General features: G+C 65.3%; 44 protein-coding genes (2 of these 44 only partly in view). 13 read left to right on the forward strand and 31 right to left on the reverse strand.

The genetic code is table 11. The annotated features are described in order from the left end of the window. Both RCP80_RS09090 and RCP80_RS09095 read left to right on the forward strand, forming a co-directional pair. Positions 1-1,165: the 3' portion of a hypothetical protein gene (locus tag RCP80_RS09090; protein ID WP_308482016.1), read on the forward strand. 221 nt of this gene lie to the left of the window's left edge; the window shows 1,165 of its 1,386 coding nt (coding positions 222-1,386); its start codon lies beyond the left edge, outside the window; its stop codon occupies positions 1,163-1,165. Positions 1,166-1,221: 56 nt separating this feature from the next. Continuing rightward, positions 1,222-1,401: a YegP family protein gene (locus tag RCP80_RS09095; protein ID WP_308482766.1), complete on the forward strand. Its 180-nt coding sequence runs from the start codon at positions 1,222-1,224 to the stop codon at positions 1,399-1,401. 113 nt (positions 1,402-1,514) lie between these two features. Here RCP80_RS09095 and RCP80_RS09100 read toward each other — a convergent pair whose 3' ends face one another. From RCP80_RS09100 to RCP80_RS09130, 7 genes are all read right to left on the reverse strand, one after another. Continuing rightward, positions 1,515-2,156: a hypothetical protein gene (locus RCP80_RS09100; protein ID WP_308482017.1), complete on the reverse strand. Its 642-nt coding sequence runs from the start codon at positions 2,154-2,156 to the stop codon at positions 1,515-1,517. Between the two features lie 6 nt (positions 2,157-2,162). Continuing rightward, a complete protein-coding gene (locus tag RCP80_RS09105) occupies positions 2,163-2,375 on the reverse strand; it encodes an excalibur calcium-binding domain-containing protein (protein WP_308482018.1) in 213 nt (70 codons plus the stop codon). Between the two features lie 73 nt (positions 2,376-2,448). Next, on the reverse strand, positions 2,449-2,592 hold the full coding sequence (locus RCP80_RS09110) for a hypothetical protein (RefSeq protein WP_308482019.1): 144 nt from the start codon (positions 2,590-2,592) through the stop codon (positions 2,449-2,451). A 321-nt stretch (positions 2,593-2,913) separates the two neighbouring features. Then, a complete protein-coding gene (locus tag RCP80_RS09115; protein ID WP_308482020.1) occupies positions 2,914-3,804 on the reverse strand; it encodes an alpha/beta fold hydrolase in 891 nt (296 codons plus the stop codon). Positions 3,805-3,946: 142 nt separating this feature from the next. Continuing rightward, a complete protein-coding gene (locus RCP80_RS09120) occupies positions 3,947-5,176 on the reverse strand; it encodes a type II toxin-antitoxin system HipA family toxin (protein WP_308482021.1) in 1,230 nt (409 codons plus the stop codon). Then, positions 5,173-5,487, reverse strand: coding sequence for a type II toxin-antitoxin system RelB family anti-toxin (locus tag RCP80_RS09125; protein ID WP_308482022.1), 315 nt, complete (start codon positions 5,485-5,487; stop codon positions 5,173-5,175). Before RCP80_RS09125 ends, RCP80_RS09120 begins: the two co-directional genes overlap by 4 nt. 103 nt (positions 5,488-5,590) lie before the next feature. After that, on the reverse strand, positions 5,591-6,601 hold the full coding sequence (locus tag RCP80_RS09130; protein WP_308482023.1) for a zinc-binding dehydrogenase: 1,011 nt from the start codon (positions 6,599-6,601) through the stop codon (positions 5,591-5,593). Positions 6,602-6,729: 128 nt separating this feature from the next. Here RCP80_RS09130 and RCP80_RS09135 point away from each other — a divergent pair, with 128 nt between their 5' ends. Then, positions 6,730-7,551 (forward strand): zinc-binding dehydrogenase, encoded by an 822-nt coding sequence (locus RCP80_RS09135; protein WP_308482024.1) that lies wholly within the window; start codon positions 6,730-6,732, stop codon positions 7,549-7,551. Positions 7,552-7,669: 118 nt separating this feature from the next. After that, positions 7,670-8,341 carry a TetR/AcrR family transcriptional regulator gene (locus RCP80_RS09140; RefSeq protein WP_308482025.1) on the forward strand — a complete coding sequence of 224 codons (672 nt, stop codon included), beginning with the start codon at positions 7,670-7,672 and terminating at the stop codon, positions 8,339-8,341. Positions 8,342-8,345: 4 nt separating this feature from the next. On the opposite strand, the gene RCP80_RS09145 is transcribed toward RCP80_RS09140, so the two are convergent. Both RCP80_RS09145 and RCP80_RS09150 read right to left on the reverse strand, forming a co-directional pair. Beyond that, entirely contained in the window at positions 8,346-9,875 is a 1,530-nt protein-coding gene (locus RCP80_RS09145; RefSeq protein WP_308482026.1) for an AMP-binding protein, read from the reverse strand. A 46-nt stretch (positions 9,876-9,921) separates the two neighbouring features. Next, a complete protein-coding gene (locus RCP80_RS09150) occupies positions 9,922-11,757 on the reverse strand; it encodes a flavin-containing monooxygenase (RefSeq protein WP_308482027.1) in 1,836 nt (611 codons plus the stop codon). Between the two features lie 115 nt (positions 11,758-11,872). Between RCP80_RS09150 and RCP80_RS09155 the strand changes: the two genes are divergently transcribed. Both RCP80_RS09155 and RCP80_RS09160 read left to right on the forward strand, forming a co-directional pair. Next, positions 11,873-13,507: an AMP-binding protein gene (locus RCP80_RS09155; RefSeq protein ID WP_373693516.1), complete on the forward strand. Its 1,635-nt coding sequence runs from the start codon at positions 11,873-11,875 to the stop codon at positions 13,505-13,507. A 202-nt stretch (positions 13,508-13,709) separates the two neighbouring features. Next, positions 13,710-15,776 carry an alkaline phosphatase family protein gene (locus tag RCP80_RS09160; RefSeq protein ID WP_308482029.1) on the forward strand — a complete coding sequence of 689 codons (2,067 nt, stop codon included), beginning with the start codon at positions 13,710-13,712 and terminating at the stop codon, positions 15,774-15,776. Positions 15,777-15,781: 5 nt separating this feature from the next. On the opposite strand, the gene RCP80_RS09165 is transcribed toward RCP80_RS09160, so the two are convergent. Then, a complete protein-coding gene (locus tag RCP80_RS09165; protein ID WP_308482030.1) occupies positions 15,782-16,675 on the reverse strand; it encodes an NYN domain-containing protein in 894 nt (297 codons plus the stop codon). Positions 16,676-16,891: 216 nt separating this feature from the next. On the opposite strand from RCP80_RS09165, the gene RCP80_RS09170 reads away from it, so the two are divergent. The 3 genes from RCP80_RS09170 to RCP80_RS09180 are packed head-to-tail and all read left to right on the forward strand — an operon-like array spanning position 16,892 to position 20,650. Continuing rightward, positions 16,892-18,103: a fatty acid desaturase family protein gene (locus tag RCP80_RS09170; RefSeq protein WP_308482031.1), complete on the forward strand. Its 1,212-nt coding sequence runs from the start codon at positions 16,892-16,894 to the stop codon at positions 18,101-18,103. Positions 18,104-18,127: 24 nt separating this feature from the next. Then, the gene (locus RCP80_RS09175) at positions 18,128-19,546 is read left to right on the forward strand and encodes an SDR family oxidoreductase (protein WP_308482032.1); all 1,419 of its coding nucleotides are present in this window, start codon (positions 18,128-18,130) and stop codon (positions 19,544-19,546) included. Between the two features lie 39 nt (positions 19,547-19,585). After that, positions 19,586-20,650 (forward strand): DNA topoisomerase IB, encoded by a 1,065-nt coding sequence (locus RCP80_RS09180; RefSeq protein ID WP_308482033.1) that lies wholly within the window; start codon positions 19,586-19,588, stop codon positions 20,648-20,650. Between the two features lie 15 nt (positions 20,651-20,665). Here the strand turns inward: RCP80_RS09180 and RCP80_RS09185 are convergent, their stop codons facing one another. From RCP80_RS09185 to RCP80_RS09260, 16 genes are all read right to left on the reverse strand, one after another. Beyond that, the gene (locus tag RCP80_RS09185) at positions 20,666-21,079 is read right to left on the reverse strand and encodes a hypothetical protein (RefSeq protein WP_308482034.1); all 414 of its coding nucleotides are present in this window, start codon (positions 21,077-21,079) and stop codon (positions 20,666-20,668) included. Beyond that, positions 21,076-21,795: an enoyl-CoA hydratase/isomerase family protein gene (locus RCP80_RS09190; RefSeq protein ID WP_308482035.1), complete on the reverse strand. Its 720-nt coding sequence runs from the start codon at positions 21,793-21,795 to the stop codon at positions 21,076-21,078. The genes RCP80_RS09185 and RCP80_RS09190 overlap by 4 nt, the downstream gene beginning before the upstream one ends. Positions 21,796-21,807: 12 nt before the next feature. After that, the gene (locus tag RCP80_RS09195; RefSeq protein ID WP_308482036.1) at positions 21,808-23,304 is read right to left on the reverse strand and encodes an aldehyde dehydrogenase; all 1,497 of its coding nucleotides are present in this window, start codon (positions 23,302-23,304) and stop codon (positions 21,808-21,810) included. A gap of 54 nt (positions 23,305-23,358) precedes the next feature. Continuing rightward, positions 23,359-24,573 carry a RidA family protein gene (locus tag RCP80_RS09200; protein WP_308482037.1) on the reverse strand — a complete coding sequence of 405 codons (1,215 nt, stop codon included), beginning with the start codon at positions 24,571-24,573 and terminating at the stop codon, positions 23,359-23,361. Positions 24,574-24,662: 89 nt separating this feature from the next. Beyond that, on the reverse strand, positions 24,663-25,385 hold the full coding sequence (locus tag RCP80_RS09205) for an ABC transporter ATP-binding protein (protein WP_308482038.1): 723 nt from the start codon (positions 25,383-25,385) through the stop codon (positions 24,663-24,665). Beyond that, positions 25,382-26,149, reverse strand: a complete 768-nt coding sequence (locus RCP80_RS09210) for an ABC transporter ATP-binding protein (RefSeq protein ID WP_308482039.1) — start codon at positions 26,147-26,149, stop codon at positions 25,382-25,384. Before RCP80_RS09210 ends, RCP80_RS09205 begins: the two co-directional genes overlap by 4 nt. Then, on the reverse strand, positions 26,146-27,132 hold the full coding sequence (locus RCP80_RS09215) for a branched-chain amino acid ABC transporter permease (RefSeq protein ID WP_308482040.1): 987 nt from the start codon (positions 27,130-27,132) through the stop codon (positions 26,146-26,148). Before RCP80_RS09215 ends, RCP80_RS09210 begins: the two co-directional genes overlap by 4 nt. Beyond that, positions 27,132-27,995: a branched-chain amino acid ABC transporter permease gene (locus RCP80_RS09220; RefSeq protein ID WP_308482041.1), complete on the reverse strand. Its 864-nt coding sequence runs from the start codon at positions 27,993-27,995 to the stop codon at positions 27,132-27,134. The genes RCP80_RS09215 and RCP80_RS09220 overlap by 1 nt, the downstream gene beginning before the upstream one ends. 117 nt (positions 27,996-28,112) lie before the next feature. Next, positions 28,113-29,333, reverse strand: coding sequence for an ABC transporter substrate-binding protein (locus tag RCP80_RS09225; protein WP_308482042.1), 1,221 nt, complete (start codon positions 29,331-29,333; stop codon positions 28,113-28,115). 114 nt (positions 29,334-29,447) lie between these two features. Next, positions 29,448-30,191 (reverse strand): GntR family transcriptional regulator, encoded by a 744-nt coding sequence (locus tag RCP80_RS09230; protein WP_308482043.1) that lies wholly within the window; start codon positions 30,189-30,191, stop codon positions 29,448-29,450. A gap of 209 nt (positions 30,192-30,400) precedes the next feature. Continuing rightward, positions 30,401-33,766, reverse strand: a complete 3,366-nt coding sequence (locus RCP80_RS09235) for an ATP-binding protein (protein WP_308482044.1) — start codon at positions 33,764-33,766, stop codon at positions 30,401-30,403. Beyond that, a complete protein-coding gene (locus RCP80_RS09240) occupies positions 33,759-34,469 on the reverse strand; it encodes a DUF4194 domain-containing protein (RefSeq protein ID WP_308482045.1) in 711 nt (236 codons plus the stop codon). Before RCP80_RS09240 ends, RCP80_RS09235 begins: the two co-directional genes overlap by 8 nt. Then, positions 34,466-35,938 (reverse strand): DUF3375 domain-containing protein, encoded by a 1,473-nt coding sequence (locus tag RCP80_RS09245; protein ID WP_308482046.1) that lies wholly within the window; start codon positions 35,936-35,938, stop codon positions 34,466-34,468. The genes RCP80_RS09240 and RCP80_RS09245 overlap by 4 nt, the downstream gene beginning before the upstream one ends. A 527-nt stretch (positions 35,939-36,465) precedes the next feature. Next, entirely contained in the window at positions 36,466-38,553 is a 2,088-nt protein-coding gene (locus RCP80_RS09250) for a xanthine dehydrogenase family protein molybdopterin-binding subunit (protein ID WP_308482047.1), read from the reverse strand. Continuing rightward, positions 38,553-39,542 carry an FAD binding domain-containing protein gene (locus RCP80_RS09255; RefSeq protein WP_308482048.1) on the reverse strand — a complete coding sequence of 330 codons (990 nt, stop codon included), beginning with the start codon at positions 39,540-39,542 and terminating at the stop codon, positions 38,553-38,555. Before RCP80_RS09255 ends, RCP80_RS09250 begins: the two co-directional genes overlap by 1 nt. Next, positions 39,539-40,054 carry a 2Fe-2S iron-sulfur cluster-binding protein gene (locus RCP80_RS09260; protein ID WP_308482049.1) on the reverse strand — a complete coding sequence of 172 codons (516 nt, stop codon included), beginning with the start codon at positions 40,052-40,054 and terminating at the stop codon, positions 39,539-39,541. The genes RCP80_RS09255 and RCP80_RS09260 overlap by 4 nt, the downstream gene beginning before the upstream one ends. Positions 40,055-40,150: 96 nt before the next feature. Between RCP80_RS09260 and RCP80_RS25990 the strand changes: the two genes are divergently transcribed. Then, positions 40,151-42,037, forward strand: coding sequence for a serine/threonine-protein kinase (locus tag RCP80_RS25990; protein ID WP_373693477.1), 1,887 nt, complete (start codon positions 40,151-40,153; stop codon positions 42,035-42,037). 38 nt (positions 42,038-42,075) lie between these two features. Here the strand turns inward: RCP80_RS25990 and RCP80_RS09270 are convergent, their stop codons facing one another. Further along, on the reverse strand, positions 42,076-43,638 hold the full coding sequence (locus tag RCP80_RS09270; RefSeq protein ID WP_308482050.1) for a serine/threonine-protein kinase: 1,563 nt from the start codon (positions 43,636-43,638) through the stop codon (positions 42,076-42,078). A gap of 369 nt (positions 43,639-44,007) precedes the next feature. Between RCP80_RS09270 and RCP80_RS09275 the strand changes: the two genes are divergently transcribed. After that, positions 44,008-44,586: a peptidoglycan recognition protein family protein gene (locus RCP80_RS09275; protein WP_308482767.1), complete on the forward strand. Its 579-nt coding sequence runs from the start codon at positions 44,008-44,010 to the stop codon at positions 44,584-44,586. Between the two features lie 116 nt (positions 44,587-44,702). On the opposite strand, the gene RCP80_RS09280 is transcribed toward RCP80_RS09275, so the two are convergent. The 4 genes from RCP80_RS09280 to RCP80_RS09295 all read right to left on the reverse strand — a co-directional run bounded on the left by RCP80_RS09280 (position 44,703) and on the right by RCP80_RS09295 (position 49,427). Beyond that, positions 44,703-46,529, reverse strand: coding sequence for a serine/threonine-protein kinase PknH/PknJ (locus RCP80_RS09280; protein ID WP_308482051.1), 1,827 nt, complete (start codon positions 46,527-46,529; stop codon positions 44,703-44,705). A gap of 141 nt (positions 46,530-46,670) precedes the next feature. Further along, a complete protein-coding gene (locus RCP80_RS09285; protein ID WP_308482052.1) occupies positions 46,671-47,528 on the reverse strand; it encodes a hypothetical protein in 858 nt (285 codons plus the stop codon). A 146-nt stretch (positions 47,529-47,674) separates the two neighbouring features. Next, on the reverse strand, positions 47,675-48,994 hold the full coding sequence (locus RCP80_RS09290; protein WP_064961518.1) for an IS256 family transposase: 1,320 nt from the start codon (positions 48,992-48,994) through the stop codon (positions 47,675-47,677). A gap of 109 nt (positions 48,995-49,103) precedes the next feature. Further along, complete coding sequence (locus RCP80_RS09295) at positions 49,104-49,427, reverse strand: hypothetical protein (protein ID WP_308482053.1); 324 nt, start codon at positions 49,425-49,427, stop codon at positions 49,104-49,106. A gap of 953 nt (positions 49,428-50,380) precedes the next feature. Between RCP80_RS09295 and RCP80_RS09300 the strand changes: the two genes are divergently transcribed. Then, positions 50,381-53,740: a hypothetical protein gene (locus tag RCP80_RS09300; RefSeq protein WP_308482054.1), complete on the forward strand. Its 3,360-nt coding sequence runs from the start codon at positions 50,381-50,383 to the stop codon at positions 53,738-53,740. Then, positions 53,737-57,671, forward strand: partial view of a DEAD/DEAH box helicase family protein gene (locus tag RCP80_RS09305; protein ID WP_308482055.1) — the 5' portion only. 712 nt of this gene lie beyond the right edge of the window; 3,935 of the gene's 4,647 nt are visible here — the first part of the coding sequence; its start codon is at positions 53,737-53,739; its stop codon lies beyond the right edge, outside the window. The genes RCP80_RS09300 and RCP80_RS09305 overlap by 4 nt, the downstream gene beginning before the upstream one ends.

The raw sequence follows: 57,671 nt of genomic DNA on the forward strand, positions 1-57,671 counted from the left end.
TACTGCCTACGGTTCCATCCGGAATGTTCTGTTCAGTACGCCTGAGCTAATCTTTACCGAGGCCGGTAATACGTGGCGGTACCTCATTCAGTACGTGCACATATCGAAGCTTGAAGAACTCACTGCCGCTATTGCGCACATCACCCACGGGCCGCTGCCCGGGGGTGGTGGAATACCAAGTGCGAGTGTTATTGCTGAATTTCTTCAAGAATGGATGAGCGGTGTTATCCACGATCTTGAGAATCCTCCCTCACTGGCAGAAGATCGACCTGACGTCCTCTTTCGAGTGCATACAACGAGCGAGAAGACTGCGTTAAATCGTTGGATTGAAAGGGTCAGAGACATTGGGAGGCATCTTGATTCTGATGTAACTGATGCAGAAGCAGATTCTGACCTCGCTGATGCGGACAAAATGGTCGCCCAGGAAACGGCTGGGAAAAAGCTAGACCTGCCCATGCTGGGACTAGCGGGGACATGGGTGGCTGTCGTGGTGGCTGTTGCTACACTACTCGCGTCGATTGCCAACGGCGGGCCTGTATTAAAGCTCGTCATTTTCGCATTGGCAATCGCCTGGTGTGTCCCGGCCTTATGGGCCTGGGTAAAACTCACCGGCGCGGTCCGCATTGCCGTAGTCGTGACCACAGTTCTACCGCTCGTAGGCGCAGTGGCGCTGACCGCTCAGAGTGAAAGCAGGGGAGCGCCCAAGTCAACTCCGACTGCATCTTCGCCCAGCCACTCGGCACTTCCAACCGCGACGACAACTACAACGACGACATCAACAACGCCTCCTCCTCCTCCTCCTCCTCCTCCTCCACCGCCCGCCCTGGCGCCCCGGCCGATGGAAGAAAGCGAACTGCGTGAGGGGGCGGTCGCAGAGTTTTTTGACCGAGACCTCATCGTGGGTACTCGCAGCACCTATGCGACCTCAGCCAGCTTCAACCTCACGACAGAGAAGAAGGGGTGTCTTGGCGTTGACTTCGCGCTCGGTGAGCAGGGCGTGATCGTAGGACGGCGCGACCGGGCCATGACTTACTTCCGGATCACTCTGTTGCGGGTGGACGGGAAGGCGTCAACGATTCGCGTCGAGGAAATGCCGAGCGAGGATTGGCCTGGCTACGTGAACGTGCTGGACGAGATGGTGTACGACGAATCCTGCCCAACCTGACTGCACGGACCATTAGGGTGACCTCCGTCGAATCTGTTTCTAGAGAAGGGCATTCAGTGGCTGGCAAGTTCGAGCTCTACAAAGACGCGCGCGGAGAGTGCCGGTTCAGGCTCAAGGTCGGTAACGGCGAGGTGATCGCCACCGGTGAGGGGTACACGTCAAAGGCGGGTGCTATCAACGGCATTGAGTCGGTGCAGAAGAATGCCCCCGGCGCTCCGATTGTCGACCTGACCTGACCCCCGGCTCCGTGACGGCGACCCCCGGCCCAATTGAGAGAGCCGGGGGTCGATCCCTGTCATAGGCCGTAGCCGCACTATCCTCCAACGATTTACGTCGAATCAGTGGCTATCTACTCGAAATGTGGTGATGCGTAGACCTCATCCAGTCCCTTCGCCTTGATGGCACCGATGAGTTGCTCGCCCAACTTCTGCTCCTGCTCGCTGAGGATGAGGAGAAGTACATCGCATAGCTCCACCACCTTTTGAATGCGGTCAGCTGTCGGGCCGGTGCGCTTCACGGTGAACTTCAGGAGCCCCATCACATCGCGTGGCATCGGTGGTGGCGAAAGCAATGCAATCACTCGTACGTGCTCGGCATGTCCAGTCTGGTGGGCAACCTGCCGACTCGCAACTTCCAGAATTTCAGCGTGAGCTTCCCTCTGTTCGGGGCTCAGCAAGTTGAGCCAGTTGTCTGGAACCTTCAGTCGCTTGGCCTGAGGTTGCAGGAGGGCTTTGCCGGTTGAGAAACCGCGTCGGTACGAGATCGCCGCCGCTGACCACAGTGCCTGCTGGGGAACCTCCTGTGACGGTTCGTCAATCGACACGTTGTCGAGGTTCTGATAGAGCAGCGCACAGTTGCGTGCAAACTCGAAATCGAGTACTAGTGACCGGGCGTCTGCGATCTGGCTCGGTAACTCACCCTCGAAAGCAACTCGAAGCGGTTCGCACTCCCCTTGATCCTCGGCGGGCGCTTCGTCTCCTTGTATCGTCAAATTGATTCACTCGCAACCGATTCCGTCGCCATCGCGATCCAGATGTGGCGCGTACCCGGGGTCTCCCTCGTATACGGGTGCCGCGCCAGCGTCCCGTGCGGCGGTGCAGTTCTTGTAATAGGGGGCAGCATTGGCGGTCGCCGCTCCTCCCAGCACCAACCCCCCGAATACAGCCGCTGCGATGAGTGTGCGAACCATGTCATGTTCCGATCTTGACATTGACGCTAACGAAAGCAGATCGGAGCGTAGCTGGACCGCGCCACCAGGGAGTGGCGTTTCTCGAAAGTTGCCGCTACCGATTTTCGGTGGTCTCCAGGCGTTCGTCCAGTATCGCGTCTACCAGGGCAATCGACCGCTTGCCGCCGTACTCGGCTGCATGTCGTCCCACGGCGGCAAGTAGCCGTAGGTCCCCGTCGATGGCCTCTACATCACGCACACCCCGAGCGTAGGGGTGGAATGCCCAGGTCAAGAGCAGCCATGTGGTGCGTACAGAGGGCCTGCCGGTCATCGTTTATTCAGCGAGAATGGGCCGGAATCACCCAAAATCAACCCGAATCGACCGGGGTGGAAAGCGGCGAAAAATCGCCGTGCCCTCGGTGGGTACCGGATTCGACCGGACTCGTCCATACCCGTTTGCTGCAAATCCATTGGTCGCGGTTCGAGCCCCGCCCGCCCCACTTCAGAGGTTGTATGGCGTCGAGTGAGGCCTGACAGTGTTTCGGCTGATGCTTGGATCTACTCCGGTGATCCTTGCCGGTTACTCACGGCGTTGCTCTTCGGGAGCCGAGGCGACGGATCGCGCGGACGGGCTTGTTGACCCGATGAACTCGTCGAGCAACTCCGCCACGTCGCCGGGCCGTTCCACGTGCGGGAAGTGCCCCACGCCGGCGAGCACCTCGAGCCGGCAGCCCGGCCGTGCGTCGCGCAATGCGTAGCCGTGTTCAATCGGGATGATGCGGTCCTGATCGCCCCAAATGACCATGGTGGGCAGATCGGCCGTCAGATGCAGCCGGTTGAGGGCACTCACCGATTGGCCGCGATAGTCGACCACCGAGCGCAGCGTCCGGAGAAATGCCTGGCGGGTCTGCGAGTCGGCCAGCGACGAGTATGCGCTCCACATTTCGGCGCCGCGTGGCGACTGAATGCCGCTCGCCGAGAACCAGGAGCGCAGCTTGTTGCCCGCGGTCACCACCGGGGGCGGCGCGATGACCGGCAGCAACAACTCGGCTCCCGGCGCGGACAGCAGGCGAAGTGTCCAGCCGACGTCGGGGCCCAGGCCGCCGCTGCTGATCAACGCCAGTCGCTGGCAGTAGTCGGGGTGTTGGTAGGCAAATTGCATTGCCACGCCACCGCCGAGCGATTGGCCGATGACCGTTGCGCGCGTGACGCCCAGCTCGTCGAGCAGGTCCCGCAGCAGCACGGCGAATGCGCCCAGCGAGTAGTCGCTCCGGGGTTTGGCGGATTGACCGTGTCCCAGCAGGTCGGGTGCGATCACGCGGTGCTTCTTCGCCAGCTGCGGCAGCACCGCGCGCCACGTCTCTGAACTTCCCGCCATCCCGTGTATCAGCAACAACGCGTCGTCGCCGGTGCCGACATCCTGGTAGGCGACGCGATCGCCGTGTAGTTCCAGAAATCTCATCTCGCTCATAGCGGCTCTCTCTGGATCGGTCGGGTCTGTCGCCATAATGGTAGGCCGACCGCGTCGACTGTCCGGACCGAGAAGAACCTAAATGACCCTACGAGCTGCGGAAATGCGCACCGCAGGTATCTCTCGGCGCGAGTCAGACCCGTCACATCAGGCTCTTGATTCGACCGTGCAGCAGCTGTGCGAGCAGCTCGGTCTGCTTCGTTTCGAGACCGATCGCGCCACACTTGTCGGGCCAGTCACGTGCGGCATCCACTATCGCGTCAATCATGGTGTTGGTGGCGCGCTGCCGAAGACCGAGCCGTTCCCCGGATTCGACAAAGTGGCTGCGAGTGAGCTTGTTCGAGCGGCCGTACAGACTCAGCGCCATGGGATCTCGCCACCGGGTGTATGGCTGGGTGCAGAGTAGGTCGTAGGAGGGAGTCGGCTGCCAAATTCCATCCGGGTTGAAAATCGACAGGTTCTTGCCGTGCAAGTCACCGTTTCCGATGAGCCAGGAAAACACGACGGTCTTGAACAACTCTGCGGTCGCGGCGATCTTTGAGCCGCCACCGCGCTCGCAGGCCTCGGCAAGTGTGGTGAGCGCGGTTTCAGCTTTGATGCGGTATTTGGAGGCGGGGTAAATGTTGGCGACTTGGCACGCATCCTCTTGGGCGATACGGGTTTCACCCGCTCGATCGAAGCGTGACACAAGCAACGCGCTGCGACCGTGGGAGTCGTGGAGCAATGACGTAGTGGCGACCCGCAATCCGCATGCCGAGGCCATCGTCATAAAAAAGTGCTCGTTCTCAATCAGCTTGGGGTAGCCAGCAGGATTGAGCTTGAGTATTGCGGCTCCCGCGGGGGTCTGCGTCGGAGTCGACAACATGCCGGCGCTGACTTTGGGCTGAACGCCTGCAATGCCTACCGGGTCGGCGTCGACGGAACCGGTCAACCGTGTGAAGATGACGTGGAAGTCATTGTCGCGCAACGGATCAAACATGGGCGCAGGTTGCTCGGGTTCAGCTCCGCTGGGATAGACTCGAACATTGCCGATCGTGTCGGCGCCGATCGCGAGGAGCAACGTGAAATGGTCGTCCGCAGAGGTTTTCGTCGATGAGGTCACGACGCCGAGCCGGACACCTTCAGGGAGCAAGCCGGCGAAAAACGCTGGAACGGAACCACCGGTGGTGAGAATCGGGTAGCTGGCGGATCTGAGCAGAGACCACGAAACGGACCGTTCGCGAACTCGGCCCGCGGTCGAAGCGCTGTCATGTGCATAGTCGAAGGTCACTTCATCTCCGCGCTCGCGACGCAGCCGGGCCGCGAGGTCGTCGCCGATGTAGACGTCGGCGTCGGTGATCGCGCGTAGGTCGACTGCGGCCGGGCTCGTCATTCCGCCGCCGCACTCACGTGCACGCGCAGTCCCAGTACGTTGGCGATCTCCAAAACCGAGGCGAGCTTGGTCGAGCCGGTGCCTCGCTCAAGCGATTGGACACTGGAGCGCGAGACTCCGGCTAGGTCGGCCAGCATTTGTTGAGTGAGTTGCAGGGCGATCCGGCGCTCGGCAAAGACCTGTCCTATGCGTGCTATTTCCGGCATAAGACCATCGCGTCGCGGATGGCTCCGCCGAGGACGTGCCATTTCACCCCTATGCTTGAAAATCCAGGCATTGACCAGTGTGACGCCCTGTAGCGGGGCGGTCAAGCCTTTATGCCTGCATTTTCACGCTTAGGGAATGCCGAGAAGAAACCTGCGGACACCCCGTCCTTGGGCAACGCGTACGGCAGCTGCTTCTCGGCGCAAACCGTTAGGGCACGAGCACCAACCGGATGGGGTTGCCGTCCTTCTCCTCGAGTTGCCGAACCGCCTCAGGGGCCTGTTCCAGCGGAAGTACCGAGGACACTGAGCCTTTCAGGTCCAATCGTCCCCACTGGGTGAGCCGGACAATCTGGGCCACGTCCGGCGGCAGGTATCCGTAGTGGCCGAGGATCTGCTGCTGATGGGCGATCAGGATGACGCTGTTCTCGACGGTGAGGGGCTGGCCGCTCAGGCCGATGATGGTCAGCCGTCCGCCCGGGTTCAGCAGCGGCAGGATCTGCTCGTCGACGCCGGGGAAGCCGGCGAAGTTGAAGGCCGCATCGAGGCCGCCGCCGCCGAGAAGCTCCCGAAGTTGGTCGACGAAGCGCGCATCGGTGGGATCCAACGCGGCGTCGGCGCCGCGCTGCAGGGCGTTCTGGCGTGCCGCCGGCAAGGGGTCGACGGCGACAATGGGCCCCGCACCGATCATGCGGAGCAACTGCACGGCGTGGATGCCGAGTCCTCCTGCGCCCCACACGCCGACGGCCTCGCCGGCCTGAACTTTGGCGGTGTGGCAGATCGCGGCCCACGGTGTGGAGACCGCGTCCGGGATGATGCACGCCTGCTCGAACGGCATGGCGTCCGGGATCGGCACCAGCACCTCCTGGGGGACGACGACGTATTCGGCCCAGCCGCCGTCGTAGTCGACGCCCATGGTGTCCAGTCCCCAGGGTCTGGCGATGACGGCCTGCAGGGTGACCCGGTTGCCCTCGGTCCAGCCCTCGACGCCGGCGCCCAGGGCGTCGACGGTGCCGGCCACCTCGTGACCCAGGGTGCGTTCGGCGTCGGCGTTGCGCAGTGGGCCCACCAGGCCGCTGATCAGGTGCACATCGGAGAGGCAGACGCCGGCGGCGCCGACCTTGATGCGGACTTGCCCCGGGCCGGGATCGGGAATCGGCACCTCAATGATGCGGAAATCTTTGGTGCCGAAGTTGATACGCCCGGCTTTCATGGTCGTCATGCGTCCCTCCAGGTATCTCGTCGCTGATGGCCTGTACATGGCCAAACACATTGTCTATGATAATTGACAATGTGTCGAGATGTTGCCGGGCTCACAGTCCGGACCTTCGCGAAAGGGAGGAAGCGATAGTGCGCGCATGGCAGTTCAACACCGCTGAAGCGGGCCTCGAGTTGACCGAGGTCGCCGGCACGGTTCGCGGGCTCGGCCCCGGGGTGAGCGACATCAACGTCGGCGATCGGGTCGCGGTGGCCCTGCCCGCCCACCCCATCGAGCAGGCGGATTTCACCAATGGCATCGGGCTCGGGTTCGACGGCGGCTACGCCAAACAGGCTGTCGCGCCACGCGACATCCTTGTCGCCATCCCCGACGGCGTCCCGTTCACCCATGCCGCGGTGGCCACCGATTCCATCGCCACCGCCTACCACGCAGTGGTGGCCGAGGCCGGCGTCGGACCCGAATCCACCATCGCGGTCATCGGATTGGGTGGCCTGGGCCTCAGTGCTGTCGCGGTCGCAAACACCCTGGGCGCCACCGTATATGGGGTGGACATCAACACCGCGGTGTTCGACACCGCGCGTGCGCAGGGCGCCACCGAGTGCTTCGCCGACGTCGGTGAGGTCCCCGGCCAGATCGACGCTGTCCTCGATTTCGCCGGGATGGGCACCACCACCGCCGATGCGGTGGCCGCGGTGAAACCGGGTGGTCGAGTGGTCGTCGTGGGTCTCGGCGCCCCCGAGGCGACCATCCCCACGCACCTTCTCGTCACGAAGAACGTCCAGCTCCGCGGGTCACTCGGCGCCAGCATCGCGGACCTCGAAGCCGTCCTCGATTTGCTTGCCAAGGGGCAGGTCGTTCCGCTCATCGAAGAGGTCCCGTTCGCCGAGGTGTCCGCCGCGTTGGCCCGCATCGAAGCCGGCCAGGTGCAAGGACGCCTGGTGACGTGCCCGTGACCGCGCCCTGCCGCACTAGTGTCGAGACTGCGATCACCGTGCGCGGCACTCGCACTTTGACGTGCGACGGCGCGCGACTGCCGGGGGCCAAAGCCCCCGCAGGATAGAGTGGCCTGCTATGTCGACCTCAGCGTCCGGTGCGACTGGTGACGACGCTGTGCTGCTCGGAGACCGACGAGCGCCCAGCAAGGGCGAGCGCCAGCGCCGCGCCATCCTCGACTGTCTGCCGGAGTTACTTGCCACTCGTCCGATCAGCGAGCTGACCATCGGCGAGATCGCGCAGGCCGCCGGGGTTCGGCGCTCGGGATTCTATTTCTACTTCGAGTCGAAGTATGCGCCGCTGGCCGTGATCACCTCCGAAATTTGGACCGAGTTGATGAGCCGGGCCCAGTTCTTCGCCCGGGGCCCTGACGAGCCGGTCCGGGACTTCATCGGCAGGACCGCCGATATCGCCCTTGGTCTCTGGCGCGATCACGAGGGTGTCCTGACGGCGTCGGTACAGGCCATTCCGCTGGATGAGCAAATGGCCCAGCTGTGGGACGAGTGGAACCAGCGACTGGCCGACGTCATCGCCGAGCAGGTGCTGCTGGACCGGGAACAGGGTGTGGCGCAGCCGGTTTCGGGGGATGTGCGGGGCCTCATCACCATGCTGCTGGAGATGACCATGCACGTCTTCTATATGGACCGGCTGCGGCACAACAATGCTGAGCAGACCCGCGCCTCGCGCGAGATGGTGCAGGCCATCTGGCTGGCGGCGGGCTGGGGGATCCCCACCATGCCGCCGGCCTGACGACTTATCCGGTGTAGCGCTCGCGCAGCTTGCCCTTGACGAGTTTGCCTGTCGGCGTGCGGGGTAGCTCGTCGATGAAGTCGACCGAGCGCGGGGCCTTGTAATGGGCGATCCGCTCGCGTACGTACTCGATCAGTTCCGCGGCCAGGGCGTCGTCACCGGACACCCCGGCGGTCGGTTGCACGATCGCCTTGACCTGTTCGCCCATCTCCGGATCCGGCACGCCGATCACCGCGACGTCGTGCACGGCCGGATGCAAGGCCAACTCGTTCTCGATCTCCTGTGGGTAGATGTTGACCCCGCCGGAGATGATCATGAACGACTTGCGGTCCGCGAGAAAGAGATACCCTTCCTCGTCGACGTAGCCGAGGTCGCCCACCGTCGTCCACAGTGGATTCTCGGGATGCTGTGCCTGCGCGGTCTTTTCGGGATCGCCGTGATACTCGAACGGCATGATGTCGCGTTCGAAGTACACCGTCCCGACGGTCCCGGTCGGCACCTCGCGACCGTCGTCGTCGCAGATGTGCAGGCCGCCGAGGACACTGCGGCCGACCGAGCCTGGGTGCTGCAACCAGTCCGCGGAATCGATGAACGTCATGCCGTGCGCCTCGGTGGAGGCGTAGTACTCGTAGATCACCGGTCCGAACCAGTCGATCATCGCCTTCTTCACATCGACCGGGCACGGGGCGGCCGCGTGGATGACCACCCGCAGGCTCGACAGGTCGTACCGGGTGCGAATCTCGTCATCGAGCTTGAGTAGCCGCACGAACATCGTCGGCACCATCTGCGTGGCGGTGACGCGGTACTGCTCGACGTAGCGCAAGGTGTCTTCGGCGACGAATTTCTTTGCCAGCAACACGGTTCCACCGAGGGCCTGCACCGAACCGCACCACCGCAGCGGCGCGGCGTGGTAGATCGGGGCCTGCGACAGATAGACGTCTTCGGGGCCGAGGCCGAACAGGGCCTGGCCAATCGTGACAATGGGCTCGCCGGGATCCTCGACGTTGCGGTCGGACAGCGGTGGGCGTACGCCCTTCGGAAATCCGGTGGTTCCCGAGGAGTACAGCATCACCGCGCCCGCGGGCTGCTCGGTCAGCGGCGGCCCGGCCTGTTCCAGGGCCTGCTCGTAGGACTCGTACCCGGCCAGCGCGCCCCCGAAGGCCAGCCGGACGGTGGGGCCCTCGACCTGCTTGGCCACCTCGACCGCCAGGTTCTGCAGCGAGGCTGCGGAGATCAGTGCCCGGGCGCCGGAATTGTTGACGATATAGGCGGCTTCGGGTGCGGTGAGGTGGTGATTGATCGCGGTGACGTACAACCCGGACCGCTGGGTGGCCCAATACACCTCGAGCGCCTCGGGCGCGTTGTCGGTGAGCACCGCCACCACGTCCCCGCGGCGCAGGCCCGCGTCGTGGAGAACCCGCGCCAGGGCCGCGGAACGGTCCTCGAGCTGCTGATAGGTCACCACCGCGCCGGTCTCGGCAATGATGATCGCCGGCCGATAGGGGCTGGTACGGGCATGCGCACCGGGATACATAGGGGTCCTCTCGCGGTTTCAGAACCGGGTCAGTTCAATTAGGTTACTAGCGCGGGTCCAGCTCGCGGGACCGGAGCTCCAATCCTTCGAAGGAGCCTGATTCCCACCACTTTTCGAGCATGTCCCAGAACTCGACTTCGCTGCCCTGGTAGACGTCGCCCCAGAAGCCGTGGCCGAGATCGCCCTGGCCGTTGTAGTACCCCGGGGTGCAGGTGGAGAGGTAGAAGAGTCGGGCCAGGCCGGACTCGCGAGTGCGTTGCACCCACTCCGCCTGGGCCGCCTCGTCGGGCTCGATGGTGGCGATGTCGCGCTGCAGGGCGTGGCCGACGATGCGGGCGGCATGACGGGCTTTGCGGTCGAGCATGTAGCTGAAGTTGACGACGTAGGCGTTCTGACTCACGCCGAGCTCGACGAAGTTGGGGAATCCGGCCGAAAAGAATCCGTGCAGGGTCTGGTGTCCCTCGGCGAAATGCTCCCGCATGGACACCCCGTCGCGGCCCAGGATGTCGTACCCGTACCGGTCCGCGGTCGACGAGCCCGTCTCGAAGCCGGTCGCAAAGACGATGCAGTCGACCTCGTAGTGCGTGCCGTCGACGACAAGGCCTGTCTCGGTGAACCTTTCGACCCCCTTGGGGGAGTGGACCAGCGTCACCGACGGCTTGTTGAACGACTGCAGATAGTCGTCGTTGAAGGTGGGGCGCTTGCAGATCGCCCCGAACCAGGGCTTGAGTGCCTCGGCGGTCGCCGGATTTTCGACGATGTCCTCGATGCGCGCATGCACGGTGCGCATCAGCTGCATGTCGGCGACCTCGGCGACCGCAATCTGATCCTCGAGGGCTAGTTTCTCCAACGGTGTCTCGACGAGGTGCTGGCCGGTGACCGCCGTCAGCAGCGTGGTCCAGATGTCGCCGACGAGGTTTTCGTCCTGCGGATGGCCGTTGACCAGTGAGTTGAAGTTGTGGTGACGGCGCTGCTGCCAGCCCGGCGTCAGGCCGGCGGCCCAGTCCGGGTCGGTGGGCCGATTGTCGCGCGGGCCCACGACGCTGGGGGTGCGCTGGATGACGAAGAGCTCGTTGGCGTCCGTGGCCAGGAACGGCACGGCCTGGACTCCGGTGGCGCCGGTGCCGATGATCGCGACGCGTTTGTCGGCCAGCTTGGTCAGGCCGCCGTGCTGGTTGCCGCCGGTGTAGTCGTAATCCCAACGGCTGGTGTGGAACATCGCCCCGGAGAAGTCCCCGATGCCCGGAACCCGCGGGAACTGGGGCTTGTTCAGTGGGCCGTTGGCACGGACGACGAACCTCGCAGTCAGCACGTCGGCGCGGTCGGTCCGGATCTCCCAGCGCTGTGCGTCTTCCCGCCAGGTCACGGAGGTCGCCGCCGTCTGGAACAGTGCGGCGCGGTAGAGGTCGAAGTGGCGGCCGATGCGTTTGCTGTGCTCGAAGATCTCGTCGCCGTCGGCGTAGCGCTGGGTCGGGATATAACCGGTCTCCTCGAGCAGCGGCAGGTAGATGTAGGACTCGACGTCGCACTGCACCCCGGGGTAACGGTTCCAGTACCAGGTGCCGCCGAAGTCGCCCGCCTGTTCGATGATGCGGAAGTCCTTCACGCCCTGCTGGGTCAGGTAGGCACCTGCCAGCAGGCCGCCGAACCCGCCGCCGAGGATGACCACGTCGTGCTCGGCCTGCACGGCATCGCGCACGAGAGGCTCGCTGTAGGGGTCGACGTCATCGGCTTCGCGCAGGTCGGCCAGCCCCTGGAACTGGTCGAGGTGGTCTTCGCGCAACCGGCGTGCCCGCTCATCGGCGTAGCGCTGCCGGATGGGCGCGGGGTCGAAGTCGACGTCGATCCGGGTGTCCGAGACAGGCAGGGAAACGGCCATCATGGTGCCTCTCAATAATTGACATAGCGTCGAGTATTGAAGACACGATGTCATATAGTAAGTTGGATCACAAGTGAGCGGGATCACCCGCCCGTGGATCTGAGGAGCTCGAGTGGTCCTGAAAGCGGAAGAGGCCGCAGCGTCGTACGTCAAGGGCAGTACCGAGACGCCTCTGCTCACCGAGACGATCGGCGCCAACCTCGACCGCACCGTGGCCGCGTTCGGAGACCGCGAGGCGCTGGTCGAGGTCGCCAGCGGACGGCGATGGACCTACCGGGAGTTCGAAACCGACACCCGGCGCGTCGCCAGCGGGCTGTTGGCGCTGGGCATCGGCGTGGGTGACCGCGTCGGGATCTGGTCACCGAACACCGCCGAGTGGACCCTGGTGCAGTACGCGACGGCCCGCATCGGCGCCATCCTTGTCACCATCAACCCGGCCTATCGGCTCGAGGAACTCGAGTACGTGCTGAAGCAATCCGGTGCGCGCACCGTCATCGCGGCGTCGTCGTTCAAGACCTCCGACTACCAAGCCATGCTCGCCGCCGTGGCCGACCAATGCCCGGAATTGCAGGAGGTGATCATCGTCGGATCGGCGGCCTGGAAATCTCTCGCAGAAACGCCGATCGACGACACGGCCCTGGGCGGCATCGCCGCAAAGCTCACACCACAAGACCCGATCAACATCCAATACACCTCGGGCACCACGGGATTCCCCAAGGGCGCGACGCTGACCCACAGCAACATCCTTAACAACGGTTTTTTTGTGGGGGAGGGGATCGGCTACACCGAGCGCGACCGGGTCTGCATTCCGGTGCCGTTCTACCACTGCTTCGGGATGGTGATGGGCAACCTGGCGTGTACCAGCCACGGCTCGACGATGGTGATTCCCGCACCGGGTTTCGACCCGGCGGCGACGCTGGCCGCGGTCTCGGCCGAACGGTGCACCTCGCTCTACGGGGTGCCGACCATGTTCATCGCCGAGTTGGCGCTGGCTGACCTCGACTCGTATGACCTGACCAGTTTGCGGACCGGGATCATGGCCGGCTCGCCGTGCCCGGAAGTGGTGATGACCCAGGTCATCGAACAGATGAACATGGGCGAGGTGGCCATCTGCTACGGCATGACCGAGACCTCGCCGGTCTCGACGCAGACCCGCCCCACCGACACGTTGACGCAGCGCACCAGCACGGCCGGAACGGCGGGCCCGCATCTGGAGATCAAGGTCGTCGACCCCGAGTCCGGGCAGATCGTGCCCCGCGGCGAACCCGGCGAACTGTGCACCCGCGGGTACAGCGTGATGGCCGGCTATTGGAACGACCCGAAGAAGACCGCGGAGGTGATCGACGCCGACGGGTGGATGCACACCGGGGACATCGCGGTCATGGACGACAGTGGTTATGTCGCGATCACGGGTCGGATCAAGGACATGGTGATCCGGGGCGGCGAGAATATCTATCCCCGCGAGATCGAGGAATTCCTCTACCAGCACCCCGACATCGTCGACGCCCAGGTGGTCGGGGTGCCCGACGAACGCTACGGCGAAGAGTTGATGGCGTGGCTGCGGATCAAGGAAGGCGCCGAGGCGCCGACCGCCGAATCGATCCGAGAGTTCTGTGCCGGCCGCATTGCGCACTACAAGATTCCGCGCCACGTCGCGGTGGTCGACGACTACCCGATGACCGTCACCGGCAAGGTCCGCAAGGTCGAGTTGCGGGAGCGGGCCGTGGAGCAGCTGCGCCGACAAGAAGAGTGACGACCGCCCCGTCCTGCGGAAACGTGTCCGACAGCTACGTTGTGGGCGCCAAGCTGGGTGCGCGGTGGCTCAACCCTCGAACGGTACCGGGGTAAACCGGTCTGCCGACCATATTGACGGAGTCGATAAAACCGTCCCGCCGCCTCGGCCGGGACTTGTAGCCTCTGCTGGATCTGGCCCGGAACCCCGCGGAGGTTGAGTCGTGACGACGGTTAAGCAGATTTGCCTCGGGATGGCGGTGGCCGGAGCGGTGGCCGGCGGATCGGTGGCCGGGGCCGCGGTGGCCTACGCGGAGCCCGCCGGCTCCGACTCGGATTCGTCATCTTCCACCGCGGATCGGCCCAGCGCCGCGGAGAAGCCGGCGCGGGACAAGTCGGCACGCGAGCCGCTCGGCGCGCTGAAGAAGGCTGCCGCCAAAGCGGGCATCACCAAACCGGGAATCAAGGTACGCCCGGACGTGCCCAAGCTCAGTGAGCGCTTCGCCGCCGCCGTCGAGGCCGCGCGCACCGCCAAGGACGGCGACCGGGACACGGCGCTGACCGCCAGATGGGGCCGCGACAGCGACGCCGCACCGCTGCGCGAGGTGTCCAAGATCTTCTCCCGGAAAATCGATTCCATCGTCGAGGCATCGGCCAAACCCCGCCGGACGGTCGATATTCGGGTCACCGACCGCGCGGCGGAGCTTCCGCGGCTCGCCGTGCACCGCGACGACGACATCTCCGAGGCGCTGACGGCGGTGACGGAACCGGCCACCACCTCACCGGCGCCGGCGCCGGTGACAATGCCGACGACGTTGGTGGCGCGCGCGGCGCAGTCGTTGCCCGCGCGGATCGCGGTGATGACCGCACCCAGGGCTCCGCTATCGCCGGCGCGGGTGCTGCGGTCGGTTCCCACGCCGTCGTCGCCGACGCCGCTGCTGCCGCTGACCGTGGCCGGCGCCAGTCCCGTCGTCGCGACCACCACCCGGCGCGCCACCGCGCAGGAGGCCGTCGTCCAAACCACCTCCGCCCCGACCCAACGCGTGCTGGTGATCGGCGTCGACGGCGTCAACCTGAGCAAGATCCTCGAGGATCCGGTGACCAACGATCAGTTCATCAGGATGATGAACAACGGGACCACCAGCGCCTCGACCATCGCCGGGCACACCACCATCTCGAACCCGTCGTGGACGACAATCCTGACCGGGGTGTGGGACAACAAGAGTGGCGTGATCAACAACATGTTCACCCCGCGGACCTACAACAAGTGGCCCACGGTGTTCGACCAGCTGGAGGGGGCCAACCCGGCGATTCGGACCAAGGTCATCGCCGACTGGGCGGTCATCACCGATATCGGCAACGCGGGCAGCCACGGCGCCGACGACGTCGTTCTGGTCCAGCAGGTCGCGGGCGACGACGACTGGTCGAAGACCGACGCCGAGGTCACCGCGGAGGCGGTCAAGTCCATCCTCGGCGCCGCTCCCGGTTACGAGGAAGTCCCCAATTTCATGTTCACCTACCTGGTGCAGGTCGACGAGGCGGGGCACGCCTACGGCGGCGACTCGGCCGAGTACGCCGCGGCGCTGGCCCGCACCGACGAGAACCTTGGCGCCATTCTGGACGCGGTGGCCGCCCGCGAGGCCGCGAGTTGCGCTGCCGGGGCCTGCGAGGAATGGACGGTGATCGTGGTCACCGACCATGGGCATCAGCCGCAGCAGGGTTTCGGTCACGGCTTCCAATCACCCAGGGAGACCTCGACTTTCGTCATCGTTGACGGTCCGGGATTCGGTGCGGGGGAGATGAACAACGCGTACACGATCGCCGACATCACGCCTACCGTGGTGAAACTGTTCGGCATCGAGCCCACCCGGGACGCCGACGGCGTGCCGTTGATGGACCGGGGCGCCACCCAGGTGGATCCCGTCGATCTGCAGGCGGCGCTGCAGGCGCAGATCGACTCCTACGGCTGGCCCGATCCGGTCACCACCCTGGCGTTGAGCGTGCGCACGGTCTTCGCGAGCATCCCCTACTTCGTGGACGACTTCACCAACCAGATCACCGACCTGCTGCAGGGCATCGTCGAGCAGGACATCGTCCTGGTCAGCGCACTGGCGGCGATCGCCGTGATCCCCGTGCAGTTCGTCGGCGCCGTGCTGTATGCGGTCACCGACTTCATCGCGCAGATCGTGGCCCGGCTGACCGGGGCCGGGGTCATCCCGCCGTCCAAGGCCCCGAACAACTCGGGGGATGCGTCGGTGCTCTTCGTGCCGGAGTACTCGATCGCGGTCTGACGTCGCTAGCCGGCGTCCTTGAGCCGCACCAGCCGCGTCGTAGAACTCTCGTCGAGTTCCACCTCGGGGCGCGAGCGCAGGAAGTCGCTGAACGACTTGTAGCCGAGGGCCTTCTCGCTGAACGACGGGTCCATCCGCTTCATCTGGGCCTTGACCGCCGAGTTGTGCAGCCAGTCGGCGTCGTCTTTTTCCAGCCCGATGCGCAGCGCGCGGGTCAGCAGGCCCGTGGCCGCGACCTGCGGGTCCGGTGGCGGCGGCTCCTCGGGCGCCTTCGCCGATCGGGTCGCGCGGCGGCGCTTCGGGGGTGCGGTGTCGTCGCTGTCGTCCGGGACCGGTGCGGGCTCGAACACCGGAACCCCCGGCAGCGCGTCGTAGGTGACGAACTCGTCGCAGGCCGCGGCCAGCGAACGGCTCGAGGAGCCGGCCACCCCGATGCCCACCACGTAGCGGCCCAGCCGTTTGCAGCGTTGCGCCAGCGCGATGTAGTCGGAATCGCCGCCGACGATCACCACGTGCGTCAGGTCGGGCAACCGGAACATGTCCTCGACGGCGTCGACCGCCAGCCGGATATCGGCGCCGTTCTTGCCGTAGGCCGCGGCCGGGAACAGCTGCACCAGGTCGACGGCGCGGCTCACCAGCTGATCGCGGTAATTGGCGTTGACCTCGGCGGACCAGTCGGCATAGGCGCGGGTCAGCACCAAGGTGCCGAACGACGAGGCGAAGTCGATGATCGCCCCAACGTCGACTTTGGCGCGTTCCAGCCGGTCGGGAAAGTCGGCCGAATCCTTGGCCTTGTCGCGCTGGAACGAGTTGCGACCGTTCACCTGGTCGTATCGGGAGATCACGATGTTGTCGAAGTCGAGGTACACCGCGACGCGCGTCACACCGTTGTCGGTCATGGGATCCAGTCTGATCGATGAAGTGCGGGTAGTGTTGGGGTGTTGATAAACCAGCCAGTCCGGAGCGTCGTATCGCACCTGCAGCGTCGCGAGCATCCGCTCGGAGCCGGGCACGACCAACATAGCCCAGTTTTCGCTGCGGTCCGACAGCCCAGAGGTGTCTCTGCGTACCAGTCAGAGCGCCGACCCACCTCCCGCTGAACATTCAGGACAGACATGGCCATCACCGACGTTTCCCTCTACGCACACCTGAGCCGCACAGACATCGAGTCGCTCGGTGCCGAATTGGATTCGATCCGCCAGGACGTCGAGGACTCCCTCGGCGCGCGCGACGCTGCCTACATCAACCGCGCGATCCGATTCCAACGGGTGCTCGACACCGCGTCGCGACTGCTGCTGGTCTTCGGCCGCTCCAAGACCACCTGGGCGCTGGGCACCGCGGGGTTGGCGGCGGCGAAAACCGTCGAGAACATGGAACTCGGGCACAACATCTCGCACGGCCAGTGGGATTGGATGAACGACCCCGAGATCCACTCCAATACCTGGGAGTGGGACATGTTCGGGTTGTCGTCGCAGTGGCGGTACTCGCACAACTACCGCCACCACGTGTACACCAACGTCCACGGCGTCGACGACGACCTGGGCTTCGGGATCATGCGGGTTTCCCGCGACGAGCCGTGGAAACGCAAGTGGCTGTTGCAACCGGTGCGCAACGTGTTGCTGGCGCTCGTCTTCGAGTGGGGCATCGCGATGCACGGCCTGCACGCGGTGCACGACCGCGCCGCGACCGATACCGAAAGATCCGCCCAGACGAAAGCGATGCTGCGCAAGGCGCGCCGTCAGCTGGTCAAGGATTACCTGCTGATGCCGGCGCTGAGCGGCAAACGCTGGCGTCGCACGCTGACGGGGAACGCGGCGGCCAATGTGCTGCGCAACCTGTGGACCTACGCGGTGATCTTCTGCGGGCATTTCCCCGACGGCGCCGAGAAGTTCACCGAAGCGGCGCTGGCCGACGAGACCAAGGCCGACTGGTATCTGCGGCAGATGCTGGGGACGGCGAACTTCAACGCCGGACCGGTGCTGGCCTTCGCCAGCGGCAACCTGTGCTACCAGATCGAGCACCACCTGTTCCCGGATCTGCCGAGCAATCGGTACGCCCAGATCGCCGAGCGCGTGCGCGCCCTCTGCGACAAATACGATCTGCCTTACACCACGGGATCCTTTGCGCGCCAGTTCATTTTGACTCAGCGCACCATCCTCAAGTTGGCACTGCCCGACCGCTATCTGCGCGCCACCGCCGACGATGCACCGGAGACGGCCTCGGAGCGCAGGTTTTTCCCGACGGTTTCCGGCGGCGACCGCACCGCGGTCGCGAAGGGCGCGCCCATGCTCCCCGCCGGGATCCACCGGCCCACCGCACGGCGCTGACGGCGCCGACCGTAGCCTTCTGGCGTGACCGTGATCGACCCTGACCAGCTCAAAGTGTGCCTGCGGGTGCTCGCCGAGATCGAATCGCTGCCGCCCGAGCATCCCGATGCCGTCGCGGTGCGCCGTGCCACCGCGAGCCTGTGGAAGTCGGTGAAGATCGCGCGCCGCCACGCCAAACGTGACGCGGTGGCCGCCGCCGACAAGGCCGTCACCGCGGCCACCGCCACCGGGGCGCCCGGCCGCATCGACGACGAGACCCAGGGGCTGCCGCTGGTGTCGACCGCGGTCGGCGCCACCGCCGGCACGTTGCTGCGCTCGCGTGCCTGCTACACCTGCAAGGCCCGCTACACCGTGGTGGACGCGTTCTACCACCAGCTGTGTCCGCGATGCGCGACGTTCAACCGCGGCAAACGCGACGCCCGCACCGACCTGACCGGCCGCAGCGCTCTGCTCACCGGCGGGCGGGCGAAGATCGGCATGTACATCGCGCTGCGGCTGCTGCGCGACGGCGCCCACACCACCATCACCACCCGGTTCCCCAACGACGCGGTGCGCCGGTTTGCGGGCATGGCGGACAGCGCCGACTGGCTGCACCGGCTGCGGGTGGTGGGGATCGATCTGCGGGACCCGGCGCAGGTCGTGGCGCTGGCCGACAATGTCGCCGAGCGCGGCCCGCTGGACATCCTGATCAACAACGCCGCGCAGACCGTGCGCCGCCCGCCCGGCTCGTACGTCGCCCTCGTCGAGGCCGAACGCACCCCGGCCCCGGAACTGGTGGATGTCGTCACCTTCGACCACGTCAGCGACGCGCACCCGGCCGCGCTGGCCGGCAGCCTGGCCGAGCACCAGCGGCCGCACGCGCTGACCGAGTTGGCGCTGGTGGCGCGCAGTGCCTCGCCGGAGCGGATCGCCGCCGGCACCGCCATCGATGCCGGCGGGTTGCTGCCCGACACGGCCGCGGTCAACAGTTGGACCCAGCGGGTGGACGAGGTCGATCCGTTGGAGCTGCTGGAGGTGCAGCTGTGCAACCAGACCGCGCCGTTCATTTTGATCAGCCGGCTGCGCCCGGCCCTGGCGGCCTCGGCGGCGCGACGCAAGTACGTGGTGAACGTCTCGGCGATGGAGGGCCAGTTCAGCCGCGAGTACAAGGGCCCCGGGCATCCGCACACCAACATGGCCAAGGCCGCGTTGAACATGCTGACCCGCACCAGCGCGAAGGAGATGCTGGAGAGCGACGGCATTCTGATGACCGCCGTCGACACCGGCTGGATCACCGACGAGCGGCCGCACCCGACGAAGCTGCGGCTGGCCGAGGAGGGCTTCCACGCGCCGCTGGATCTGGTCGACGGCGCGGCCCGGGTGTACGACCCGATTGTGCAAGGGGAGGCCGGCGAGGATCTGTACGGCTGCTTCCTGAAGGACTATTCGGTGGGCAACTGGTAGGGCGTGTAAAGCGCGCGGACGCAGGGTATCCCCGCGGGCATGCGGCTCAAGCGCAGTGTGTTGACCTCGCCGGGGATCACCCGACGGCGATGCGGAAAAGGTTTCGCCTACTCCGGTCCCGACGGCTCCGCGCTCACCGATGAGGCGACGCTGCAGCGGATCAAGGATTTGGTGATCCCGCCGGCGTGGAAGAAGGTGTGGATCAGTCCGTTCCCCAACGGGCACATTCAGGCCGTCGGCACCGACGTCGCGGGCCGCCGGCAGTACCTGTATCACGAACGCTGGCAACAGGAGCGCGCCGAGGAGAAATTCGACCGGGTCCTGGAGATGTCCAAGCAGCTGCCGGCCTGGCGCGAGCGGATCGCCGAGGACCTGGGCGGCAAGGGGCTGAGCCGCGAGCGGGTGCTGGCGTTGGCGTTGCACCTGCTGGACCGCGGCTACTTCCGCGCCGGCGGCGAGCAGTACGCCGAGGAGAACGAGTCCTACGGGATCGCCACGCTGTTGTGCGAGCATGTCAACGTGCGCGGGGCCGCGGTGGTCTTCGATTATCCCGCCAAGAGTGGGGTGCAGCGCACGTTGGAGTTGGAGGACCCCGAGGTGGCGCGGGCGGTCAAGGCGTTGCTGCGGCGGGGGAGTCGCTCCGAGCGGTTGCTGGTGTGCCGGGCGGCCAAGGGCTGGACCGATATTCGCGCCGACGACCTCAACGCCCGCTTCAAGGAAATGGTCGGCGCGGAGTACAGCGTCAAGGATCTGCGTACCTGGCACGGCACGGTGCTGGCGGCCGCGGCGTTCGTCGACGCCGACCCGGCCGCCTCGAAGCGGCAGGTGAAGAAGATCGAGGCCGCGGTCATGAAGGAGGTGGCCGAGGAGTTGGGCAACACCCCGGCGGTGGCCCGCGGCTCGTATGTCGATCCGCGGGTGGTGGCCGGCTACGAGCAGGGCCTGACGATCGGGCACGCCGGTCGGCGCGCCGCGCGAGAGTCCGATCCGGATGCCGCGCAGGCGATCCTGGAGAAGGCGACGCGCGCGTTGATCACCAAGGTCGGCAAGGGCAGTGCGGCCTCGCGGCGCCCGCAGGGGACGGCGGTGGGGAAAGCGGCCTGATTGTCGCGTCCGCTCCTATCGCCAGTGCCAGACGCCGCGCCGCACCACCCAGTTTCCCGGCGATGGCATCGCCGCCGGGTCGGGCGACTTGCCCCGGTCCGACTCCGATGGTCGCTGCCCGCGGCCGCCGGACGATGAGTCGAGAAGCTGGCGCGCCCTGCGTAGCAGCGCACGTCGAGGCCGATCGAGGCGAGCCTCGAAGGGCCCGGCCTCGGCAACGATCTGAGCAAAGCGTTGCGAGAGCTGCTCGCAGGTCATGCCGAACCGCGGCAACGCCTCCTCCGGGTCGGGGCCACCGAACGGTGCCCAACTGACTACGAACTCGAGTATCTCCCAGTCGATTTGATCGACACGGGGGATCGCACCACCCGGCGGTGCCAAGGACCTGACACCGGCGCGGGTGGTGGACTGATCGGTGGGCTTCTTCACGCCCTCGGCGGGGCTTGACGGCGCAGGGATCCGATGACCAGCCGGGACTTGGCGAGCTCGGTGGCTTCCTCCTCTGTCGCTTGCTCGCTGATCCGCAGAAAGTCCCGGATCTCCTGGTGCACGCGGGGGTCGTGCGGTAGCAGTGTCTCGACTACGGCGGCCACCCGTTCGTCGAGGCCCGCAGCGTCGACCGACTCCGAAATGATGTCCAGTTCGGCGGCCCGGGCCGCCGAGATCGCAGCACCGGTCGCGGTGAGCCGAAACGCCTCCCGACGTCCGACCAGCTGTGGCAGCCAGGCTAATACCAGTACGGGCGCCAGGCCGATGTTCACTTCGGGAAACGAGAACTTCGCGGTGGAGGCGGCGAGGGCGATGTCGGACAGCGCGGCCAGGCCCACACCGAAACCGGCCGCGTCGCCCTGCACCTTGGCTATCGACACGAGGCGGGTGTTGCGGAGGGCTTGGTTCACCGCGACCAGCCGCTCCACCTCGCCGGGCAGCTCGTGCACTGTCGCCGCGCTGCGTTCCCGGCCCAGGCAGAACGACTCTGCGTTGGACTCGATCACCACGACGTGCGCCGAATCCGGTGGCGAGTTCAACAGTTCGGCAAAGCGGTCGCAGTCGTCGAGGGAGATCAGGCCGTCGGCCGACAACGGCAGCGTCACCCGCAGGACACCGTCAGTCAGCGTCGCGATCGATTCGATATTCAGCGTCATGGTCATCTGTCCTTAGTTCAACCGGTCCTGGCCCACACCCGCGTACCAGTCGACATAGTCGGGGGCGGTTCTGATGGTCACGCTGCGCACCTGGGTGAAGTCGTGGAACGACTCCCAGCCGCCTTCGCGGCCCTGCCCGCTGTCACGCACGCCGCCCCAGGGTGAGCTGGGATCGAGCCGGTGATGGTCGTTGACCCACACGATGCCCTGCTCGAGCCGGCCGGCGACCCGGTGAGCCCGCGCGACGTCGCCGGTCCAAATCGAGGAGCCCAGACCGAAGTCCGAATCGTTGGCCATGGCGATGGCCTCGTCCTCGGTGTCGAAGGGGATGACCACGAGCACCGGACCGAAGATCTCCTCCCGGGCAATCCGCATGTCGTTGCGGATGCCGGTGAGCACGGTCGGCTTGACGAAGTAGCCATCGAGGCCGGGGATCTGGGCCGCCTCGCCGCCGGTCGCCACGACACCACCCTCCTCGACGCCCAACGCGACGTAGTCGAGAATGCGACGCCGCGCCTTTTCCGAAATGACCGGTCCCAGCTGGGTATCCGCGCGGGCGGGGTCGCCGATGCGGATCGACTCGGCCTGCGCGACCAGGCGTTCGACAAACTCGTCATGGATGCTCGACTGCACAATGAGGCGGGTGCCCGCGATGCAGGTCTGACCCGCCCCGACGAAACCGCCGAACGCGGTGCCCCGCGCCGACACCTCGGTGGGGAGGTCGTCGAACACCAGCACCGGAGACTTGCCGCCGAGTTCCAGGGTGGAGCGGGCGAACCGGCTCGCGGTGGCCACTGCGATCGAGCGTCCCGGCTCGGTTCCCCCGGTGAACACCACCTTCTTGACCAGCGGATGCTCCACCAGCGCAACGCCGGCGGTGGGTCCCGGACCGGGGACGACGTTGAGCACCCCGTCCGGAATCCCGGCTTCGGTGGCCAGCCGCCCGATCACCAACGCGGTCAGCGGCGTCTGTTCGGAAGGCTTGAGCACCACACTGTTTCCGGTGGCCAGCGCCGGCGCGAGGCTCTTGGAGGCGATCATCAGCGGATGGTTGAAGGACGACAGAATTCCGACCACGCCGAGCGGGAAACGGCTGGTGTAGGAGTGGTAGGGCCCGGCCATCGGTACCACGGACGTCCGGTCGGCCAGCAACAACGCGGCGTTGTAGCGGTACCACCCGGAGAGACGGTTGATCTGGGCCTTGGTCTCGGTGATCGGCCGGCCGTTGTTGAGGGTCTCGAGCTGGTACAGCTCTTCCATGTTCTCCTCGATGAGATCGGAGAACCGGTTCAGGACGCGGGCTCGTTCGTGAATCGAGGCGTCGCGCCATACGCCCGAGTCGAAGGCGGCCTGCGCCGCGCGGACGGCGTCGTCAATGTCCTGTTCGTTGGCGCTGTGGCAGCGGGCGAACACGTGTCCGGTCGCCGGGTTGATCACGTCCAGGATGTCGCTTCGGCCCTCGGCCTCGCGGCCACCGATGAGAAGACGATGGAGATTGGCTTGCTTCACTTGTCACTTGCTTTCTGTGTCTTGCAGTGCTGGCGTTCGGTGGCGGTCGCCGGGTCAGCTGTCGGTCTGCAGCACGATCTCGAGGGCCAGGTGCGCGGATGCGCCGATGTTGGGCGATGTCGTCACGGCAACCGGCTGGGTCTGGCTGTCCAGCAATGCTCTGCCGAACGGGAAGACGTCTTCGTTGTTCGGCAGGAATGCGTGCACCTTGATAGCTCGCGCCGACGGCCCGGCTTGCGCGGCAGCGTGCGCCAGCGCCTCTCGGACCGCCGTCTCGACGGCGTGCCGGCGGTCGCCAGGGTGCTCCACGACGTCGATGTCGAGATCGGCCAGGACGAACGTCGTTTTGGCCGCACCGCTGAGCGAAAGGCGTTCCCCGACAACAGGTGCCGATCCATTGCCGATGGTCCGTCGGTACTGCGGTGTACCCGATCGGACGGCGATGACGTCGATCTCGATCAGGGCTCCACCGGTGAGCAGCTCGTCGACCCCGATGATCGTGCAGGGCGGGGGTGTGCCGTCGAACCGCTCCTGCCAGAGCCGTTCGAAGACTGGGGCGTCGTCGAGATCCTTGAGGAAGACCTGGACGCGCACGACATGGTCCCAGTCGCCGCCGGCGTCTTCGAGCAGCGTGTTGCAGATCCCGATGGTGTAGTTCGCTTGCGCGATGATCGGTGAGACATGGTGCGGGAAGTGCGAACTCACCTGGGCGTTGGGCGCCAGGCCGGTGGCACCAAAGTCGGTGGGCAGTTGGCCGGCCAGGAACAGCCAGTCACCGGCTCCGACGCAGGCCGTGTAGTTGGCCAGCGGTTTCGGTAGCCGGGGGCTGTCCAGCGGTCGGACCTCGACCACATCGGGAAGCGCGGCGATGATGTCGACAGAGACCAGCGCGCCCGGCACCGGAAGCCGGTCTGCGCCCACACCGACGGTGCTCCGGGGTGGCGGCACCGGGAAGAACCTCTTCCACACTTGGTCGAAGGCGTCGAACAGTCGGCAGTCGGCGATGAACACCTGCGTCTTAACGACGTCCTGCAACCCGATTCCGCGCGTGCCGAGCAGGCGGGCGGCCTTTTCCAGCAGATGGGTGGTCTGCTTCTGGATTTCCGAGCCGTAGTACGGGAATTCGGTGGACATGGTGGCTTCTGCGGGGATCCCGGTACCGGGGTCGGCGGCGGTCAGTCCGGACAGGAAGACCAGCCCGTCGGACACGGCGACCTGCTCATCGAGAATGTTCTCCACCGAGCTCGGGTCAGTGGCTTGAAGCGACATTAATCCCACCTCCTGTCGGGGCATCGCCCCGGGGTTGATACTTGTTGTGCCTGTGGTTCGTTGTGCGTCTGTCCGGCTGCTCGCCTGGGCTATTCGGCATCGTCCATTCCGAAGAACAGCCGGCGCAGCCCCTCGTCATCAAGGACATCGGCGACGTCCTGCTCGTCGCCGATGCGCCCGCCTTGCATGATGTAGACGCGGTCGCAGTGCGGCAGGATGACGGCCGGGTTCTCCTCGACCACCCAGAGCACCCCGACTCCGCCGCTGGTCGCCTCGTCCACCCGGGCGATCAGTTCCTGGACGATCGCGGGCGCCAGCCCGGTGGTGGGCTCGTCGAGCGCCAGGAACTGCGGCTCGGTAGCCAGGGCGCCGGCGACGGCGAGCATCTGGCGTTCGCCGCCCGACAGGGTGGATGCGCTCATGCGGCGCCGTTTGGCTAGTGCCGGAAAGCGTTCGAATGCCAGGTCCAGACCCGGATCCAGCTGGTTGCGGCGCGCGGGAAGCAGCGCGACCCGCAGGTTCTCCTCGACGGTGAGGTTGGGAAATGTGTTGCTCCCCTGTGGAACATAGGCCATGCCCCGGCGGACCAACTGTGCGGTGGGGATGGTCCCGATGTCGGAATCGCGGTACCGGATGATGCCTTCCAGCGGTTTGACGAGCTGGAAGAGCGACTTGAGTAAGGTGGACTTTCCCGCCCCGTTCGGCCCCACCAGCGCGACGGTCTCATTGGGTTGCACGGTGAGCGAAACGCCATGAATGACTGGAAGTTTTGCGTAACCGGCGGTGAGGTCCTGCACGCTGAGCAGCGTCATTGTTTGCTCCCGAGGTAGATCTCCGCGACCGTCGGATGCTCGGCGATCTCCTGCGGAGTTCCGGCTGCCACCACCTGGCCTTCGGCCATCACGTAGACGTAGTCGGAGACGGCGAACACGAACTGGATGTTGTGGTCGATGATCAGCAAGGTGATGTCGCGCTCCCGCAGATCGGCGACTTGTTCGGCGAGCCGGCCGATACCGCTGGGGGCGACGCCGGCGGCGGGCTCGTCGAGCAGCAGCATCCGCGGCTGCACCATGAGCAGTCGGGCGAAGTCCACCAGCTTGGTCTCACCGGCGGTGAGGTCTTCCAGCCGTTGGTCTTTCACCGCTGTCAGACCCAACTCATCGAGCAGGGTCTCGGCGCGGTGGCTGGTCTCTCGTTCCAGCTCCCGCCAGGCCCTGCGCCGGAACAGCGCGTACGCCAGGGATTCGGCCCTGCCCGCGCCGGCGGTCATGAGGTTCTCCCAGACGCTGAGCAGCGGGAAACCGACCGGCGTCTGGAAGGACCGGACCATTCCACGTTGCGCGATGCGCCACGCGGGCAGCTTCTCGATGTGCTCACCGAACAGGTGGATTCCCCCTGTGTCGGTCTGGTCGAAGCCGGTGAGAACGTTGAACAAGGTGGTTTTGCCGGCGCCGTTGGGGCCGATGATCGCGGTAATCGTGCCCTTTCGGGCTTCGATCGACACGTCGTCGACGGCCACCACGCCGCCGAAGGCCTTGCGGACGCGGTCCACCTTGAGCGCTGTCGTCGTGCTCATCGCGATGCCGCCTCTCGTCGTCGGCGCAGCAATCGGCCCGGCCCGAGGTCGGCGGAGGTGAGTTGGAACGACGAGCGCTCCCTGACCAGGCCGGTCGGGCGGAACCGCAGGACCAGGATGAGAAGAAGACCGAGGATAACCGGCCGGGTTGCGGCGAGCATCTGGGCGTACTCGGCCGAACCCTGCAGGAAGGTAAGCAGTTCGGTGCTCACGATGAGCAGGCTCGCGCCGAGTACCGGCCCGCTGCGGCTACCGATGCCGCCGATGACCAGCGCGGTCCAGACCACGAACGTCATCTCCGAGACGAACAGCGACGGAACGACACTGCGGACGTGCCAGAGATACAGTGGCGCAATCAATCCGATGAGCGCCCCGGCGAAGACGTAGGTGATGATGCGGTAGCGCACCACCCGTTTGCCCAAGGATTTGGCCACCGGTTCGTTGTCGCGGGCGGCCCGCAGCAACCGCACATAAGGGGTCTTGGACAGCCGGTTCATCAGCAGGAAGATCACCAGCACCACCGCGGCGGTCATCGCCAGCAGTACCCATCGATAGGAACCGGGCGGGACCAGGTCGCTGAAGGGGCGGTCGATCGAGGAGAAGCCGGTGGTGCCCCGCGTCAGCTTGGTTTCGCTGACTGCGATCTGGTGGATGACTTCGGCGAACGCCAGCGTGGTGATGAGGAAGAATTCGCCCCGCAGCCGGATCGAGGGCACCGCGATGATCAACGCCACCAACGCCGTCACCGCCATCGCAGCGATCACACCCACCGGGATCGGCAGACCCGGCGAGATCAACAGGCCGGTGGTGGTCCGCGTCTGGGTGAGCAGGATGTAGGTGTAGCCGGCCACGGCGACCAGGCCGGCGACCCCGAGGTCCCACATCCCGGCCCAGCCGGCCACGAGGTTGAGCACCATGGCGAGGGCGGCGTAGATCCCGGCAAGGGTGAGTACCCCGACGAGGAAGATGATCAGTGAGCTCATCAGGCAGCCTGCTTTCTTTGCCGGACGCTGAATAACCCGCTTGGTCGCACGAGCAGGACGATGATCAAGGCCGCGAACGCGACCACGGTGCGGTACGACGTCGGGATCAGCAGCGAGGACAGATCCATGGCCAGGCCCAGCATCAAGCTGGCGACGATCACCCCGTAGGTGCTGCCGAGGCCACCGAGGACGGCCGCGGCAAGAATCAGAATGATGTTCTGCCAGCCCAGTTCAGGCCCGACGGACCCGATGATGCCGATCATCACCCCGGCCAGGCCCGCCAGGAAACCGGCGATGAACCACACCTGATACGAGACGGCTCGGGTGGAGATGCCGCGGATCTGGGCCAGGTCGGCGTTGCCGGCCACCGCCCGGATCGAGACCCCCGCGGAGGTCTTGGTGAGGAAGAGGTGCAGGGCGAGGATCGACACTGCGGCGGTGGCGATGATCGCGAGTTCGCCGAAGGACACCTCGACCCCGAGCACCCGGTAGGTCTGCCCGAAAGTAACCGGGAAGTGCTGCAGGTTCGCGCCGAATACCATCACCAACAAGCCGTAGACGACATAGGCGACACCCACGGACGAAAACAGTTGGACGAGTGCACCTTTCTGGCGAATCGGCTCGAAGATGACGATCGACAGGGCTACCGCGACGACTCCGGTGGTGAGCGCGGCGAACAAGGCGGCCGCCCAGACGGGCAGGCCCCAGTCGCGGCAGGCCAGCAGTCCGAGGAACGCGGCCAGTGCCAGGAACTGGCCGTGCGCGATGTTCAGGAATCCCTCGGTCTGGCGCACCATCGAGAATCCGACGGTGGCCATTGCGAGGATGCTGCCGGTCACCAAGCCGAATATCAGGTATTGCACAGCGTTGCCTCTCGGAGGTCGAATGAGGACTGTTGCGGCGCGTTGGGACCGCCGGCGGAACGGATGTGGTCCGTGCCGCCAGCAGCCAACGCCGGGTGGATGCGCGCGTTCAGCGCGTCAGCGGTCCAGCACGTCCCGCAGTTCCGGGTCAAGATTCAACGTGTTCACCTGCCGCCAGGCGCCGTCGACGATGAACTGCTCACCGAACAGCGGAGAGGCGAGGTTGCCGAACTCGTTGAGTTCCAGGGTGCCCGAGGCGCCGTCGTAGTTGATCTCGTTGCCCGCCTCGAGTTCCCGCACCCCGTCGGCGTACGAATACACCGTGGTGCCACCGGAATTGAGAACCTGCGGGATGGCTTCGGCGATGGCCGCACCATCGGTGCTCTGCGCCTTGGTGATGGCCAGCGCCAACGCGATGTACTGGTCGTACTGGTTGGCGTCGTAGACACCCGGGGACGGGTCGTAGCCGGTTGAGGCGTTGAAGCGTTCGGCGAAGCTCAGGTACGCCGGTGAGTCGACGTCGTAGGCGGCGATCGCTCCGACCGCAACCCCGTCTTCCAGATCGGGCATCAGGCCGCCGATCGGCGGGGTGACCAGATCCGGTGACACGTAGAACTTTCCGCCGTAGCCGCGGCGTTGCCACTCGCGGAAGATCACCGAGGCGGCCTCGTGCCCTGCGGCCAGGTAGATGGCGTCGGGCTTGGATTCGAAGGCTTTGAGCAGTTCGGCCTGGTAGGACGAGCGTCCGGGGTTGAAGCGGATGTCGGCAACGATCTCGCCGTCGGTGCCCTCGTCGAAGACCTTCTTGAAGACGTCGGCCGGCTCCGACATGCCCTCGGTGTTCTGGGCCATGATCGCGACCCGCTTGACACCTTCATCGCGGGCGAACTGTGCGGCAATGGTGCCGCCGTCGCTGTCGGATCCCGTGATGCGCCACAGGTATTCACCGGCCAGGGTGTCCAGTTCAGCGGAACCGCAGCCGGGGCAGAACACCGGGATCTGCTGCTCGATCGCGCTGTCGAGGATGGCGAGACCGCCCGTCGACTCGACGCCGCCGATCGCGACGACCTTCTCGACATCGGCCAGGCGGGAGAAGCCCTGCACCGCGCCTTCCACCGTCGAGAGGTTGTCGGCGGTGACCAAGACGGCATCCTTGCCTAATACGCCTCCGTTGGCGTTGATCTCATCGATCGCGATGGTCACCGCGGCCTGGGAGGGTTCGTAGTAGGACGAGTAGTCCCCGGTGATGCCGTTGAGCCAACCGAACTTGACGACATCGGCGTTGTCGTTGGTGCTGGCTCCGCCGCAGGCGGTCAGCGCCAGCGCCGCACTGCTCAATAAGGCCAACGCGCCTTTTCGTGTGATCACAGCCGTTCCCTTCCACTCTTCATAACCGCGCGCACGCGTATGCCGACCGCTGGATGCGATGGATTGTTTGTTCCGGCACCGGGATTAGTGGTCGCTAGTCCCGCATGCCAGTAGGTAATGGACAATGAACTCGTGTGAGGTATCGAGGTGCGTGCGCGTCAGCTCCTTGAGCCGAGCGCCGTCGCCGGCCTTGGCGGCCTCCAGGATTGCCGCGTGCTCCTCTTGGAGGTGCTCGACGTTCCCGATGACCGCCAGGTGCAGGTACAGGTAGCGGTCGGTGAGCTTGCGCAATTGATCGACCAGCTCGATGGTTCTGGGTCGGTTGGCGCGGTGGTAGATCAAGGCGTGGAACGCCGCGTTGGCCTCGAGCCATTCGACGACGTTGGTTGTGTTGGACATGGTTTCGAAGTGCTGGGCCATCTGGATCGTGTCGGCGCGCCCCACGCTGGACGCCGCGATCTGGGTCAGATTCGGCTCGACGGCCGTGCGAATCTCGTAGAGCTCCTGCAGTTCGAGTATCGAGAGCCCCCGCGCATGCGGCGTTCCGTCGATCATCTCGATCAATCCCTCGGCGACGAGCGCCTGAACGGCGTCCCGCACCGGGATGCGGCTCACACCGAATCGTTCGGCCAGCCGGGACTGGGAAAGCTTGGTGCCGGGGTCGATCTCGCCCGTCAACAGTGCGTGACGAAGGCCGCTGACGACCGTGTCGCCTACTGAGCTTGTCGACATTCTCTCGCTTTCCGATACAGAAGAGATGTTCTGTATACAGACAATAGCGAGTTTGTGACCTACGTCAAGCGGTGGGTGCGAGGTGTCGGCGGTCATGGCCGCGGTGTGGCGGCCGAGTGGCATCATTTTGGGCTGCGTTCAGCGGTCCGGTAGGCGTGCCTTTCTGGTTGGGTGTTCGGGCTGCCCACCTCGTAGCGACAACGACAGCCGGCGCCGACCCTCGGCCCCAGCTGTCGCTACGAGGTGGGCATCTCGAGCCGCCTACCTCAAATCGTTGCGGTCCAGCACGGTCCGGACGCCCGGGATCAGACCGCGGTCGGCACCCGATCGGCGGCGGCCGTCGCGGTCATCTCATGCCGCAGCGCGGTGAAGTCCGAAATGCTCTTGGTGGCCACCGTCGCCACCGGGCGGGCGTCGCGTCCGGTGGCCTCGCGCTTGGACACCATCACCACCGAGTCGATGTAGGGCTGAATGGTGGTCGCGTTCTGCACGGTGGCCACGATGATCAGCTGGAAGCCGAACTTGCGGAAGGCCTGCAGCGCCTGCTGGGCGAACTGCGGGTCCGACTTGGAGAACGCTTCGTCGAGCATCAGCTGCGCGAACACCGGGCGGTTGTCCCCGCCGTCGGGGCTGGCCAGGTTGAAGCTCAGCGCCCCGGCCAGACAGAACGCCATCAGCTTTTCCTGCTCGCCCCCGGAGTTGTCGCCGGCGTTGCTGTGCGTGCGGATCAGTTCGTCGGTGGCGGAATCCCATTCGGCGCAGTCGAACGTGAACCGGTTGCGCACATCCAGCGCGTCACGCGTCCAGGCCCGGTCCTCCGGCGCGGTTGAGGCGAACCGGTTGCGCAGCCGCAGGATGTCGGCGTACTGGTCCAGGATGGCCTGCTTGTCGCCCAGGCCCACCTCGGCGATCCGGCGGGAGATGCCGCGGACGATCTCGGTCAGCTCGGCGACCGCGGTCAGCTGCCGCGGCGTGGCGCGCAGCGTCAGCGTGGTGCCGCGGTTGAACTCGACGGCACCCAGTCCGGTGTTGACCCGGTCGATCTGCTCGCTGATGCGGCGGGTCTCCTGCTCGGCGACCCGGTGCAGCGTCAGGATCGCGTCGGGGGCCTGCTCGGTGACCAGGCGCATCATCCGCTCGTAGGCCTCGGGCAGCTCGCGTTCGTCGATGTGGCGGCACAGCGCGACGTAGTCGTGCACCCGCTCGTCGAACACCTCGCTGTCGTTGGGGATCGCGTCGGGGAACGCGGTGTCAAAAGTGTTGAGGATGCGGGCCAATTCGTCGTAGGAGCGTCGGCGGCTCTCGCGCAGCTGTTCGCGTTCGCGGCGGATCGCGGTGAACAGCGCCTCGCGGTGCGGTTCGGGGCCGAGTAGCTCCAGCGGCACCGGCACGTCGGCGGCGTAGCGGTGCAGCAGCTCGGTCAGCGGCTCCGACACGAACGCCGGGGCCAGCCGCTCGGACAGTTCCAGCAGCTGGGTGCGGCGGTAGTCGAGGTCGTCGCGGCGGGTCTGGATGGCGCCGCGACGGGTCATCAGGGTCTGGATCTCCGACCAGCATTCCTCGGCGCGGGCCGAGAGCGCCTCGATGTCGGGGTGGTCGGCCAGCAGGATCTCGAACTGCTCGCGCAGCCGGTCGGCGTGCTTGTCGGCGGTCTCGGTATCGAGGTGGTTCCACTGCGGAAACTGTTCGCAGATCGCCTTGTTGGCCGCCGCGCGGTCCCGCCACTGCTGGCGCTGGGCGGCGATGTCGTCGGCGGCGCGGCGCGCGGTTTGGTAGGCCTGCTCGGCGGCGGCCAGATCGACGGTCAGCGCGTCGATCTTGTTGGCGACGTCACCCTGATAGATGTAGTCGGCCTGCTTGAGCGGGCGGCGGTCGTCCTTGACGGCCAGCCGGTCCGAGTCCTTGTACAGGCCGGTGTCGGTGACCGCGCGGCGGAACCGGCTGAACACCTCGGGGGTGTCGACGCACACGTGGTCACCGGCGGCGGCGACGACGTCGGCGGCCTCGGCCGCGCACGGATGGCCCGGGTCGACGACGAACAGCTTGCCGGCCAACGTCTTCGGATCGGCCTCGGCCGGGGCGGCGCCGACCAGGCTCGCACGCACGTGGTGCAGCTGCAGCCGGCCGCGCATGTCGGTCTCGTTGACGAAGCGCAGCACCGCGGCGTAATGCCGGTCGGGGACCAGCAGCCGCAGGCCCACCCCGCGCAGCACCTTCTCCACCGCGACGCGCCAGCGGCTGTGCTCGGGCCGCAGGTCCAGCAGCTCGGCGATGTAGGGCAGCTCGGCGGCGTCGATTCCCACTGCGCTGCAGATGAACTCGCGCATCGTGATGGCCGATTCGGGCAGCGCCGAACCGACCAGCTCCACGCGTTTGAGTTCCTTGGCGGCGTCGTCGCGGGCCATCCGGGCCACCTTCTGCGCGTACTCGGCGTCGGTGGAGGCCTCGCGGCCGCGGTCGAGTTTGGCCAGCAGCTCGGTGGCCTGGTTGGTGAGCTCCTCGCGCAGGTTCCAGAACTCGTCGGCGGTCTCGGGCACGTCGAGGTCCTGGGCGACCAGCAGCGACTCGTAGGCCGCGTGGCGGCGCGAGGTCTCCTCGGCCTGGGCTTCGGCGGCGGCGACCTGGGACTGCAGCGGGCCGATGCTGGAGCTGGAGCCGCTGATCTGCGCGTTGAGCGAATCCGCTTCGGCCTTGGCCAGATTCAGGGCGCGGGTGACGTCCTCGTACTCGTTGCCCAGCTGGTCGATGGTGCGGTCCAGGGACTCGATTTGGGCCGGGCACTGGGCGAGGCGGACGTGGTCCGTGTAGGCGCGCACCATCGGGGCGTCCACCAGGTCGATGATGCCCAGGTCGGAGGATTCGGCGGCGTAGCGCTGCTGGATCTTCTCGATGTCGCCGAGGATCTTGCGTTTGCGCTGCGCGACGGCCAGCAGTTCGCGGGCCTCGACCAGCGGGTCGATCTGCTTGAGCGCCTCGGGCAGCCGGGCCAGGCTGTCGGGTTCGTCCAGCATGAAGTCGCGGACGAACTGCTCCAGCCCGCCGACGCTTTTCAGCGATTTGGCCTTGCCGAGCAGCTGCTGGGCGGCATCGGAGCTGCGGATGCCGATGGTGGCGTACAACTGGGCCAGGTACTGCGATTCCACCTTGGTGGAAAACCGCCAGTCCTTGAACGCGGTGGTGTCGAAACGGCCTGCCGCCCAGCGGTTGCAGACCTCCTCGATGTTCTGGTCGCCGTCGGCCAACACGAACCGGCTCGAGGAGTCGGTGCGCGATTCGCCGGTCAACCACTTGAGCACCAGGCCGGTGACGGTGCGGCCGGAGTCGCTGGCGTAGGTGATCGCGACGGCTGACCAGGCGGTGCCGTCGCCGCGCAGGTACATGACCCTGGAGGTGCCGCCGTCGCTGCGCTGCCCCCAAGCGCCGCGCACGTACTTGTCGACGGTGCGCCGCCCGGCGCTGGAACCGGCGGCGGTGTTATCGCCGGAGGCGTTGAAGTTGCGCCGGTTGAACGGCAGGAAGCCCAGCGAGATCGCGTCCAGCAAAGAGGATTTGCCGCTACCGGAGGCCCCGGCGATCAGGGCGCCGCCGGGGCTGAAGCGGATGTCGTGGTACCCGTCGAACACGCCCCAGTTGATGACCTGCAGGCGGGACAGGTGGAACTGCTCAGACATTCCGGTCGGCTTCCTGGTCGTCGTGTTCGGGTGCGGCGGGGGCGCCGCCGCTGAGCAGCAGTTCGAACTGCTGCTGCAACTCGGCGATCACCGAGGCCGTCATCACCGCGGTGATCACCGGGCTCACGGTGTAGCTGTCCTCGTCGTCGCGGCTCTTGCGCAGGATCTCCAGCGCGCTCAGGCGGGCGATCGCGGCGTCGATGCGGGCGGTGAAGGTCACCACGTCGCGGTCGACCTCGTTGAGCACGCCGGTGAACAGCGCGTGGATCTCGTCGCGGCTGATCACCACGTTCTGGTCGCCGGAGGCGCGCATGAACTGCGCCAGGTGCAACGCCAGGATGGAGTCGTAGGTGCCCAGGGGTTCGCGGCGCAAAAGCTTGACGCCCCGGGCGGATTCGTAGCGGGCCTGCTCGATGAATGCGACGTCGACGTTCTCGGCGATCCGCAGCATCAGGTCGAGTTCCGACAGGCGCACGCTGAGTTGGTCGCGGTATTCCAGCACCCAGCTGTAGAGGTCGCTGTCGGATTCGGCGCTGATGTAGCGGCGGGTCAGCAGGTGCTGCAGCGCCCAGCAGGCGCGGTCCGGCAGTTCGCTGACGTCGCCGTCGAAGCGGGGGCGGCGCTGCTGCGGGGCGCGGGCGGTCTGGTCGACCTGGGGCAGCGCGGCCAGCGCCGCGTAGTCGATGTCTGGTTCGGCGGTCACGGCGCGGCTCCCAATAGGGTGGAGATCGGTTCGGTGAACATCAGGCGCGGGACCTCCATCTGCCGGTCGCGCCCGTCGACGGACTGGAAACGCACGAGGGTCGATTCTTGTTGCTGGTGGCTTCCGGGTTGTTTGAGGGCCCAGGACCACAGCACGATGACATGGCCCAGGTAGGCCGCATCGAGCAGGTCGACGGCGTCCGGCAGCGACAGCGGCCCGTCGACGATCGCGGAGTTGATCAGCTCCGACATGGCCGGGGCGTCGACCTGGGTGGTGAGGGCGGCGAAACTGTCGATGTCGACCTCGCCGTGCGCGGCCAGGGCGGGTTTCGGGTTGGACAGCTCGCCGATCCGGAAGCTCAGGGCGCCAACGGAACTGATGGTGTGGCGGGCCAGCGGAAGTTCGAGGTCCAGGCGCGAGTCGGTCAGTGAGGCCTTCAGCAGGTTGCGGGCCGCGCCGATCGCGTCGTTGAGCTGGCGGGCCACGCCGCGGCTCTGCTCGAGCATGCCGAACGCGGTGAACCGCTTGACCCGCTGCGCGCAGCGCTGCTGAATGCGCTCCACCTCGTCGATCTGGTGGCCGACCAGTTCGAAGAATCCGGCCATCACCTTGCGCAGCGCCGGGTCCAGGCCGGGCAGGCCCTCGGCGACCGCGGCGACGTCGGCCTCGAACTCGGCGCGCTGGTCGGGGTCGTTGATCATCCGGAGGAAGGCGCGGTGGCTGTCGCGGCCCTGGGAGTCCCAGGCGGCCTGGTAGTCGGCGTACATCTGGCGTTGCCGGTCGGCGTACTCGAGGTTGCTGTCGATCGGGTCGTCCAGAGCGGCGGTGGCCTGCTCGAGCAGGGTGCCGTACTGGCCGATGTCGGTGATCAGCCGCTCCATCTGCAGCGCGATGGCATACGCCTCGTCGTAGGAGTCGGTGAGATCCGGCTCTGGGTGATCCGGTTCATGGCCTTGCTCCAGCGCGTCCAATTCTTGCTGCAGCGCAGCAATTTCGGCCTCGATGCCGGCGCGGATGCGGTCGGAGTCGTTGCCGACGCGCAGCGCGACCTGCTTGAGCCGGGAGGCGATGCCGGTGATGGAGCCGCCGGTGGCGATGGTGTCCTTGCGGCGCACGCCTCGCAGGAAGTCCAGCGCGCGGCGGGCCTCCTGGGTGAGGTGGCACAGGTTGCGTTCCTGGCCGGGGCGGGTGTCCGCGACCCGGTGCAGCCAGCCCTGGCTGGCCCACGACTTGATCAGCGCCAGCCCCGACTGGCCGTCGGGGTGGCCGAGGTCGTCGAGGTCGCGCTCCAGCAGGACCACCAGCTCGGTTTCGGGGATCACCCCGCCGGACAGGTGGCGCTCCATCAGGGTCGCGTACAGGCCGAGGTTCTGGGTGGCCAGCAGCCGGACGGTGGGGGAGCCCTGGATGTCGCGGTGCAGTTCGAGCAGCTCGGGAGCGGACGTGGGGTTTTCAGCCTGGTTGTCCACTCGTCTCCTCTCCTGCCTGGTTTCCTCGGAGGGTCCAACTTAGGCGACGGCGGTGACGACACCCCGTGGCGGTCGGTGGGTGCGGGGTGCGTGTCGGGCGTGTCGGGTCACAGGGGTCTCAGGGGTTGCTGGGGTCACTCTGGTTATGGGGCGCGCCGCTGCTGCGCCGAGAGTCGGGTTGTTGACGCAAACCCGCAGGACGGGGTGTGAACAAGTCAACTTTCGGGCTGTCCGCTCCACCGGAAATCGTCGTGCCCATGACCTCGACCGCTTTCAGTGCCTCCTCGTCGACCGCATCATTCCGAGCAATTGCAGGCGCCTCGGCGCCCCTGGGGGTCGGAATGCCCACCTCCGAGCGACACTTGGGCGGCTTTACGCCCGGGGAGGCGGTATGTCGCGCAGTGTCGCTCGGAGGTGGGAATTTCGAGGTGCCCGACCTCCGGTGGTGAGGGCCTCATCTTCTGCCAGTGGCCTCCAGTCGAGTGACGTAGCTTTCTCGACCTCGCGGTGCGGGGAGTGGAGTCGGCTCAGGTCAGCAGCGCGTCGCACTGAATCGGCAGGTCGCGCACCCGCACGCCGGTGGCGTGGTAGATCGCGTTGGCGACTGCGGCGGCCGAGCCGACGATGCCGATCTCACCGGCACCGCGCGAGCCCATCGGGTTGGAGTGGTCATCGACGCTGTCGAGCCAGACGGCGTCGATGTCGGGGATGTCGGCGTGTGTGCTGATGTGGTAGCTGGCCAGGTCGCGGGTGACGATGTGGCCCAGACGGTGGTCGCGCACGCTTTCCTCGTGCAACGCCATGGACAGGCCCATGGTCATCCCGCCGATGAGCTGCGAGCGCAACGTGGTCGGGTTGATCACCTGTCCGACCGAGAAGACGCCGAGCATCCGGGCGATGTGGATCTCGCCGGTGTAGCGGTTGACGTGGGCCTCGGCGAACTGGGCGCCAAAGGAGTACATGCCGTAGTTCTGTGCGTCCTTGTTCTCGGGGGCCTCGGCGGTGGCGAGCGCACCCGGTGTCGGGTTATCGCCGTGCTCGCGGCGGAATTGTTGTGCCGCAGCATGAATCGCGGTGCCCCAGGAGCTGATGCCCGAGGAGCCGCCCTCCACCGAGGCGGCCGGCAGCGCGGTGTCGCCGATCTGCAGGTCGATGGCATCGACGTCGCAGCCCAGGACATCGGCGGCGATCTGGGTCAGCGCGGTCCAGGTGCCGGTGCCGATGTCGACAGCACCGATGCCCACCGTGTAGCGCCCGGGTGCGGTGCATTCGATGCGGGCGGCGTTGCCGGGCATGATCATCGCCGGATACACCGAGGACGCCACCCCGGTACCGATCAGCCATTCACCGTTGCTGCGAATGCCGGGGTCGGGGTGGCGCGGTTCCCAGCCGAACCGTTCGGCCCCGGTGCGCAGGCATTCCACCAGGCGCCGGTCCGACCACGGGTTGCCGGTCTCGGGGTCGACCTCGGGTTCGTTGCGGATGCGCAATTCGATGGGGTCGAGTCCGCAGGCCACGGCGAGTTCGTCCATGGCCACCTCCAGTGCGTAGGCGCCGGGACACTCGCCGGGGGCACGCATCCAAAACGGCACGGCGACATCGAGTGTGGCCAGGCGGTGGCTGGTGGCGCGAGTGGTGCTGGCATACATCATGCGGGTCGGGACCGCGGTCTGCTCGGCGAATTCCTTGACGGTGGCGGTCTGTTCGACGACGTCGTGACGGATCGCGGTCAGTCTTCCGTCCTTGGTGGCGCCGAGTTGCAGGCGTTGGATGGTCGGGGTGCGGTAGCCGACGACGTCGAACATCTGCTGGCGGGTGAGCGCCAGCTTGACTGGGCGTCCCGGGACGCGCTGGGCGGCCATGACGGCAAGGGTGTTGTGCGAGTGCGGGGCGCCTTTGGACCCGAAGCCGCCGCCGATGTTCTTGGCGATCACCCGGATCTCGTCGGTGTCGAGGCCGAACAGGGTTGCGAGCTTCGTGCGGGCGGCGTGCACACCTTGGGTGGAGTCGTACAGGGTGAGCTCGTGGGTGTTGTTGTCCCAGAGCGCGATACAGGAGTGCGGCTCCATCGGGTTGTTGTGTTCGTGCGGGGTGGTGTAGGTCTGGTCGACGAGCACCTCGGCGTCGCGTAGGGCGGCCTCGACGTCGCCGTCGGTGGTGTCGGTGGCAAATCCGGCGTTGACCTCTTCGGGGGCGTAGAGGTTCGGGTCGTCGGGCACGAGTTCGGTGTGGTGGGCCTCGGTCTGGTAGTCGACGGTGACCAGACTGGCTGCGTAGCGGGCGGTTTCGGCGGTATCGGCGAGGACGGCGCCGATGAACTGGCCGCGGTAGTGCACCTGGTTGTCCTGCAGGATGGTCAGGTCGCCGTCGGAGGTGTCGGCGAGTGTCGGTGCGTCGAAGACGGTGAGGACGGCGGCGACGCCGTCGGTGGACCGCGCTGCGGTGATGTCCATGGCGGCGACGCTGCCCTTGGCGATGGTGGCCTGGACGGGGTGCAGGTACAGCGGCGCGGCAAGTTGGTATTCGTAGGCGTAGGGGGCGGTGCCGCTGACCTTGGCGGGTCCGTCGATGCGGGTGAGCGCGGTGCCGATGGCACGGGGTTGCACGGTCGTCATCACTGGTGTCCTTCCATGAGGCCCAGCAGGGTGGCGACCATAGTGCGGCGGGTGAGCTCGACCTTGAACTCATTGCCGTCCAACGGTTCTGCCTGCTCCAGTTCCTGCTCGGCGGCGGCTGCGAAGGTGTCCTCACGGGCGGGCTGGCCCATCAGGGCGTGTTCGGCGCGGTGGGCCCGCCACGGCTTGTGGGCGACGCCGCCGAGAGCGATGCGCGCAGAATTGATGGTGCCATCCTCGGTGACGAGTTCGGCGGCCACCGAGGTGAGGGCGAAGGCGTACGAGTTACGGTCGCGGACCTTGCGATACGTGGAGCGCGCGCCCTCGGGCGGTGCCGGGATCTCCACGGCAGTGATCAGCGCGCCGGCGGGCAGGTTGGTGTCGCGGTCCGGCTCGTCGCCGGGCAGGCGGTGAAAGTCGGTGAGCGGCAGGCGGTGTTCGCCGTCGACGTCGACGTAGACGACTTGCGCGTCCAGGGCCGTCATCGCGACAGCCATGTCGGAGGGGTGGGCGGCCACGCAGTGCGGCGAGGCGCCGAGGATGGCGTGGTAGCGGACGTAGCCGCCGAGGGCCGAGCAGCCCTGGCCGGGGGAGCGCTTGTTGCAGGGGGTGGTGACGTCCTGGAAGTAGACGCAGCGGGTGCGTTGCAGCAGGTTGCCGGCCGTGGTGGCGAGATTGCGCAACTGCCCGGAGGCGCCGGCCAGCAGCGCGCGGGCCAGGACCGGGTAACGGCTGCGGACGATCGGGTGCGCGGCCAGGTCGGCGTTTCGGACGTCGGCGCCGACGCGCAGGGAGCCGTCGTTGAGGTGCTCGATGTTGTGGAGGGGGAGGTGTCCGACGTCGACGACCAGGGCAGGCTCAGCCACGCCGAGTTTCATGTGGTCGACCAGGTTGGTGCCGCCGGCCAGAAACACCGCGTCGGGCCGGCCGGCGACGGTGGTGACGGCGTCCTCGACGCTGGTGGCGCGATGGTAGGCGAAGGGCTTCATCGGGCGGCCTCACGGATGGCAGCGACGATGTTGGGGTAGGCTGCGCAGCGACACAGGTTGCCGCTCATGCGTTCCCGGATCTCGTCGTCGTCGAGGTCCGGGGACTGCTCCAGGTGCTCGGTGGCGTGGCTGGGGGCGCCGGACTTGATCTCGTCGAGCATGCCGACCGCCGAGCAGATCTGGCCGGGGGTGCAGTAGCCGCACTGGAGGCCGTCGTGATCGAGGAAGGCCTGTGCGACCGGGTGCAGCGCGGTCTGGTCACCCAGGCCGGCGGCGGTGACGATCGCGGCCTGGTCGTGGGCGACCGCGAGGGACAGGCAGGTAGTGGCGCGTCGGCCGTCGAGCAGGACCGTGCACGATCCGCATTGGCCGTGATCGCAGCCCTTCTTGGGGGCGGTGACGCCGAGGTGTTCCCGCAGCAGGTCGAGCAGGGTGGTGCGATTGTCGATCTGGGCGCGTCTGGTCTGTCCGTCGACGTGCACAGTGACTTCGGTGAAGTGGGCTGACTCCATTGGTGGGGGTTACCCGGGATGGGGGGAGTGAAACGGGGAGTCCGGATAGTTCGTCGAGACGGCTTACCTGTCGGTGTTCCTGGGTACCATCCCGGCATGCCGTTATCTGACGGTACTAAGTTCGCCGGCTACACGATTGAGCGGCAACTTGGCTCCGGGGGAATGGGCGAGGTCTACCTCGTTCAGCACCCCCGCTTGCCGCGGCACGACGCACTCAAGGTGCTCCGTCCCGACATTTCCTCAGACCCCGATTACATCGAGCGGTTCAACCGAGAGGCCGATCTGGCTTCGCAACTTTGGCATCCGAACATCGTGCGCATCCACGACCGCGGAAAATACCGCGGCAAACTGTGGATCTCCATGGACTTCGTCGACGGCATGGATGCGGCCCGCCTCCTGCAGCAATACCCAGACGGTCTGCCGACAGGGGACGCGCTGGACATCGTCAAGGCCGTGGCTGCAGCGCTGGATTATGCCCACAGCATGGGTCTGCTACATCGCGATGTGAAACCCGCCAATATTCTGCTTGCGCAAACCGGGGAGCGCCGCGCGTTGCTGGCGGACTTTGGTGTAGCCAGAGACGTCGCCGATGACAACGCGGGTGGTCTTACCGCCACGAATATGACCGTCGGTACGGCCGCGTATGCGGCCCCGGAACAGTTGATGGGTCTCGATGTCGACGGGCGGGCTGATCAGTACTCGCTCGCGGCAACGGCATATCACCTCCTGACGGGCGGTCAACTTTTTCCACACACGAATCCGGCGGTGGTGATTGGCAAGCACTTGAATGCGCCACTACCGGTCATCGGTAAGGGGCGCGCGGACCTCGCTCACCTTGAACCGGCACTCGGTCGTGCGCTCGCGAAAGACCCTGAGCAGCGGTTTGCGACGTGTGGGGAGTTCGTGCGGGCACTCGAAGAGTCGACGAAAGCTGAAATAGCAACAGCACCGCCAGGTTTCAATGCTGCTGACACAATGGTTGCTCCGGTGGCTGTGGCCGCGCCACCTTCGGTCTTTCACGAGTCTGACCAGCCGACGGAGGCGGACGGGTCGCAGACGCGTCGATCCGGGGGCGCACCGAGGTTGATCGGACTCGGGCTCGCGGCGGCGGTGCTACTGGTCATCGTCGCCTTGGTGACGTACTTTGCGGTCCAACCCGATAGTGCGACGGAGGACGCCGGGCAGTTCAGCCTCGCTGGGACGGTCCGGCTGACCTCTGACGTAGTCGAGGACAGCGGTCTGCCCGCCGGATACAGATGTGTCGGCGGGAAAGACTTCGGCGACGTCGGCCCTAATGCGCCAATCCTGGTGGAGGACGAATCGGGAAAGTTGCTGGCGAAAGGCACGATTGAGGGCAGCAGCGGTAGTGCCGACGAATGTCTCCTGAGGTTTCACGTCAGCGATGTACCTAGTGGCGCCCGGTTCTATCGGGTGCAGGTTGGCAAGCACCAGGAGATGAGCTACACCGAGTCAGAAGCGAAGGCCGGCGTCGAGTTGTTGTTGGGAACGCCGCACGGTCCGGATCCGACGGCATCACCACCCCCACCCAAACCCCCGCCGACGCGCACCGTCACCGTGACGCCGACCCCGGACGTTGAACAGCAGAGCCTGGCTCGGTTGCGTGCGATCGCAAGCGATGATCATCCATCAGTGGCCGTGGTTCTCGCGGACCGTTGGATTCCCCAGATCAGCTCCAAGCGTGTGGGTTTGGTCGCGAAGGGGATCACCTGGGATAACGAGACAATCCTCGATGAGCATCTCCGTCTGCGCAACATCTATCCCGACGTGAAGCTGTTGTGGTCGGGCGATTGGTCCACCTTTGACAGTCCCGGCTTTTGGGTGACCGTCGTTGGGTTGCATTCGTATAACCCGTACGACGTACTCGGTTGGTGCACACAGCAAGGATTCGATCGAGACAATTGCATCGCCAAGCTCGTCAGTACCACGCACCCCGTTGCGGGGAGTACCAAGCTGAATCCTTGACGGGTGATAGGCGCCTAGTGGTGTCTGTTCCGTTCCGCTCAGCAGGGGATCTGGTATCCGGGATCGGTGGTGTAGTCCAGCCACTTCCCGTAGGCGTCGCCACCCGCGGCACGAACTGCGGCGCAGACCTCCCGCTGTGTGTTTCCGGCCGGCGTGAAGACCGCATAGATCGGGTTGCCTTCTGCCGTGGCTGCTCTCAGCGAGGGGCAGGTCTGGTCCGTGCGGAGATAGTACGAGCCGGGATGGGCATCCAGGAGCCGTTGCACGCCGGCTGGGTACATGCCCGGCGTGGTCACGGATCCCAGGACGACGATGCCTTGTCCGTTGCAGCTGGGAGAACTCATTGGTTGCGCTAGGCCGAGATCGCCTGCCGGCGCGGCTGGTGGACGCTGAGTGCGGGGTGCTGGGCTGGGCGGTCGTGGGGCGCTGGCGGTTGATGGTGCGGGGCGTGTGATGGTGACCGGCGGGGCGGTTTGGGTCACCGTTTTGGGTTTGTCGATGGTCTCTGACCAAGGCGTCGCGGGGCTCAGCGTGGGACTTGCGACCGGCGGCGCCGAGGCCGGTTGCCCGAGGCGGGCGCCAAGGAAGGCCACCAGACCCACCGTCAGCAGGGCGGCGGCGACGCCCCCGGCGATGAGCGCGTTGCGCCGCGCTGTGCTCGCCGGTGCGGGCGGCGGAGGCGCAGTTGGTTGTGTGAGGGCGGGCGTGCTGGCTGCCGGGGGGAGTGGAGCGAGCTGGGTGGCGGCCATCGGGCCGACGATGCCGGCACCGCCGTGAGCGAGGGCGTTCGCGAAGTCGCGGCAGGTGTCGAACCGCTGGTAGGGCTCCTTGGCCATGGCCTTGGCCAACACCTCATCGAACTGTCCGAGGTTGGGACGGAGCTGCGCGAGTCGGGGCGGTGGCGAGGACAGATGATTGCCGATCACCACGGCCGGATTGGAATCCGTGAACGGCAGCCTGCCGGTGAGGAGATGAAACGCAGTGCATGCCAGCGCGTACTGGTCGGCGCGTCCGTCGAGGACCTTGCCGGTGAGCTGCTCGGGTGCGGCGTAGGCGAGGGACCCTACTGTCACATTGGTGGCGGTTAGGCCGTTGGTCTCGTTGGCTGCGCGTGCGATACCGAAGTCGGCCAACATAATTCGGCGCTCACCCTTGCCAGGGTTGGCGAGCAGGATATTGGCCGGCTTGACATCGCGGTGCAGTAGGTAGCGTTCGTGTGCGTAGTCGAGTGCATCGGCGATCGCCGCAATGACCTCCAGAACCTCGACTGTGGGCATCCCGTGGGGGTACCGGTCCCTCATCAGACGCGCGGCGTCGGTGCCGTCGACGTAGTCCATGGTGATCCACAGTTGGCCGTCGTCCTCGCCGCGGTCGTGCACGGCGACGATGTGGGGATGCCACAGGGTCGCGGCGATATCGGCTTCGCGGGCGAACCGTTGGCGATACTCCGGATCGGCGCTTACGCCGGGCGGGAGGATCTTCAACGCCTCCTGACGGGGCAGCCGCGGGTGTTGGACGAGGTAGACCTCGCCCATCCCCCCGGTGCCCAGGAGACGTTGGATGGTGTACCCGGCAAACACCGCACCATCAGGTATGGGCATGGGCGGATCTTACCCAGTTGCACTGACAGCCGGTGTCGAAAGTCGCAGGTGAGCGCGAGGGCCGTGTTCGTCGAAACCGGTCCCGGGATCTGGGTGCGCGACCGTATGGTGACCGTCATGCAGGAACACCCGCCCAGGTCGATCGCCCGTCCTATCACCGTCAGCCGACGACGGTTGCTGGCGGTCGCGGGAGGTCTTGGTGTCGGTGCATTCATCGGAGCCTGTGCCGAGAAAACCGGCGTGGAAGTGGTGTCAGCACCACAACCCGTTAGCGGGGCAAGCCCGCCCGCCACGGTCAATCCCAGTGCCTCTGCACTCACGGCCTCGCCAGAGCCTGTAGTCGAACCTGCAGCGCCGGCCACGGTTGTCATGCTGTGCCGTGCTGCGTGGGGCGCTCAATCCGCACGGGAGGGGGGACAACGGCACACCATCACCGAGATGACCCTGCATCACACCGCGGCTGTGTTGGGCGACAACAGCAACGCCCCGGCCCGGCTGCGCCAGCATCAGCAGTATCACCAAGATGGTCAGGGCTGGATCGACATCGCCTACCACGTCGGTGTCGACCGCAACGGCAACATCTATGAACTGCGCGACTGGAACCTGGCCGGCGACACCGCGACGGAGTATGACCCGGCGGGTCACTTCCTTGTCCTCTGCGAGGGCGACTTCGATCAAGAGTCCGTATCAGAGGCTCAACTCGACAGTGCGGCAAGGGTGTTCGCCTGGGCTGCCGGCAAATTCCAGATTGGATCCGAGACGCTGACGGGCCACGGCGACCACGCCGCGACTGCGTGCCCTGGTGCGAACCTCGAAGCTCATCTCACTTCCGGTGAGTTGAGGCGTCGGGTGGATGGTTACCTCGCGGACGGTCCAGTGGAACTCATCAACGTGTGTGGTCCGGAGGCGGACGCCGTCATTGCCGATATTACGGCGGGGCGCCGCTGAGGGTGCCGCCTGACGTCGTGGTTACCGCGGTGGCCAACCCACTGGTGCGGGTAAGCCGTTGACTGCAAGGTGTCCCAGCGCTGCGTGTGCGTGCCCTATTGAAATTGGCTGCGGAACTAGGTGACGATCCTATCTAGCATCACAATAGCGAGCCGCTCGGCGTAGTCGCCAGAGAGCGATGGGTCGGGTAGCTGCGGGTTAGTGCCGGTGTCAAGACATGTCTTCACTTTAACGACGGCATTCTCCCGGACCCCCAGTGCTAGTTGGCATGCCGGTGCATTTCCGTTCAAATTGTCTACCGATGTCATATACATCGTCATGAGCTCGTCGCCGACTACGAGACCGCTAAGGTACCAACCCCACCCCTTCTCGTAACCGGCGTCGTGACTCACCGAGGCATCCGACGAATACTCCAACGGATGGCCATTGGCACACGTCCGCCACTGCGCGGTCGACGAGACTAGGACTGCCTGCGCCTCCTCGGCTGTGGGGAACACGGCGACTGTCTGCTCAACCAAGCCGTCGATGGCCGAAACCGATTTCCCGAGTATCTGATTGCGAATCGCTTCGTATCCCGTGTCGGCGTACACCTGCTGTTCGGCGCCGAAGATGACCCCGGCGCAGCTGGGCGGGTCAATCGCGTGGGTGTTATCCGCTGTTCCCAGCGTCGAGTTGATCACTTCCACGGGCCCGCTCGGGTACCCCTCAAACGCGCCGCCGGTGGTAGAGGTGATCTCCGCCGGCGTCAACAGAACCGAATCAATCCGCGATGCAGGGAACACCGCGGGCGGTGGCGGCGGTAGTGGTGTCGTGGTGACAGGTACGAGCGGAATCTTTGTGGCAGATACGGAGGACTTCGTCGGCGGCGCCGCCACCGACGCATCCCGGTCGGTCCAGGGTTGCCAGGCAAGCGCGGCTACGGCAGCGGCCACTAGAAACGCCGTGGCGGCGCCAACCGACACGATCCAGTTGCGTCGCGACCCCCGGACAGGAGGCACAGAAGACGGCTTGCTCGCGCGCGGCGGGGCCGGAGTGGCTGGCGTCGTACGCGCCAGCACGGGGGCGGGTTGAGTTGCGAGCGTTGCAATAGGAGCCAGCTGCGTTGAGTCCTGCCCCGCAAGTGCCTGGGCGAAGTCTCCACATCGTGGGTACCGGTCCTCGGGCTTTTTGGCGAGGGCTTTGGCTAAAACCCTGTCCAGCGGCGCCAGTTCGGAGCGGGTCTCAGCCAAGGTAGGCGGCGGTGCGTTGAGGTGGCGACTGATGACTACTGCAGGATTGGAGTGCTGGAACAGCGGAACACCGGTTAGCAGGTGATACGCAGAGGCGGCGAGCGCATATTGGTCGGCTCGGCCGTCGATGTCGTCACCCATTAGCTGTTCGGGCGCTGCGTACGCGACTGTTCCGACTGCCATGTTGGTCGAGGTGAGCCCGCTGATGTCGTCAGCGTCGCGTGCGATTCCGAAGTCTGCAAGCAGGATTCGCTGTTCGTCATCATCGTCGACGTGGGTAAGCATGATGTTGGCTGGCTTGACGTCGCGGTGCAGCAGCCCCTGCTTGTGTGCGTAGTCCAAGGCGCTGGCGACCGCGGTGATGATGGCGACGACAGTATCGACGGGCATGCCGCTGGGGTATCGGTCAGACAGGAGCTCGGCGGCATTGGGGCCGTCAACGAAGTCCATTGATATCCACAGTCGCCCGTCAACTTCGCCGCGATCGTGTACTCCGACAACATGCGGGTGCCACAACGTGGATGCAAGGTCGGCCTCGCGCGCAGAACGAGCGCGGTAATCTCTGTCGGCGGAGACGTCGGCGCGAAGTAGTTTTAGGGCATCCCGACGGGGGAGCCTCGGGTGCTCGGCCAGGTACACCTCACCCATCCCCCCAGAGCCAAGGTTCCGCAGAATCCTGTACCCGGCGAAGACTTGACCGTCGGCCAACGACATCCGCGCATCCTACCGATACTCGCAGAGAGCTGACGCCACTGCGCTCGCAAGCGGCAACCATGACTGCTGCGTCCGGCAGGGATCACGCGGCGGAGACCGCAATTTCGCGGTTGACCAATTCCGGCAGCTCGGACTGACTACTCAGGAGTCGTCCGACTTACTCCCGTGCACCTCGGTCTTCTCGGGGCGGGACTTGTCTGCGAGGTACTCGCCCACTCGAATCAAGCCCTGTCCGGCGACCCCGACGGCTTTCCGGGCTGATTTAGACACTCCTTCTAGGGCCGCGGCTGCGGCATCCAACACGCCGGGAGTATCGACGTTCTCCCATTCCTCGATCTGATGGCGCCGTGCCGTGGCGAAACGGTCTAACTCATCGCGAAGGGTCGAACGCTGCTTCGCCAAGTCGCGAACTGCGAAGATTCGGAAACCTTCGATCGCTTCGGGCTTAGCGAAGTTGTCGAGGTAGTCCTTCGCACTTCGATATAGCTCGCCATCTTGTGCGAGCTGGTGCGCGAGGAGTTCCCGCGTATCATCGATCACTTGCTGGAGGTGCTCAGGCTGCTTGGCTTCGACTCGGGCCAACCGGAGGCGCTGCCACTGGTACAGCGCCTCCTCTGCGAACACGAGCAAGCTCAGAGTCTCTCCAAGTCGATTGTCTTGTACTGCATGCCGAAGCTTTTCTGCTCGATCCTGCACGGGCAGCTCAGAATCGAACGATTCCAATAACCGACTCACATGATTTCGTAGTTGCTCCACGGTGACGTTAAGGGCTGGACCTAGGCCCGCAAGCGCTTCCCAGTCTGCGTCGGGTAGCGCTCCATGTTTGTCGAGGAAATCGGTGGCGCGACGGATCGACAGGTGGTTGCCAAGCACATCACCCGCGCGCGATGCATCGGCGAGCTGAAGAACGAACTCAACTTTTCCTTCCACCCGACGTACGGCTTCCTCGACGTTGGCTATTGCAGCCTTGAGCGCCACCTGGACGGCGATCAACTGCACAGCGACCAACTGGGGAGGTGATATCTGTGCAGGTGCCCATTGGAGCTGGTTGAGGAACACTCCGTCCGCATTTCGAGTTGTCATCCGGAAGAACCCGTCCGTTCCGGGAATCCGAGGAATTGTCAATACCTGTGGATCGGCGTGTTTCAGGCGACCTCCGTTCCGGCTTGCTGATCGCCGTCTGAGGGCGGTGTCGGTGGGGTGATTTCGGTGGGGCGTTCGAGCAGTTTGCCCTTGTGGAAGACCGCGCCGGCGCGGACCAGGGCGACCAGGTGTGGTGCGTTGACGGCACGCCAGCGGGCCGCGGCGGCGTCGATGAGCTTGTAGGCCATGGCCAGACCAGCCGCACGTGATCCCGGCCCCTTGGTGACCTTGGTTCTCAAACGTACTGTGGCAAAGGTGCTTTCGATCGGATTTGTCGTGCGTAGGTGGATCCAGTGCTCGGCGGGATAGTGGTAGAACTCCAGTAGGGTGTCCAGATCGTCGGTGATCTTGGCGACCGCCTTGGGGTACTTGGCCCCGAAGTCGACCGTGAAGGCCTTGACCGCGACCTGGGCCTTGTCGATATCCTCGGCGTTGTAGATCTCCTTGAGCGCCGACAACGCCGACGCGTGCGCTGATTTCGGCAGGGCGGCAAGCACATTGGCTTGCTTATGAAACCAGCACCGCTGTTCTTTGGTGGCCGGGAACACCTCGCGTACCGCTTTCCAGAAGCCGAGTGCGCCATCGCCGACGGCGAGCACGGGTGCGGTCATGCCGCGTCGTTTACAGTCGCGCAGCAGATCAGCCCACGACTCGGTCGATTCCCGGTAGCCGTCGGTGATCGCCACGAGCTCTTTGCGGCCGTCCGCGCGCACGCCGAGCATCACCAGCAGACACAGCTTTTCCTGGTCCAGGCGGACCTTGAGGTGGATGCCGTCGACCCACAGGTAGACGTAATCGGTGCCCGACAGGTCCCGGGCGGCAAACGCGCGGGCCTCGTCCTGCCACTGGCTGGTCAGCCGGGTGATCGTGGTGGCCGAGAGCCCGGCACCCGAGCCCAGGAACTGCTCCAGAGCGGGGGTGAAGTCGCTGGTGGACAGCCCGTGCAGGTACAGCAGCGGCAGCACTTCGCTCATCTGCGGTGACTTGCGTGCCCAGGCCGGCAGGATCGCCGAGGAGAACCGTTTCCGTTCACCGGTGTCGGGGTCGACGCGTTTGTCGTTGACTCGCGGTGCTTTCACCTCAACTGCCCCGGCTGCCGTCAGCACCTCGCGGGCCTGGTGATAGCCGTTGCGGACCACCAGCCGATGCCCCTTCTCATCGAGCTGATCGGCGAACTGGGCCACGTAGGCGGCGACCTCAGCCTTCAACGCGGCGGCCAGCATCTGACGGGCGCCGTCGCGGACGATCTCGTCCAACAACGACCGACCAGCACCGCCAGTGCTTTCGTTGGCCTCGATGGCATCGTGAACTACGGTGAGCATGGGCGTACCTTCCCGAACCAGCGCGCCAACGCCGGCTCATGATCGGACCTTCGGATATTCAGATCATCCTCGGGAAGGTGCGCCCACTTTCACGCCCCCTCACCGAGGCTCATCCACAGGTTCTGATCATTGCTCCGGGAATCCACTTGCCGACTTGTAGAGCTTTCACGCTGTCGGGATGAAGCTGCACGAACTTACCGGAGTCAGCCAGGAACGCGGCGGCACCAGCTGCGAGGCCGGCGGCGTTGCCCACCGAGGATTTGTCGATCCCCACGACCCGCATTGTCTTGCCGGCAGCGGTGCGCAATCGCAATAGGTAAGCCTCTACCGCCTCCGGATCGCCACCGACCAGGAGCCCTTCTGGCTGCACCGATACCTCTAACTCGGCGTCTACTGCACGCGCCGGAAGGTTGCGGTTTTCCTCGTCAGTCATCCCTACCCCCTGATATCGCGGCTGAGTCTATGCGGACGCACAGACGTGCGCGCGACTAACGAGCGCGCCACTCTCGGGTGCGTCGAGGTCGATCGAATCGGGCTAAGCAGCATTGGTTGGTCGTACCCGGACAGGTTGCGACGAAACTCATATGGCTGGGTTGGGGCCATCAGAAATTCAATGTCCCGAACTGGCTGCAGAACGGAGAACGCCCCGCACGAGGGACCTAACCTCCGCATGATGAACGGAACTCCTTACCCGGTAGCAAATTAGCCGCGAGGGAGCGTCAGGGACGTTCACGGGCGAATCTGGGTGGGTGCTCTGTTCTTTCGGCCGGGGTCCGCGCTGACGCGTCAGACCCAGGGTCCATAATCATCGCTAATTGACACAGGTGACAGACGGCACATCGTCGGTTGCCTGTAACGGGGGTTATTACGAGGGGGCGCATGGTCGAGTTGGACGAAGACAGCGAGCGCCGGCGGACAACATGTTCACGTTTTTGAGCCGGTCCCAGCAGATGAGGGTCGGGCCAGTCCACCGTGGACAGGTTTGAGCGGGCCTTGTGGTTCGGCGGGCTGCCCGATCACGCGGCGTTCTCTCAGCGCATCGGATTGCGCAGCTCGATCCCGAGGCGCCGCTGCTCACCGTCGATAGGGGGCGCGAAACTAGACCCGCCCCCAGGGGGAGTTGGAAGCGTAGGGGCAGATTTGTGGCGCGGAGGCGACGAGGTGCCCGCGGTATTACGGTGACATGGCGCTCGGTGGAGTGCGAAGCATCCCGAACGTTTGGTCTGCTGTGTTGAATTGGCACCAAGCGCGCGTCCATCGCCCCGTTACAGCAGACGTTTCTAACGTAAACCCCCGTCTCTGTCGTCGCCCTGTCTTACTGTGCGTCGAGAGTCACCACGGGTTTGTTGAAGGGTTGGGGAGAACGTTATGTCGCTAACGGACTGGATGAGTGACGCCGACTACGAATGGCGAACCCGTCTGCAGTCATACAACCTGGTCATAGAGGCTAATTTTACGGTTGACGAAGTTCGGGAGGCGCAGTCCAAGTACGGCACCGCGGCGCGACATCTGCTGAACCAAGGGGTATCCCACCGCAAGATCATCAACCGGTATCCGGCACTGACCTTGATGATCTTGGTAGGGCACGCTTCGCTCGCGTACGACCAGGGTGCGTATTGGGAGAGCTTCTGGGAGGAACTCGGCATCGGGCGTGACGCCGAGTTCGAGGTTGAAATCAGGCGCAGCGTTGTAGATCTGCTCGACAAGTTCTCCTTGGCGCGTTTTCCAGACATCGAGCGCGAGAGCTCACGCAAGTACGTGATGATGTTCGCGCTGCATGCAGGCATCCCAGTGCACTGTCTGAGGGATCTCTTGGTCCTGATCAACGAGCACATCACACAGGGGCGGCCCGCGACTGGTGCCGCGCTCATGGAGTGGCTTCAAGAGCCGGGCAAGGAACATCGGGCATCAACCCTCGACGTGCCGGTGCGTAACTTTCTGCTGAACGGCGCCGAGTTCGCAGCTGACATCCTCGACCGCATCATCGAGTTCATCGAGGTTGCCACCGCTGACCCACAGTTCTTCGAGCGGCACCTGGACTCCTCGACGACGGGCCTGCCCAGCGTCCTGCTTGAAGAGTTGATCGAGCAGCTGAAGACGAAGCCGCTGCATTTCGAGCGCAAGCGCCTTGCCACCGTCAGCGGCTTACGACCGGGGTTCACCTACCTCATCGACGACGACGAAGTCGTACTGACACTTCCCACCCCACAGGCCGATGCCGACGTGCCGTGGCGTGTCTCGTTGGACGGGCATGTGCGCGAGGTTCTCGTTGCGCGTCGATGGGGAGGCGAGGCCAGTACTGCTGCTGCACGCGCGCCGGTATCAGAACCGATCCGCGAAGCGATCATCTCCCACCCTGCGCTCGCGGCTGCAACAGCGCTTCCGCTGGTTGTGCAGTCAGATCCGTTACTGACCTTCGACCAAAATGGCCGCTGGATTGCCCGGGGCGATGGGCTCAAGGACTGCGTGTGGGCGATCTACCCTGAAGACCACCAGCTGGTCGACAGCCGCACGCTGCGACAGGTTGAGTCTCAGGACTCCGGCCGTCCAGCCGGATGGCACGGGTGGCGAAGCGCCTTTGTCGATCTTGACGGCGTAGACGCGCTACAGCTCCTCAAGGACGAGACACCGATCGGTACGTCACGGTGGGTCCGCAAGGACGCGCGACCCCGATTCGAACTTGGTCCCGTAATACCGGCGACAGTCACCCTGGATGGTCGGACCGTCTACGGCCGACGACCCTGGGTGCTTCTCCCGGCGACACGCACTGATTCGCCGCCGACCTGGACGGTGCGGGTGAGGCCGTTAGGCGAATCCGAATGGATCGTCGACGAGGCGTGGCTGGGCGAAGAGGTCGAGACCTGCGTGGATCCGTTTGATGATGTCGAGGAACCTCAGCTCGGCCTCTTCGAAATTCTCGTGACCGGTCCGATGGGCTCAGACGCCCGTTGCGTGGCATTCCTTGCCGAGGGGGTGGAAGCTACTTTCGAGCCCGCGATCCGTGTCCCAGTATCCGGGGGGCTATCGACCTGTACAGCCGTAATCGCGAGCGAAGGGCTTGCCGTTACCCCGGGCGGGCCAGTCGAATTCGGCGCACGCGATATCGAAGTCGAGCTTGAGCTGGGCTCAGGACACGCTGCCGGGCAGATCTTGCTGAAGCCGCTCCACGTGGAAATCCGCAGCGGCGAAGTCGGTGTCCCCATCGCTTGGCGAATGACGGCCGACGTATGCGATCCCGATGACTTCACTCAAGATCGATTCGTCGCGATCCGTGCACCCGGCGTGGAGCGGGTTCAGTTCGCCTACTTTTCGGAGCTCGGTGATCTTCTGCAGCTCGATTCGACGCCGAGACGGCGCCAAGGTGATGTGTTCGAGTCACGTACCCAGCAGTTCGCAGACACCGTGCGCAGCCACCCGTCCGGTCGGATCGTGGCCACATTGCACACCGAGGTCGGGCCGATTGAGGTCACAGTTCTGCGTGCCCAACCGCGCCGACTTGCCACCGCTGTGAGTCTGAATGACACGGCGCTCGAGTTCGTCGACGCTGCTGCCTTGGATGACATGGCAGTGTTTGTATGGAGCACGACGGCGCCCTGGCGTGCCGCCGAGGTGTTACCCATCGTCGATGGGAAAGCCACCCTCCCCGAACATCTCGTCGATGCTGGCGAACTGCGTTGTCAGCTGTTCATCGACGATCCGTGGGTGTTGATCGACCCGCCGACGATTCCTCCTGAGACTGCATTTCGAGTGGAGCAGCCGGGATGGCGGAAGGACGGGACGCGGGACCAGGTGGAACTTTCGCACTACCTGGGTGGACCGTGTAGCGCACACGTGGAAGTCGGAGTGATGCCCGAGGTGTGGGCCGCGCTGGCGCGACTTCACGCCGACGGCACATCGGAGCGCTTCGCCGGCCTCATCAAGCTGTTGGTCGGAGCGCCCAGGAAGGCACTCGAGTGTCTAGGTGACAGCACAATCCCGGCGGGGGAAAAGATGGCGATGCTGATCCGCAGTGAACTTGTCAATCACAACTTCTCCGCCAAACAGACTCTCAACGAGCTGCATTCCCATCCTTGGTTCGGCTGCATGGTCGAACTTGCCGACTTGCCGTCGCTCTACAACCGCAGAGATGAGGTACGGGTCGAACGTGCCGAAACCCTTGCATACCTTCAGGACCGAGGCGGGGCTGTGCTGACCGAACTTCTGCAAACGGGCAAGGCTACCCGCTTTCATGATGCGAGTTTCGACACGCGGGTGATGGAGATGAGCTTTGTGCCGCGCAATCGGGTGGAAGCGAAGCTGCGCGAGATTCAGCAGGTGCCACGCGCACAACTGCACCCCGAAAACCTGCGCGTGGGTGTGTACGAGGCGCTATGCAGACGAACCGAATGGATGTCCTCGGCGTGGTCACCCAATTTCGCGCAGCAGGCGGTATTCGTGGTGAACCCGATCAAACGGGCCTCACCGCTCGCACACGAGGCGATCACACTGCGCATCGACCGGCTCCGCGGCATCGACGTCTCCGAAAATCCCTGGATGCTGATGTCCGTGGAGTCGCTGACGCTGGCCTTCCTTGCCAGGCTCGAAGCCTACAGACGAATCGAGGGGCGGTACCTGAACTCTGGCCTCCTGAGGGACTGGGCACGGTTGGCGCACCTGTGCCCGACGATGGTGGCCAATGACTTGCTCATCGCTGAAGCAGTGGTGCTGTATGACCGTCGTGGTGATCTGACTGGAGAAGACAAATGATCGATCGGCTTGATCCGCTTGAGACTTCGAAGGAAATCGAGGGAAGTTACAAGAGGTATCTGAAGACGCTTCTCGCTCCTCGCGACGAGCGCCTAGCCGCCGCGTTCGACGCCGAGATCGACCAAAGCACCCTTTTAACCAAGGGGCCGATCTTGGAGATGACGCCGCCGTATGAAACCGGCGCGACATGCCGCCAACTTATCGACGAGGGCGTGCTTCATCCTGACTTTGCACGGACCGACAGCGCGTCATTTTCCCTCGACCGACCGCTATACGTTCACCAGGAGACGGCGGTCCGCAAGTTCGTCGGTGGTCGTAATCTTGTGGTCAGCACGGGCACCGGATCCGGCAAGACTGAGAGCTTCCTCATCCCGATCATCAACTCGTTGATCGAAGAGTCCGCCCAGGGGACGTTGGGGCCGGGCGTTCGAGCACTACTCCTGTACCCGATGAACGCCTTGGCCAACGACCAGTTGAAACGGCTGCGGGCGGTGCTTGCCGGTGTCCCGGAGATCACTTTCGGCCGCTACACCGGTGAAACAGCGGAGGATGTGCGTGCCGCCGAAACGGAGTTCGTTCAGAACAACCCAGGTGTTCGCCGGCTGCCCAATGAGCTGTTGAGCCGCGACGAAATGCGCAGGACGCCACCACATCTGCTACTGACGAACTACGCGATGCTTGAGTATTTGCTGTTGCGTCCGGCGGACATCGACCTGTTCGACGGGCCGCACTCGGGAACGTGGCGTTTCATTGTGATGGATGAGGCCCACGTGTACGACGGTGCACAGGGTACCGAGGTTGCGCTGCTGATGCGCCGGCTCAAGCAACGTGTTGCACCAAAGGCAACTCTTCAGTGCATCGCGACGTCGGCTTCGCTGACAGGGTCAGTGCGCGACGATCCCCGCGGTGAGGCAATGCAATTCGCCACCAACCTCTTCGATGCCCATTTTGAGTACGTCGACGGCGATACTGGCCGGCAGGACCTGGTCGAGCCGGTCCGCAAACAGCATCAGCTGGAATCGAATTGGCGCTTGACCGGTGACCAGTTGTGGGCCCTTCGAAAAGGTTCGATGCAGGCGAGTGAGGTGGCCCCGCCTGGAGTTGACCTGGCGACGGCATTGTTGCGTGAGCAGTCGCTGGTGGAGCTCAAGGAGGCGCTGAGTTCCGGTCCCGTGGATGTTCGGCAACTCCGCGACCGCATCTGGCCTGGTGACGAGCAGTCGGCCGAGAAGCTGGATGCGCTCGTCGATGTGGGTAGTCGTGTGCGGGACGACCGCGGACACCCCGTCCTGTCCGCCCGATATCACCTGTTTGTCCGGGCCACCGAGGGGGCTTTCGTCAGCTTCAACGACGGCGGTCCACGGATCTTCCTCGGACGCCACGAGGTGGACCCGGATACGGGTCGGGCAGTGTTCGAGTTCGGGACTTGCACCCGCTGCGGTGCCGTTCACCTGGCTGGCGATCTGGAACATCGTGACAGTAAGGACTACTTCCGGCCGGCGAAGAACGCGGATGTTTCGGTTAGTTGGTTGGTGCTTGCCGACGATGATGGCGACATCGTCGTTGACGAGGACGAACTCACCCTGGCAGAAGACGACGCGAAGTCGGCGAAAAGTGACCCCACCACGAGGCGGCTCTGCACAGGTTGCGGATTGCTCGCCGATGCCGGAACCACCGCGTGTCCGTCCGCGAGCTGCCGCGGCGGACAGTTCCTTGCGGTGCGCGAGCATCCGCGTGCTACCCGAATCATGAGTCGCTGCACCGAATGTGGCACACAGTCCAGGCAGGGTGTCCGGCGTCTACGAACGGATGTGAATGCGGCGCCGGCCGTCGTCACTACAGCGCTCTATCAGCAGCTTCCCGAGGCCGCCGATGAGACCGCCGACCAAGTCGGCGGAGGCCGCAAACTGCTGATGTTCTCCGATTCGCGCCAGGCGGCCGCATTCGCGGCCCCGTACCTGGATCGCACTTACACTCGGATGCTTGAACGTCGCTATATCACTCAGGCGCTGGCCGATCCCGCGGCAACGGGAGCCGATCTGACGGTCGGAGAGCTGGGTCTGCTCACCCGGGAAAAAGCCCAAGCAGCGGGACATTTTGCCGCCAAACTGGGCAGCATTGAGATCACCCAAGCGGTGAACCAGTGGATCTCCGGTGAGTTGATGACACTGGAGACCCGGCAATCGCTTGAGGGTCTCGGTCTGATGCGCATAGCCCTACGGCCGGGAACTCCGGTGCCATTGCGCGGCTTCACCGCACTAGGACTCACTGAGGAGGAATCATGGGGGTTATTGAACGAGCTCATCAAGACTATTCGGCTGCAGGGAGCGGTTACGGTCCTGGACCGCGTCGACGTCAAAGATGAGCGGTTCGCGCCCCGGAACACTCGGGTGCGGATGCGTTCCACCGGGTCTGACCGAGCTAGGCAGATCATCAGCTGGAGTCCGAGCGGCGCCGCGGCTACCAATAGCCGGATAACCTTCTTGAGAAAGGTACTAGCCGCGCTGTCTAACGACACACCCGCAGAGCGGATTCTTGAGGGCTGCTGGAAGCTGCTGGAGTCGGGTGGGTTTCTGGCCGCTGAGGCCGACCGCGGGGTTGGCGGTCAGGTTTACCAACTCGACCACAGCATGCTGTCGACCACCAATGGTGCGGACTGCCAGTGGTATCAGTGCGATACGTGCCGTGTCCTGACGGCATTTTCGGTGCGCGAAATCTGTCCTAACAGCAGGTGCACCGGCAACCTCAAGCCGTTCGATCTGCCGGCGCCCCGGGACGACGCGAACCACTACCGCGTGGTCTATCAATCGATGAATACTGCACCGCTGACGGCACGCGAACACACTGCGCAATGGAACGCCAAGGAAGCAGCCACAATTCAACGTGAGTTCATCGGCGGCAAGGTCAATGTGCTGTCTTGCTCGACGACGTTCGAGCTCGGAGTGGACGTCGGCGACCTCCAGTCAGTGGTCATGCGCAACATGCCACCAAAGACCGCCAACTATGTGCAACGCGCCGGTCGAGCCGGCAGACGAGCAGCCTCCGCTGCGTTGGTGGTCACCTACGCCAAGCGGGCGGCCCACGATCTTGCGCAATACCAAAACCCGATAGGGATGATCGCCGGCCGCATGCGCATCCCGTGGGTTCCGATCGACAATGAGCGCATCGCCCGCAGGCATGCGCATTCCATTGCGCTGGCAGCCTACTTCAGGCACTGCTATGAGCAGCGTAACGAGAAGTGGAAGACTGCAGGTCAGTTTTTCTCACCTACCGCAGATGGTGGAGCATCGCCGGCAAGCCTTGTACGTGAATACCTTTCGCCTGTCCCGGCGGTGTTGGCGGAGGCGCTGCGTACCGCTTTGCCGCAGAGCGTTCAGACCGAGATAGGGGTCTCCGACGGTAGCTGGGTTGGGCCGCTGGTCGAGTTGCTCGACTCCGTCGAGAAGGAGCTGACCAAGGATGTCGCCGATATTGAAGAACGCATCAACGCGTCCGTTAAGGAACGAAAGTTCTGGCTGAGCAAGCGACTTGAGGACACAAAGAACACGATCACCGGTCGGGACCTGCTGGGTTTCCTGGCGAACCGAAATATTCTTCCGAAGTATGGGTTCCCGGTAGACACTGTCGAGCTCAGCACGCTTAATGCCGCCGACCCAGTGGGCCGACGCTTGGAGCTGGACCGGGATCTCAGCCTCGCGATTTACGATTATGCGCCCGGAAACGAGGTGGTGGCCGGAGGCAAGATCTGGACGTCAACTGGGTTGAAGACGCGTCCCGGTAAGGAACTCGTTCGCCACCAGTACCGGGTCTGCATGACTTGTAACCGGTTTGAGCGGGGCAGCGTCCTGGAGGCGGCGGACGAGTGTCCCAGCTGCGGGGAGCCCTTTAAACCTCCGAGGACGCTCATTGTGCCGGAGTTCGGTTTCATCGC

This window comes from Mycolicibacterium sp. MU0053 (assembly GCF_963378095.1).
In the GTDB taxonomy this organism is placed as follows: Bacteria; Actinomycetota; Actinomycetes; order Mycobacteriales; family Mycobacteriaceae; genus Mycobacterium; species Mycobacterium burgundiense.

What these genes read in the sequence shown, in the direction of transcription:
- RCP80_RS09115 (WP_308482020.1), bottom strand. Translation starts at nt 3,804, where the DNA reads ATGAGCGAGATGAGATTTCTGGAACTACACGGCGATCGCGTCGCCTAC.
- RCP80_RS09120 (WP_308482021.1), bottom strand. Translation starts at nt 5,176, where the DNA reads ATGACGAGCCCGGCCGCAGTCGACCTACGCGCGATCACCGACGCCGAC.
- RCP80_RS09295 (WP_308482053.1), bottom strand. Translation starts at nt 49,427, where the DNA reads ATGACTGACGAGGAAAACCGCAACCTTCCGGCGCGTGCAGTAGACGCC.
- RCP80_RS09260 (WP_308482049.1), bottom strand. Translation starts at nt 40,054, where the DNA reads ATGGAGTCAGCCCACTTCACCGAAGTCACTGTGCACGTCGACGGACAG.
- RCP80_RS09210 (WP_308482039.1), bottom strand. Translation starts at nt 26,149, where the DNA reads ATGAGCACGACGACAGCGCTCAAGGTGGACCGCGTCCGCAAGGCCTTC.
- RCP80_RS09105 (WP_308482018.1), bottom strand. Translation starts at nt 2,375, where the DNA reads ATGTCAAGATCGGAACATGACATGGTTCGCACACTCATCGCAGCGGCT.
- RCP80_RS09205 (WP_308482038.1), bottom strand. Translation starts at nt 25,385, where the DNA reads ATGACGCTGCTCAGCGTGCAGGACCTCACCGCCGGTTACGCAAAACTT.
- RCP80_RS09180 (WP_308482033.1), top strand. Translation starts at nt 19,586, where the DNA reads ATGCGGCTCAAGCGCAGTGTGTTGACCTCGCCGGGGATCACCCGACGG.
- RCP80_RS09145 (WP_308482026.1), bottom strand. Translation starts at nt 9,875, where the DNA reads ATGTATCCCGGTGCGCATGCCCGTACCAGCCCCTATCGGCCGGCGATC.
- RCP80_RS09215 (WP_308482040.1), bottom strand. Translation starts at nt 27,132, where the DNA reads ATGAGCTCACTGATCATCTTCCTCGTCGGGGTACTCACCCTTGCCGGG.
- RCP80_RS09230 (WP_308482043.1), bottom strand. Translation starts at nt 30,191, where the DNA reads ATGACCGCCGACACCTCGCACCCACCGCTTGACGTAGGTCACAAACTC.
- RCP80_RS09150 (WP_308482027.1), bottom strand. Translation starts at nt 11,757, where the DNA reads ATGATGGCCGTTTCCCTGCCTGTCTCGGACACCCGGATCGACGTCGAC.
- RCP80_RS09255 (WP_308482048.1), bottom strand. Translation starts at nt 39,542, where the DNA reads ATGAAGCCCTTCGCCTACCATCGCGCCACCAGCGTCGAGGACGCCGTC.
- RCP80_RS09140 (WP_308482025.1), top strand. Translation starts at nt 7,670, where the DNA reads ATGTCGACCTCAGCGTCCGGTGCGACTGGTGACGACGCTGTGCTGCTC.
- RCP80_RS09130 (WP_308482023.1), bottom strand. Translation starts at nt 6,601, where the DNA reads ATGACGACCATGAAAGCCGGGCGTATCAACTTCGGCACCAAAGATTTC.
- RCP80_RS09280 (WP_308482051.1), bottom strand. Translation starts at nt 46,529, where the DNA reads ATGTCGTTGGCCGACGGTCAAGTCTTCGCCGGGTACAGGATTCTGCGG.
- RCP80_RS09275 (WP_308482767.1), top strand. Translation starts at nt 44,008, where the DNA reads ATGCTGTGCCGTGCTGCGTGGGGCGCTCAATCCGCACGGGAGGGGGGA.
- RCP80_RS09290 (WP_064961518.1), bottom strand. Translation starts at nt 48,994, where the DNA reads ATGCTCACCGTAGTTCACGATGCCATCGAGGCCAACGAAAGCACTGGC.
- RCP80_RS09165 (WP_308482030.1), bottom strand. Translation starts at nt 16,675, where the DNA reads ATGACCGACAACGGTGTGACGCGCGTCGCGGTGTACCTCGACTTCGAC.
- RCP80_RS25990 (WP_373693477.1), top strand. Translation starts at nt 40,151, where the DNA reads ATGCCGTTATCTGACGGTACTAAGTTCGCCGGCTACACGATTGAGCGG.
- RCP80_RS09190 (WP_308482035.1), bottom strand. Translation starts at nt 21,795, where the DNA reads ATGACGCTGAATATCGAATCGATCGCGACGCTGACTGACGGTGTCCTG.
- RCP80_RS09270 (WP_308482050.1), bottom strand. Translation starts at nt 43,638, where the DNA reads ATGCCCATACCTGATGGTGCGGTGTTTGCCGGGTACACCATCCAACGT.
- RCP80_RS09300 (WP_308482054.1), top strand. Translation starts at nt 50,381, where the DNA reads ATGAGTGACGCCGACTACGAATGGCGAACCCGTCTGCAGTCATACAAC.
- RCP80_RS09200 (WP_308482037.1), bottom strand. Translation starts at nt 24,573, where the DNA reads ATGTCGCTTCAAGCCACTGACCCGAGCTCGGTGGAGAACATTCTCGAT.
- RCP80_RS09250 (WP_308482047.1), bottom strand. Translation starts at nt 38,553, where the DNA reads ATGACGACCGTGCAACCCCGTGCCATCGGCACCGCGCTCACCCGCATC.
- RCP80_RS09235 (WP_308482044.1), bottom strand. Translation starts at nt 33,766, where the DNA reads ATGTCTGAGCAGTTCCACCTGTCCCGCCTGCAGGTCATCAACTGGGGC.
- RCP80_RS09170 (WP_308482031.1), top strand. Translation starts at nt 16,892, where the DNA reads ATGGCCATCACCGACGTTTCCCTCTACGCACACCTGAGCCGCACAGAC.